The organism is Streptomyces sp. NPDC102514, from assembly GCF_055584525.1.
Genome location: NZ_JBVJLW010000015.1, coordinates 222758 through 280428, shown reverse-complemented (window position 1 = coordinate 280428; position 57671 = coordinate 222758). Strand labels below are relative to the sequence as shown.

At 68.9% G+C, this 57671-nt stretch carries 46 protein-coding genes (2 of these 46 running past the window's edge); 2 read left to right on the top strand and 44 right to left on the bottom strand.

Annotation, left to right across the window (positions count from 1 at the left end):
• Nucleotides 1-1544, top strand: partial view of a DEAD/DEAH box helicase family protein gene (locus ACZ60E_RS33495; RefSeq protein WP_469445355.1) — the 3' portion only. The gene continues 163 nt to the left of window position 1, outside the view; 1544 of the gene's 1707 nt are visible here — the last part of the coding sequence; its start codon lies beyond the left edge, outside the window; its stop codon occupies nucleotides 1542-1544.
• A 689-nt stretch (nucleotides 1545-2233) separates the two neighbouring features.
• On the opposite strand, the gene ACZ60E_RS33490 is transcribed toward ACZ60E_RS33495, so the two are convergent.
• From ACZ60E_RS33490 to ACZ60E_RS33430, 13 genes are all read right to left on the bottom strand, one after another.
• Entirely contained in the window at nucleotides 2234-3043 is an 810-nt protein-coding gene (locus ACZ60E_RS33490) for a hypothetical protein (RefSeq protein ID WP_469445353.1), read from the bottom strand.
• 355 nt (nucleotides 3044-3398) lie between these two features.
• A complete protein-coding gene (locus ACZ60E_RS33485; RefSeq protein ID WP_469445352.1) occupies nucleotides 3399-3722 on the bottom strand; it encodes a hypothetical protein in 324 nt (107 codons plus the stop codon).
• Nucleotides 3723-3793: 71 nt separating this feature from the next.
• Nucleotides 3794-4225 (bottom strand): hypothetical protein, encoded by a 432-nt coding sequence (locus ACZ60E_RS33480; protein ID WP_469445350.1) that lies wholly within the window; start codon nucleotides 4223-4225, stop codon nucleotides 3794-3796.
• Between the two features lie 98 nt (nucleotides 4226-4323).
• Nucleotides 4324-4719: a hypothetical protein gene (locus ACZ60E_RS33475; protein WP_469445348.1), complete on the bottom strand. Its 396-nt coding sequence runs from the start codon at nucleotides 4717-4719 to the stop codon at nucleotides 4324-4326.
• Between the two features lie 9 nt (nucleotides 4720-4728).
• On the bottom strand, nucleotides 4729-7251 hold the full coding sequence (locus ACZ60E_RS33470; protein ID WP_469445347.1) for a hypothetical protein: 2523 nt from the start codon (nucleotides 7249-7251) through the stop codon (nucleotides 4729-4731).
• Nucleotides 7252-7337: 86 nt separating this feature from the next.
• Nucleotides 7338-8537: a hypothetical protein gene (locus ACZ60E_RS33465; protein ID WP_469445345.1), complete on the bottom strand. Its 1200-nt coding sequence runs from the start codon at nucleotides 8535-8537 to the stop codon at nucleotides 7338-7340.
• Complete coding sequence (locus ACZ60E_RS33460) at nucleotides 8537-9505, bottom strand: hypothetical protein (protein WP_469445343.1); 969 nt, start codon at nucleotides 9503-9505, stop codon at nucleotides 8537-8539. Before ACZ60E_RS33460 ends, ACZ60E_RS33465 begins: the two co-directional genes overlap by 1 nt.
• A 66-nt stretch (nucleotides 9506-9571) precedes the next feature.
• A complete protein-coding gene (locus ACZ60E_RS33455) occupies nucleotides 9572-10618 on the bottom strand; it encodes a hypothetical protein (RefSeq protein WP_469445342.1) in 1047 nt (348 codons plus the stop codon).
• Entirely contained in the window at nucleotides 10615-14673 is a 4059-nt protein-coding gene (locus ACZ60E_RS33450) for a hypothetical protein (RefSeq protein ID WP_469445340.1), read from the bottom strand. The genes ACZ60E_RS33455 and ACZ60E_RS33450 overlap by 4 nt, the downstream gene beginning before the upstream one ends.
• Nucleotides 14674-14970: 297 nt before the next feature.
• A complete protein-coding gene (locus ACZ60E_RS33445; RefSeq protein ID WP_469445338.1) occupies nucleotides 14971-15504 on the bottom strand; it encodes a hypothetical protein in 534 nt (177 codons plus the stop codon).
• Nucleotides 15505-15640: 136 nt separating this feature from the next.
• Entirely contained in the window at nucleotides 15641-16474 is an 834-nt protein-coding gene (locus tag ACZ60E_RS33440; RefSeq protein ID WP_469445336.1) for an IPT/TIG domain-containing protein, read from the bottom strand.
• Nucleotides 16475-16547: 73 nt separating this feature from the next.
• Nucleotides 16548-16973 (bottom strand): gp17 family tail completion protein, encoded by a 426-nt coding sequence (locus tag ACZ60E_RS33435; protein ID WP_469445335.1) that lies wholly within the window; start codon nucleotides 16971-16973, stop codon nucleotides 16548-16550.
• Nucleotides 16973-17239: a DUF7210 family protein gene (locus ACZ60E_RS33430; protein ID WP_469445334.1), complete on the bottom strand. Its 267-nt coding sequence runs from the start codon at nucleotides 17237-17239 to the stop codon at nucleotides 16973-16975. The genes ACZ60E_RS33435 and ACZ60E_RS33430 overlap by 1 nt, the downstream gene beginning before the upstream one ends.
• A gap of 67 nt (nucleotides 17240-17306) precedes the next feature.
• Between ACZ60E_RS33430 and ACZ60E_RS33425 the strand changes: the two genes are divergently transcribed.
• The gene (locus ACZ60E_RS33425; protein WP_469445333.1) at nucleotides 17307-18212 is read left to right on the top strand and encodes a hypothetical protein; all 906 of its coding nucleotides are present in this window, start codon (nucleotides 17307-17309) and stop codon (nucleotides 18210-18212) included.
• Here ACZ60E_RS33425 and ACZ60E_RS33420 read toward each other — a convergent pair.
• The 31 genes from ACZ60E_RS33420 to ACZ60E_RS33270 all read right to left on the bottom strand — a co-directional run.
• A complete protein-coding gene (locus ACZ60E_RS33420) occupies nucleotides 18209-18745 on the bottom strand; it encodes a hypothetical protein (protein WP_469445331.1) in 537 nt (178 codons plus the stop codon). The genes ACZ60E_RS33425 and ACZ60E_RS33420 overlap by 4 nt on opposite strands.
• A complete protein-coding gene (locus ACZ60E_RS33415; protein ID WP_469445330.1) occupies nucleotides 18745-19104 on the bottom strand; it encodes a hypothetical protein in 360 nt (119 codons plus the stop codon). The genes ACZ60E_RS33420 and ACZ60E_RS33415 overlap by 1 nt, the downstream gene beginning before the upstream one ends.
• Nucleotides 19094-19945, bottom strand: a complete 852-nt coding sequence (locus ACZ60E_RS33410) for a hypothetical protein (protein ID WP_469445328.1) — start codon at nucleotides 19943-19945, stop codon at nucleotides 19094-19096. Before ACZ60E_RS33410 ends, ACZ60E_RS33415 begins: the two co-directional genes overlap by 11 nt.
• A gap of 9 nt (nucleotides 19946-19954) precedes the next feature.
• Nucleotides 19955-20503 (bottom strand): hypothetical protein, encoded by a 549-nt coding sequence (locus tag ACZ60E_RS33405; RefSeq protein ID WP_469445326.1) that lies wholly within the window; start codon nucleotides 20501-20503, stop codon nucleotides 19955-19957.
• 126 nt (nucleotides 20504-20629) lie between these two features.
• The gene (locus ACZ60E_RS33400; RefSeq protein ID WP_469445324.1) at nucleotides 20630-21091 is read right to left on the bottom strand and encodes an IPT/TIG domain-containing protein; all 462 of its coding nucleotides are present in this window, start codon (nucleotides 21089-21091) and stop codon (nucleotides 20630-20632) included.
• Nucleotides 21092-21233: 142 nt separating this feature from the next.
• Nucleotides 21234-21974, bottom strand: a complete 741-nt coding sequence (locus ACZ60E_RS33395) for a GP88 family protein (protein ID WP_469445322.1) — start codon at nucleotides 21972-21974, stop codon at nucleotides 21234-21236.
• 39 nt (nucleotides 21975-22013) lie between these two features.
• On the bottom strand, nucleotides 22014-23267 hold the full coding sequence (locus ACZ60E_RS33390) for a hypothetical protein (RefSeq protein WP_469445320.1): 1254 nt from the start codon (nucleotides 23265-23267) through the stop codon (nucleotides 22014-22016).
• A complete protein-coding gene (locus ACZ60E_RS33385) occupies nucleotides 23267-23539 on the bottom strand; it encodes a hypothetical protein (protein WP_469445318.1) in 273 nt (90 codons plus the stop codon). The genes ACZ60E_RS33390 and ACZ60E_RS33385 overlap by 1 nt, the downstream gene beginning before the upstream one ends.
• Before the next feature lie 83 nt (nucleotides 23540-23622).
• The gene (locus ACZ60E_RS33380) at nucleotides 23623-24912 is read right to left on the bottom strand and encodes a phage major capsid protein (protein WP_469445316.1); all 1290 of its coding nucleotides are present in this window, start codon (nucleotides 24910-24912) and stop codon (nucleotides 23623-23625) included.
• A gap of 213 nt (nucleotides 24913-25125) precedes the next feature.
• Nucleotides 25126-27084 (bottom strand): NUDIX domain-containing protein, encoded by a 1959-nt coding sequence (locus tag ACZ60E_RS33375; RefSeq protein WP_469445315.1) that lies wholly within the window; start codon nucleotides 27082-27084, stop codon nucleotides 25126-25128.
• Between the two features lie 59 nt (nucleotides 27085-27143).
• Nucleotides 27144-27362, bottom strand: coding sequence for a hypothetical protein (locus ACZ60E_RS33370; protein ID WP_469445312.1), 219 nt, complete (start codon nucleotides 27360-27362; stop codon nucleotides 27144-27146).
• 12 nt (nucleotides 27363-27374) lie between these two features.
• The gene (locus ACZ60E_RS33365; protein WP_469445310.1) at nucleotides 27375-28031 is read right to left on the bottom strand and encodes a hypothetical protein; all 657 of its coding nucleotides are present in this window, start codon (nucleotides 28029-28031) and stop codon (nucleotides 27375-27377) included.
• A 100-nt stretch (nucleotides 28032-28131) separates the two neighbouring features.
• Entirely contained in the window at nucleotides 28132-28401 is a 270-nt protein-coding gene (locus ACZ60E_RS33360) for a hypothetical protein (protein ID WP_469445308.1), read from the bottom strand.
• Between the two features lie 11 nt (nucleotides 28402-28412).
• Nucleotides 28413-42038 (bottom strand): hypothetical protein, encoded by a 13626-nt coding sequence (locus ACZ60E_RS33355; protein WP_469445307.1) that lies wholly within the window; start codon nucleotides 42036-42038, stop codon nucleotides 28413-28415.
• Between the two features lie 72 nt (nucleotides 42039-42110).
• The gene (locus ACZ60E_RS33350; RefSeq protein WP_469445305.1) at nucleotides 42111-42323 is read right to left on the bottom strand and encodes a hypothetical protein; all 213 of its coding nucleotides are present in this window, start codon (nucleotides 42321-42323) and stop codon (nucleotides 42111-42113) included.
• A 6-nt stretch (nucleotides 42324-42329) separates the two neighbouring features.
• On the bottom strand, nucleotides 42330-44798 hold the full coding sequence (locus ACZ60E_RS33345) for a phage portal protein (RefSeq protein WP_469445303.1): 2469 nt from the start codon (nucleotides 44796-44798) through the stop codon (nucleotides 42330-42332).
• Complete coding sequence (locus ACZ60E_RS33340) at nucleotides 44798-45190, bottom strand: hypothetical protein (protein WP_469445301.1); 393 nt, start codon at nucleotides 45188-45190, stop codon at nucleotides 44798-44800. Before ACZ60E_RS33340 ends, ACZ60E_RS33345 begins: the two co-directional genes overlap by 1 nt.
• A 41-nt stretch (nucleotides 45191-45231) precedes the next feature.
• A complete protein-coding gene (locus tag ACZ60E_RS33335) occupies nucleotides 45232-45783 on the bottom strand; it encodes a hypothetical protein (RefSeq protein ID WP_469445299.1) in 552 nt (183 codons plus the stop codon).
• A gap of 90 nt (nucleotides 45784-45873) precedes the next feature.
• Nucleotides 45874-46317 (bottom strand): NUDIX hydrolase, encoded by a 444-nt coding sequence (locus ACZ60E_RS33330; protein WP_469445298.1) that lies wholly within the window; start codon nucleotides 46315-46317, stop codon nucleotides 45874-45876.
• Nucleotides 46318-46372: 55 nt separating this feature from the next.
• Complete coding sequence (locus ACZ60E_RS33325) at nucleotides 46373-46984, bottom strand: AAA family ATPase (protein WP_469445296.1); 612 nt, start codon at nucleotides 46982-46984, stop codon at nucleotides 46373-46375.
• Nucleotides 46906-47766: a hypothetical protein gene (locus ACZ60E_RS33320; RefSeq protein WP_469445295.1), complete on the bottom strand. Its 861-nt coding sequence runs from the start codon at nucleotides 47764-47766 to the stop codon at nucleotides 46906-46908. The genes ACZ60E_RS33325 and ACZ60E_RS33320 overlap by 79 nt, the downstream gene beginning before the upstream one ends.
• A 63-nt stretch (nucleotides 47767-47829) precedes the next feature.
• A complete protein-coding gene (locus ACZ60E_RS33315) occupies nucleotides 47830-48627 on the bottom strand; it encodes a hypothetical protein (RefSeq protein WP_469445293.1) in 798 nt (265 codons plus the stop codon).
• Between the two features lie 2 nt (nucleotides 48628-48629).
• A complete protein-coding gene (locus tag ACZ60E_RS33310) occupies nucleotides 48630-49625 on the bottom strand; it encodes a radical SAM protein (RefSeq protein WP_469445291.1) in 996 nt (331 codons plus the stop codon).
• A gap of 288 nt (nucleotides 49626-49913) precedes the next feature.
• Nucleotides 49914-50738 (bottom strand): zinc-dependent metalloprotease, encoded by an 825-nt coding sequence (locus ACZ60E_RS33305; protein ID WP_469445289.1) that lies wholly within the window; start codon nucleotides 50736-50738, stop codon nucleotides 49914-49916.
• Complete coding sequence (locus ACZ60E_RS33300) at nucleotides 50735-51388, bottom strand: GntR family transcriptional regulator (RefSeq protein WP_469445287.1); 654 nt, start codon at nucleotides 51386-51388, stop codon at nucleotides 50735-50737. The genes ACZ60E_RS33305 and ACZ60E_RS33300 overlap by 4 nt, the downstream gene beginning before the upstream one ends.
• Nucleotides 51381-52313 carry an endonuclease/exonuclease/phosphatase family protein gene (locus ACZ60E_RS33295; protein WP_469445286.1) on the bottom strand — a complete coding sequence of 311 codons (933 nt, stop codon included), beginning with the start codon at nucleotides 52311-52313 and terminating at the stop codon, nucleotides 51381-51383. Before ACZ60E_RS33295 ends, ACZ60E_RS33300 begins: the two co-directional genes overlap by 8 nt.
• The gene (locus ACZ60E_RS33290; protein ID WP_469445285.1) at nucleotides 52310-53350 is read right to left on the bottom strand and encodes a hypothetical protein; all 1041 of its coding nucleotides are present in this window, start codon (nucleotides 53348-53350) and stop codon (nucleotides 52310-52312) included. Before ACZ60E_RS33290 ends, ACZ60E_RS33295 begins: the two co-directional genes overlap by 4 nt.
• Before the next feature lie 486 nt (nucleotides 53351-53836).
• The gene (locus tag ACZ60E_RS33285; protein WP_469445283.1) at nucleotides 53837-54832 is read right to left on the bottom strand and encodes a CPBP family glutamic-type intramembrane protease; all 996 of its coding nucleotides are present in this window, start codon (nucleotides 54830-54832) and stop codon (nucleotides 53837-53839) included.
• Nucleotides 54825-55400: a GntR family transcriptional regulator gene (locus ACZ60E_RS33280; protein ID WP_469445281.1), complete on the bottom strand. Its 576-nt coding sequence runs from the start codon at nucleotides 55398-55400 to the stop codon at nucleotides 54825-54827. The genes ACZ60E_RS33285 and ACZ60E_RS33280 overlap by 8 nt, the downstream gene beginning before the upstream one ends.
• Entirely contained in the window at nucleotides 55397-56305 is a 909-nt protein-coding gene (locus ACZ60E_RS33275; RefSeq protein WP_469445279.1) for an endonuclease/exonuclease/phosphatase family protein, read from the bottom strand. The genes ACZ60E_RS33280 and ACZ60E_RS33275 overlap by 4 nt, the downstream gene beginning before the upstream one ends.
• Nucleotides 56298-57671, bottom strand: the 3' portion of a protein-coding gene (locus ACZ60E_RS33270; protein ID WP_469445277.1) for a glutamine synthetase family protein. Its footprint extends 30 nt past the window's final position; only the last 1374 of its 1404 coding nucleotides appear in the window; the start codon falls outside the window, past its right edge; its stop codon occupies nucleotides 56298-56300. Before ACZ60E_RS33270 ends, ACZ60E_RS33275 begins: the two co-directional genes overlap by 8 nt.

Here is a 57671-nt window from a genome sequence, read left to right as displayed (position 1 = left end):
AGATCGGCGGATCCGAGGGCACCGCGGACTACTACGGGCGCATTCCGGGTGCCCGCTACGAGATCGTTGAGCACAACGGTACCTACCAGGACATCCTCGACGCGGTGCGGTGGGCTATCGCTCAGCCTCAGATCAACGGCAAATCCAACATGATCGTTGTGGACAACGGCACAAATCTATGGGACATGATCAGCGACGAGCAGGCCCTGTTTGCGCGGCGGCGAGTCATCCGCAAGGCGCAGGAGTACAAACGTCGCGTACCCTCCCTGGACGACCCGGTCGTCATCGATCACGACCTGTGGAACCGCGCGAAGGACCGTTGGGGCGAGTTCCTGTGGCTGCTCCGGCGGCACTCTGGCCCTGTGATCATCATCGCTCGCCAGGAGGTCGTCACGGCGTTTGAGAACGATAAACCGACCCGGGACAAGACACGAAAGGTCAAGGCGGAGAGGAATCTCCCGGCCGCGGTCGACGCCATCGTCGAATTGCACACCCTCCGCGAGGCGTACCTCACCGGTGTGCGCACTCTCCACTGGGAAGTGAAGCCGGGCGAGACCGTCCGGTTCGACGACTTCAGCATCGACACCCTTTTGCGCCGTCTCGGTTTCCACGAGGCGGCCCCTGCCCGGCAGGTCACAGAGAGTCGGCCGGAGGCATATCTGGACGAGCAGCAGGTGCCGGATCAGCAGCACCGGCACCAACGGCAGGACCAGGGGCCGCGACAGCAGCAGGGGGAGGGGCGGGCGCCCACCCGGCAGGAGAACCAGTGGCCGAGGCTGACCGGCGACCAGGTCGTCGAGTTGATCCGAAAGGCGCTCGCTGATCCGAACGATCCGGATGCCGCGCTGCACAACATCCGCCAGCAGTGGGGCATGGTCAATTTGCAGGAGATCGCGACGCACACCAAGCAGTGGGGCGAGATGAACGCGGATCTCCTGATCACCCGCTCCCTCGCCTACGCCAAGGGCCGCGCCGCGTGGAGGCGGGAGCAACAGGGCGCCGGAGAGCAGTCGTCCACGCCCCCGAGCACTCCTCCGGACCAGAGCCAGGACCAGGGGCAGCTGGACGGTGCCCGCGAGCCCCAGGCGCACGAGGATCACGTGCCCCCGGCCGACAACGACGTACCCCCGCCGCCGGACCCCCAGTTCGAGGAGCCTCCGGCGGGCGAGCGCCCGGAAGAGGTCAGCGAGGCCGAGGAGCCCCAGGACACACCCAAGATCCTCCCGGCCGCAGCCCCCCGGGCCACCCGCCGGAGCAAGAACGAGGCCCTCGCGTACAAGGCGCTGAACGCCGAGGCCACCGTCCAGGCCCGGATCAAGATGTTGACTGTGGGTGAACACCTTGGGCCGATCTCCGAGAATGGTGACCCGCCCATGACCGTGCTTCGGGACTACCTCAAGCAGCACCGGCCCGCGATCACCACTCAGCTCGAACAGGAGGGGCACACGGAGCTCGCCGCCTACTACCGAGAGCTGGCGACCGTCGATCCTCAGATCGAGCGGAGGTTCGGCCCCTACTTCGAGGGCGCGTCCGCAGCGAAGTGACGTGAGGTGATGCGCGCCCGACCCTGTCGGGCGCGCTCCTCCGCCGCGCCGCGCCCCTTTGCCCTCATCACCTCACGTCACCTCAGCGCGGCGCGACTGCGCGCCGCAGGCCTCGCTCACGCGCGCCGGGGTGATCGGCGCGCTCGTTCCGACCGCGCCGATCCGGGCCCACGTCTCCCCTCGGGCGCGTCTGTCCAGGCGCGCCTCAATACCGCGCGCCCTCCCCGACCGCGCCGCGCGCCGACCAGCGCGCGCCTCGACGCGCGCGTTTAGGCGCGCCGATCGGCAGGCGCGCGCCATGGCCGCGCGGCGCGCCTGCCGGAGATCGCGCGCGCGGATTGGCGAGTCGCGCGCCCGCGTCGAGGCCTCCGCGATCAGGCGCGCCCAGGATGGCGCGCCACGGCGCGCGCCTTTGACCTGCCTATTTGCGGGGCGCGCCGCGCGCCAGGGCCGGGAGTGTGGCGGTGGGCGCGGCCTCGCGGCTGTCGCTGATCATGCGCGCGTTGACCTGGTGGCGCGCGCCCGATGGCGCGGTGAGTGCCGATCGGCGGCGCGCACTCGACCACGAGGGGCCCCGTCGATCGGCCGGCCAGCGCGCCGAAGAGCGCGCCCTCGACCGCGCCCTTGACTTGGCGAAGGGCGCGCCATCAGGCGCGCCATGGGGGAGGAACGATCAACTGGTGGCGCGCCTACCGCGCGCCCTGCCTGGCCGCGCGCTTGAGCGCGCGCCGCTCCCGGCGCGCCTGCGCTGCCTGCTCAAGGGCTCCACCGCGTTCCTGCCGCAGCAGCTCCATCAGCTCCTGGGGGTGCCGCTCGCCGAGGAGCTTGAGGGCCTGCAGCCGAACGTTCGGCTCGCTCGGCATTCGGCCCTGGCGCGCCTCCTCGTACTGGACGGCGTAGCGCAGGAACGCAGCCTCGGACTCCACGCGCCGGAGGAACTGCCCGACGCGCTGGTCCCGCGCGTTGCTGCTCTCGCCCACGGGCGGGGCGGGCATGAAGCGGGCCGGTTCCTCGATCATGAGGCGGCAGAGGTTCGCCGCCCTCCTGGCTACTCTCGGTGAACGAAATGCGAGGGCCTCGACGTGGGGGGACGTCGGGGCGGGGACCGGTTCGCCGAGGATGAAGTTCGTCCACCGGTCGGTGAACCAGTCGTTGTCCAGGGCAGCGAGTTCTTTCGCGTGCTCGTGGGCCAGGTCGTCGACGACGTCCTGCAGCGGCGGCATCGCCTTCTGGATCGTCTCCCGCCACGGCGCGATGCGAACCTGCTGCTGCTTCCTGGTCTCCCCCTCCTTGAGAGGGTTGTAGGACTTTGCCCGCTGAACGGCTGTCCTGAGTGTCTGGAGCGTGTGGGGGGCGAGGCGAGGATCGTGGAGGGCGGCGCCCTGGAGTTCCCTCGGAGCGCTGCCCGTGACGTATTCGACGACGGTGTCCATGAAGGCGTCGGGGCCCATCGCGGACAGGCGCTTGATCTCGGCCGTAACCTTCTGCTCATCGGCCATCTGCGTGTTCCTCCGCTTCGGGTGTGACCCGTGCTCTCGGGCCTGATGTCGTGCGTGCCTGCTGAGACATGACGAGGTGGCCGCACTGGGCGCGTACGCGGAGATGCGTGTGCCGGATCATCGTAGGAGCATCCACTCCCCGGCCCCGAGTGCTCTGCACGCACCCGGTTACTCGATCCCATTTGGCCCAGGCAACCAACGGGTGAGAGGAACACACCGGCTCTTGCGAGGCGGGCGCCGTCTATGCCCATGAAATCCTGGACCGGAATCTCGAACGCATTCTTCGCGGCAGCGGTACGGCCACCTCGTTGCAGATGGTACCCGCCGGCAGGGGGCCACCCGTGCCCTGTGGGTCTTATTCGGCCTGCTGGGGCGTCTTCCTGGTGGTGATGGCCTCGATCATCGGGGTGAGCTTGCTGGGCTTCCACACGAGGTCGTAGCTCGTCTGGGAGGCAGCGAGGACAGCGAAGATGGTGACCGCGGTCAGTTTGCCGTGCTGGAACTGGTCCCAGCCGCCTTCTGCCGCCACGGCGACGACGCCAGCGACGACCGCGGCGACGACCGCGACGACCTTCTTGTACCTCGTTGACCAGGCGGGGCGCTGTACGACTGCGGTGAGCAGCGGGAGTACAGCGCCGACCTGGCCGCCGGTGGAGAGAGCCTCAAGCGTTGCAGACATAGGTGTTGCCCTTCATGCGTAGTTGCGTGTCGGGCGGACTGTGCGCGCGGCCGGGCCCTTACGTCGCGGGCTCAGTGATCGGGACCGTCACCGAGGTCTTCGGCGATCTCTCGGGGCGCGCTCGGGGCGGGTCGTTCGTACAGCTTCACGACCAGGTCACGCAGTTGGTGGATGTACTCGACGGCCGCCGCCTTCCAGCGCCGCCACTGCCGCTGTTCCTCCTCCATGACCTCGACCTTGCGCTCTAGTGCGGTCTGCTTGGTCTCCAAAGTGGTGACCCGGTCAAGGGTCTGAGAGTTCGTGGCGCGCTGTTGTTCGAGAAGCTGGGTGAACCCGTCCGTGACCGTCTGTACGGATGCGACGTAGGTGTTCGCCTCGGCAGTCTTGGCGTCCTTGTCGTTCTTGCGGTTTTCTCGGCGGTGGATCAGTCCACCGCCGTAGAACACGCCCGCCAGACCGCAGATAGGTCCCAGGACAGGCGCCAGGGAGATGAGCCATTCCATGGCGCCTCCTAGATCGTGAGTTGGATGGGGTGCGTGGGAGTCGGGGCCGAATACCCGCGCCATCCCCGCAGTCCTGCACGCTGCATGACGGCCGTGGTTTACGTCTCGGCGAGTGTCGGTTGCGCGAGTGTGGTTGGGCTGACGCCAGAGATCGCGTTCCAGCCGTCTCGGACCGCGTCGAGAAGCTGCTCGTCGGTGATCTCCGCGGCCACGGCCGCGGGGTCGGTGCTGCCAGTGGCGGCGATTGCGGCGAGCATGGGCGGCCCGACGAACAAGCCGACCATCATGGATGTGGCTTGAGCGTCCGTGGGGCTCAAGACCGTCTTGGCCAGGTTCCAGCGCATCGGGTAGCCGATGGTGGTGGGGGCTTCAAGGAAAACCTCCTGAGCGATCACGGCGACGGCCATGCGGACCCGGGGCAGTAGATTCGGGTCGCAGGCCAACGTGCAGAGGCTGGTCAGCGTCATCGGCAGCCTGGGGGCAGGCGTGGACACAGGGGTTCCTCACTTGGTGTAGATAACCTTGAGTTTGGGCGGGTTGGTCTGACCGAAGCCGCGGGCTCGGCCGTAGTACGTCGACGACGTCGAGTTCGGGTCCAGCGCGATACCGCGCCATGAGGTCGAGTCGAAGATGCTGGTGATGTCGACCCACTTGCCCTCGTTGCGGGCCCAGGTGATCGTCTTCGATTCGCTGTCGGACGAGAACGAGGACGGCCGGGAGCTGTGTTTGTGGGCCTTGATGACGGCGCGGCCGCCAGCGTTGGCGTACCAGTGATCGAAGTACAGGTAGACCTCGGCTTTGACGATCGAGGCGCCTGCCAAGTCGGACGAGAGTGCCGAGGAGAAACCGATCAGCGCGGCCTGCGTGCCGTTGGCGCTGCTGTAGTAGCCCTGGTAGCAGGAGGTCCCGTAGTTGGAGTTGTAGGAGCCTCGGCTGGCGTACGAGCCGGACCAGGCAGCTGCATAGGTCTTCGTGTATCTCTGCACCGGGGGCGTAACTGTGCCGCCGCCGGTGTTGTACTGGCCGGTCCGTGCGACAGACGGTCCGATGTCCTCGATGTAGAACTTTCCGATGGACCCGGAGCCCGAGTACATGTCCACGATCTGCCCTGTGGGCCCAGTGCTGTTCTGGAACGTGAGCAAGAGCCGGTTGGTCCCGGCGCCGATGTCCGCGCCGTGCGAGACGTGCTCAAGGCGGGCCGTGAAGCTGTTGCCCAACGCCATCTGATGGACGGCCGTGTGTAGGACTGTGCTGTTGATGGTGGGTGATGAGGCGCCGCCGTTGCGCAGCCGCAGGATCAGTTCCCCGCCCGCGACGTCGGGGTTGGCACGGGACTCGAAAACGATTCGGTACATGCGTGTGACATCGATATCTGCGGCGATCTCCACGTACCCCAGTTCGCTGCTGGCCGCGGTGACGGTGTTGCCTGCGATGCAGATGGCTTGGATGCCGCGCGGCCCGGCGCTCAGGTATTCGGTGAGGTCCGAGCCGCCGATGGTGAGATTTTCGGCGACGGCCAGGCGCTGGAAGCCGGCGCCGCCGTCCTGGTCGATCGTGGCAACCGGCACGCCGTCTGTGGCCAGGGTCAGGTAGTTGGGGCGGCCGGTCACCAGGGCGACCGACTCGTCGCCAGCGTCGTCATACAAGGTCAGGCCCTGGGGGGAGACCTCCGCGCGGGCCCCGGCGACCCCGGATGCCATGACCATTCGGCATACCACCTTGTCGTACTGGACGGTGCCCGCTGTCGCGTCGATGCTTGCGCAGGCCACCCGTACCTGGGTGGTGCCGGTGGGGGCCGCTGCGCTGGGAAGGCCTTTGAGGGTCGTCCATGCACCCTTGACGGCAAGTCCGTCGCCGGGGGTTAGCGTGCTGTAGCCCAGGATGGTGCTGGCCGCGTCGAGCCACTGCGCGTACAGGCTCAGCCGCACCCCGTTCCAATCGACGGAAGTCTGGTAGTCCATGCTCAGCCAGACCTTCTGACCAGGAACGGCGGGCATCGTGGCCAAAATCAGGGAGCGCGTCACCACCGTGACGCTGACGGCGCTGACCTGAAGAGCTTTGGGGGTGCCGTTGCCCGGTGTGACGATGGACCAGTACGAATTGCCGACCACGCGCTGTTCGGAGAGAATCCCTTCGAACGACGGGTCGGCGACGATATTGCCGTCGGTTCCGAGGGCCAACTTGTCGGCTGTGATGGCTCCGGCCTTGATATGAGTGGCGTCGATCGTGCCCGCGAGGATCTTGGTGGCAGTGACTGCATTCGCGGCGATCTTGTCGGCCGTCACAGACAAAGCGGCCAGTTTGTCGGCTGTGATCGCGAGCGCGGCGATCTTCTCGGCCGTGACCCCCAGAGCAACAATCTTCTCGGCTGTGACCGAGTTAACGGCCAGCTGTTCGGTACCGATCGCGCCCAGCTTGATCTTGGCCTGCGCGACAGCCTCGTCGGCGAGCTTGAGCTCGTCGATGATCCCGTTCAGCAGGTCCTCAGAGACGGCCTGCCGAGCCTGCCCCTGTACTGCGGCCGACGGGTCGCCGTCGAGCGCCGCGGTGTTCTGCGCGACCAGGCGCACCCACACGACGTCATACGTGGGGATGTGGACGGTCACCGATCCGCCGAGCGGTGCGGTGATGGCCGCGACCTGCGTGCTCAGGTCGGGGGTGAAGTCGGCGGCCGCGCCAACGTGGACCTGGACCTGCGCGAAGTCGGAGGGGGCCTCTTCGGCGTCCTCCCAGCGGCCGTCCCAGGCGATCGACAGACCGGCCAGTTCCGAGGTGACGGTGGGGGCGGTCGGTGTCGGTGGCGGGTTGGTGTTGACGGGGGCCAGGGCGACGCCGCCGTCGGGCTGGAGGCCGAACGACCCTCGGTAGAGGCCTTCTTCGTCGTAGATGTCGAGGGAGCCGCCCTCAATGGACGCGTTGTTGAGCTGGTTGCCGCGCTCAAGTGCTGCGAGCCGGTCCTCGATCTCCTTGAAGTAGCGGGCGAAGTCCTTCGCCTTTTCCCGCTCGTCCAGGTTGAAGGACGTCACCCGCCCTCCCTCCGCTGCCTGCGGCCGCCGGGCTGTCCGGGGCAGCGGGAGAGTGGAGGAGGGGCAGGGTTAGTGTCGCGGCCTGGTCAGCCGTAGAAGTCATCGCGGGTCAGGGACAGGACCGCGGTGCCGGCGGCCGGGTCGATCTCCTCGGAGACGATGCGGTGCCAGATGGCGAGTTCGCCCAGCCAGGGGATTTCGACCTGGAGGAGGATGCGGTCCCCGAGCGCCCAGGAGCCGAGAGGGGCGTTGACGTGCTGCCGGATCGCGATGGAGGGGATCGTCAGCTCTTGCGCGTGCTTGGCGCGTTCCTTCTTGCCGTACTCGGTGAGCGTCTTGGTGTTCGCCGTCGACTTGCGGGTGATGATCTTTGCGCGTCGTAGCCGGTTGTCGTTGGCGACGACCCGCACCCGCGGTGTCTTCGTCCCGGTGCCCTTGCCCAGCACGTACACGTTGTTCGCGTAGTAGTCGCCCTGGTAGTTCGGTGTCGCGATCTCGATGATGTTCTCGCCCTGCGCGAACCGCAGGTCGTTGCGGGCTCTGCCGAGCCGCTTGGTGCCCAGGTCGATGTGGTGGAGGATCTTCTCCTTCGTGCCGTCCCAGTAGTGCCGTTCGAGGTAGTCGGCTTTCGCGAGGTTCAGGACCTCGGTGATGGTGGAGCCGCAGTCGGGGCTGTCCCACCACTGCAGTTGCCACGGGTCCTTTCCGGAGGCCGCGCCGAGCTGGTACCCGGAGTCGTGCTTGTCGAGGGTGAGGCCGAGTTTGCCCATCTTGTAGCTCTGGAGGTGGGTCCAGATGTGCCGTACGACGTCGTACGCGTCCCAGCGGGAGCTGATGGTGTCGGCGGGCCGTTTCGGCATCTTCTTCTTCGGGCTGGAGCCGTCGATGTAGCCGTCGTTATTCTTATCTTTGCCGTCATATGCCCACTTTTTGGGGATTACGGCTCCGGAGTGGATCGTCGACCCGAGGTAGGGCATGCCGTTGGGGTAGGCGCTGTAGCCGACACACGACACCTTCATGGCCTGCCCCTCGAACGAGAGGCTGGAGACGAGGCCGCCCCACCGGATGTGCCCGTTGAACTCGGCGAACAGCGCGGTGGCCCACTCCGCCATCACCGGCAGCCCGTCGGGTTTCGCCATCAGCCGCAGGTACTCCGGATTGACCGTTCCTTGCATCGCGCCGGGCCCCGACAGCTCCCGCTTCGGCGGGGAGGTGGCCACGAACGGCACGTCCCAGTCGAGGAAGTCGTTCGTCAGGGCCCGCATGGCGATGTACCGCCAGGTCATCAGCCGCTCACCGGTTCCTGCGAGTAGACCAGCTCGACGGACAGCACGGTGTACGCGTCCGCGCGCAGCACCCCGTTGATGCCGGTGGTGCCGATGCCCTCGACGTCGATGTCGCGCATCTGCCCGCGGTCGGCGGGGTCGAGAAGGAACTTGTGCCCGGCCTGCACGGCGACCCGGCCGGCCTGCATCACCCCGTACGGCATGCCCACCCCGTGCTGGTCGTTGAAGGACACCCTCAGCTGGCCTCGGGCCTCCACCGTGTCGGGGTGCAGAAGGCCGGTGAGGTGAACGTGGACGGCTACGTGCGTCGCCCACTCCGGAACCCTCTCCGTCCAGGTCGCCCCCAGCGGGAACGCCTCCCACTCGTCGTTGATCGCGCCGACATCGTCGGGGGACGTCCACGCGCCGGCGAGGTAGCGGCGGCTGCTCTGGGTACGTGGCCGCGCGATCTGCCGCAGGTCTTTGACCATGCCGGAGGTGACGGCACTCGTGCCCGCGGGCAGGTCGATGCGGGCCAGGGTGACCGCGGTGGAGTCCGGGTCGACGTCGAGGACGCTCGTCGTGCCCGCCGGGACGTCGGGGATAACCCGCGTGAACACGTACGGGCCAATCTCGGGGTCCTCCGGCGCCGGCCACGTCTCCCCGCCGTACGGGTCCTCGACCCGCGCGATGATCAGGTCCGAGCGGCCGCCGTCCGCACTGGTTGGCTCGATGCCCACCTGCTCGGGCGTCGGCATGCGCGCCGCGTACGCCTGGTTCCCGCCGCCCGCCGTCGAGTGCCGTTTCGCGACCATCGCCCCGGGGCCCACCTGCACCCCGTCCGCCGGGGCTTCGAGCGCGGTGACGAGCAGGTCGGCCGGGCCGACAATGCCCTCACCGCCGCTCGCCGCCACCTCGGCGACCAGGCGCAGCGTCTCCTCCGACGCCGCGGTGTTCTCCACGAACCAGGGAATGCCGTCCCACCCCATGAACCTCTCCGATCTCCGTACGAGAAAGGCAGAGCGTGGGCGGCCGCGGCTCCTAGTGTCGCCCGCTCACCACCAGGCGAAGGCGTTGCGCCACTTGATCTCGACGCGCGGCCCGTCGAACCGGCCGGTGGAAGAGCTGGTGTACGCCAGGGCCGCCGTCCAGTACCCGGGCGGCAAGTACATCTCGGCCAGCCGCGGACTTGCCCGGGTCAGCTTGTCCGCGACGCTCTTGGACGACGCACCTGAGTAGTGCATGACGGTCCGCATCCACGGCCGCGGATCGATCGTCACGTAGTCGTCCTGCGCGATCGTCATGGACAACTGCACCGCCCACAGGCCGGGCGTCAGCGTGACCTTCGGGTTCTTGCACGGCCCGTGAATCGTGATGACAGGGAAGGTGGGCACCTTGCCCCGCTGCTGGAACGTCACCGTCTTCTTCGACGTGCCGGTCTCCCAGCCGGGCAGCGTTGGCCGCCCAGGACGCCCAGGCCGGGCGCCCTGGGAGTAGTCCCACATCTCCGCGGTCTGCTCCACGTCGTCATAGAACCGGTCGTCGACCGCGAGGAAGTCCGCGACGAGCGGGGTGTAGCCCTGCTGCGACAACTGCGAGTCCGACACGGCGAACTTCCGCGGCCGCCCGTACAGACGCCGCGTCCGGCCGGCAGTCGTGTGCAGCAGCCACGCCACGCGGCTCGCCTTCTTACGCAGCGCGTCCGCCCGCCACACCTGCCGCATCAGGTCCACACCGTCGGCCGCCCGAAGCTCCGGACTCTCATTGCGCTTCGCACCGATCGCGCGGATCGCCTCGATGTCGTCCCAGTCGCCGATCCGCGCCCCTTGCCCCCAGGGGCGCAGCGGGTAATGCCGGTCGACGGCCCGGTCGACGCCGTCGACGCCGATCTCGAACGTCACCGTCGTGGTGCGCTGATAGTCGCGGCCAAGACGGATGCCGTCCTCGCCGGGCATCGGCGCATCGCCCACCTCGGCCTCGCCGAACGTTGTGTCGGGCTTTTTCAGGCAGTACATGCCCGAGGCCTGCCGCCCGAACGTCAGTGCAGCGCCCGGCAGGTTGTCGTAGCTGTAGTACCCGAGGTACCACTCGCCGGTGTTCACGGGGTGCCTCCCAGGCGGATGCGGCGCAGCTCGAACATGGCGTCCTCCAGGGCTGTGCCGGTGGACGCGACCGCGCCGATGTTGAGGTTGAGATCGCCCCCGACGAGCGGGGCGGCCGCGGCCGCCGCCGGGGACATGGACGACTTCGTGCCGCTCCTGCGGACGCTGCGGCTCAGAGAGACCGCGCCGTCGGCGAACTGCCGCATGGCGCGCTCGGGGTACACGACGGTGCCGCCGAAGTAGTTGGCGACCCAGTCGAGGATGTCCGCGCTCCGCTTGCGCTTGGAGGGCGCGAGCGGGATGTACGCCTCGCCCGGGGCGGTCTCCGGCTCCGCCCACAGCCGCATCTCTCCGGCCTTGGCGACCTGTGCGATGTGCTGCTCGGCGCCGTTGGCGAACGCCTTCACGCGGCCCGCGAGGTTCGAGCCGAAGCGGTTGATGCCGCCGTCGGCGAACTTCTTGATTCCGCCGTCCATGTTGTTGGAGACCACCGACGGCTTGCCGACGGTGTTGTACTTGACGGTGACCGTGACGGTCCGCCCGGTCAGGCCGTTGATCTTGCCCTGGATCGCCTGGACCTGGGCGATCGGTGTCTTGTTCGGGGCGGTGATCTTGACGGTCTTGCCGCCCTTGTCGACGTTCTCGATCTTGAAACCGAGATCGCGGAGTGCGCCCTGAGCAACCTTCGTGGGCGCCTTCACCTCGATGCTCTTGCCCTTGGGCAGGGCGACCACCTTGTCCTGCACGTTCTTCAGGTCGCCGGCGGCCTGCTTGATGATCGCCTCGACCGTGACCTTCTTCTTGTCCGGGGCGTTGGCGATGTCCGCGGCCAAGGCGGCGATGTTCACGCGCGCGCCGCCGGTCGGCGCCGTCACCGACACCTTCTTGCTCCCGGGGATGCGCTGCACCACGAAGCCGAGCGCTTCGAGCTGCCCGCGGGCCTCAAGCGTGGGAGCCGTGATCTGGATGGCCTGGCCCGGCTTGAGCTCGTCGAGCTTCCCCATCAGGGCGAGGATCTGGGCGGTCGCCTCCGGGATGCCCTTCGCGGTGATGATCGTGTTGATGGTGTCCGGGACGAACCCCATCTGATCGGCGAGCGCCTTCGCCTGCGCCTTGGGGATGCCCATGTCGGTGGCGAGCTGGATGGCCTTCGCGCGGGCCCGCTCCATCGCCTGCTGGCTCAAGTCCATGGCCTTGGACAGCGGCATGGTGCCCTGCTCGGCGGCCTGCTGCGAGCTGGTGACCACGCCGAGCATCCCGTCGCGCAGCTCCTGGAGCTGCGAGTTCAGGCTTTGCCCGTTTTTCGTCGTGGTGCTGACCAGCCCGTCGGCGTCGACGAGCGCCTTGCCCCACCCTTCGGCCTTCTTGATGTTCGACGCCATGGTGTCGTCGATCTGCAGCATCACCGCGTTGAGCTGGGCCTGCGCGTCGTGGAGGGACTGCGAGTTGCCGCTGAGCGCGTCCAGTGCCCGCTTGAGGGCGTTGACCCGCTCGTCCGCGGACTTCGTCTTGTCGCTGAACGTCGTGACCGCGGCCTGCAGCTTCCCGTACGCCGACGTGCCGGTGGTGCCGGAGTTGTTGATGGCGTTCGCGAGGTCCTTGTGGGCCTTCTGGCTGTCCTCCAGCTCGCCCTTGACGGTGCCGATCGCGTCCTTCGCGCGGATCGCGGCCAGGCCCTCGTCGTCCCACGACTGCGAGGCGCCCTGAGCGGTCGTGATCCAGATCTGGTGATCGTCCGCGGTCTGCTGGAGCTGCTTCTGCAGGGCGCCCAGCGACGTGCCCTGTCCGAGGTAGGCGTCCGTGAGCTGTCCGAGGCTGACGCCCGCCTTGCGGGCCATGTCGACGAGTTTGCCCTTGCCGTCGGCGAGTTCCGTGTCCTGGAGGACTGCCGCGGCCTGCGCGCGGACGTTCGCGTCGATCGCCCCGCCGGACGCGACGAGTGCGTCGGTCAGGGACTTCACGCGCTGCTGGTGTGCCTGGGTGGCGCGCGCGGCCGCTTCCTGCCGGGAGGCCAGGAGGCCGAGCCCGACGGTCACGCCGATGAGGGCGATTCCGAGGGGCCCGCCCAGGGCGGAGGTCATGCCGCCGATCGCGCGGGAGGCGACCGAGTTGGCAGCGCGGACTCCCCGCAGTGCGCCGGTCAGGCGGTTGCCCTGCGTGGCTGCGGCTCCGTAGGCGAGGCCCATGCGCTGCCACATGCTGATCTGCGGGCCCAGGACGCCGGGGCCCATGGTGCCGCGCATCGTGGTGCCGAGGGTGCGTACGGAAGTTCCTGCAGCCATTACGGAGGTTCCGAAGCCGCGCATCATGCCCACGACTGCGGTGATCACCTTGAGGGCGAGCATCAGGCCCAGGAACGTTGCCAGCGCCGTGTTCGCCCCGGGGATGACGGCCATGACGCTGTTGAAGATCTGCAGGAGTCCGTTGAAGGTCATCAGGAGGACGCCGAGCCCGGAGCCGGCGGCCGACAGTTCGCCGATCGCGGTGGCTATGTTGGAGATCACGGAGATGACGGCGGGTCCGACGGTCTCGCCCAGCGCGCTGAAGAAGGAGCCGAGGGCGGGCATCAGCTCGGTGCGGATCTGCCGCACCAGGTCGGTGATGCCGCCGTCACGCATCGACCGGCCGAGGCCCCGCATGAGGTCCCCGAACAGCATGTTGATCTCGCGGAACGCGGGCGCCGCATCGGAAAAGAACTGCTGCATGGCCCGCTGGCCGGCGCCGGAGTTGGCCCAGCGTTCGAAGCGCAGCATGGTGCCCTCAAGGCCGTTCAGCAGCGCGTTGCCGGTGTCCATGGACGCTTTGCCGACGCCGCCGATGCCCTTGATGAGGCTGCCGGTCGCCCGGCCGAGCTGGGCGGCCTTGTCGCCTGCGTGGTCCAGGAACTTCGCGAGGCTGCCGGTCTCCCGGCCGGCCCGGACGGACGCACGCCACCAGCGGGTCATCCGCTCCCCGGCCGCGCTCACCCGCTCGGTGAACGGCCCGGACGCGACGAGGAAGTCGAGCGTGGTGCGGCCCATGTTCGCGAGGCTGTCGGTCAGGTTCCCGACGACCCTGCTGTTGGTGCCCGCGATGGTCTTGAAGTCCTTGCGGAACACCCCGCTCTGCATGAACTTCGCGCCGCGCTCCGCGAGGGAACCCATCTGCTCGGCGGAGTCCCCGAGCGCGCTCTTCAGGAGCGGCAGGGTCGCCTTCGCCAAGGGCTTGATGTCGTCGGCGACCCTGGAAAAGAACCGCTCGCTGATGGACATGCGGACCCTGGACCACGCGCCCTGAAGCTGAGAAACCGAACTGACCGCCGTCTTCGCCGACTTCGACAGCTTCCCGAGCGCCTGGTCCAGCTTCGCCTGCTGCGCCTCGGTGACCTTGCCGTCGTCGCGGAGCATCTGCTGCGCGGCGAGGGACTGCTTCAGCGCCTCACCGAATCCGGAGAACGCGAGCTTCGTGCCGATCGCCGCGGAACCTGCCGCGGAGATCAGACCGGGTATCGCCCCCAGGACACCGACGGCCGGTGCGGCGGCCGACACCAGGGCGGTCAGCCCGGCGCCGTACTGCCCGATGAGGGCGACGGCGGGCTCCAGCACGGAGACGAGCGCACCGATGCCGAGCATGCGGAGCTGACGGCGGCCGCCGCCCGGCATCCGCATGCGCACGGGCACGTTGACCGGGTTGCGGTCGGCCTCTCCCTGCGCGCCAGCGATGAGAGTGCGCAGCCCGCCGAGGAGTCCGCCGGCTCGGCTGTTGTCGCCGTCCCCGTCCGGCCGTACGGGCAGGTTCAGGTTGGTGTCGTCGATACGCCGACGGAGCCGGTCGAGCGTCGCCCGGAACCGGTCCTCGTCGATCTCCACGCGGACCTTCGCGGTGACGCCCTTGGACGCCTCCTTGACGACGTCCTTGAGGCGCCGCCGCAGCCCCTTGCGGTCGAACTCCACCTTGATCTTGGCGGCCAGACCTTCGGCGGCCGTCTCTACCTCGGTGCGAAGCTTCGCCGCGAAACCGGCAAGGTCGGCGACGACCGGCACGTCGAGGCGACCGGCCTGCAGACCCTCACCCACTTCGGATCATTCCTCTCTGCATGGCGGCCGCGAGCATCTGGCGGTGGCCGGTCATGCGGGGCGCCGGTTCCTCCGCGGCGGCCTGCGACGACCCCGGCGGCATGCCGGAGGTAGTGCGCGGTGCGGACACGGAACGGGACGGGCGGACGACGGTGGTTGGCTCCTCACGCCGCCGGTCTGCGGCCAGGAGCCCGATTTCCTCCACGACGAGCGCCAGGAGCTCCGTGACCTTCGTCCAGCCGCCGAGCGGCGCGGACCGGACCCGGGAGTCGTCTGGCAGTCCGTCGATGAGGGACGTCAGCCGGCGGACTCCGAGGAATCCGGGCTGTCCGGGACGAAGCCAGACGCGTCGGGCGTCGATTCCGTGGAAGCGGGAGAGGTCGGACTCGACGTCTGGCCATCGCTCTCGGAGGAGTCGCCCAACTGAAAGAGTTTTCCCAGCTCAACCCCGTAGACCTTGGCCAGGCCGGTCGTCAGGCGTACGTAGTCGGGCACGGACGGCTTGCGGGCGAGGAAGTCCTCGTTCTGGTCGTCGAGGAGTACCGCGTACGTCGCGCGGATCGCTTCGAGGAACTTCCGCGGCAGGGCCGGACGCCGGAATAGCGCGGCCACAACTTCCTTGATGCCGGCGTCGCCGTCGGAGGAGTTGATGACGTCGCCCAGGAGTCCGACCAGGTCGAGCTCGTCGGAGAGGATCGGATCGAGCGCGGCCGCGGGCAGTTCCGCCGGGAAGAGGAACTGTTCCCCCCGGAACTTCACCGGGATGCCGTCGGGGTGCTGAACCTCGCGGCGCTCGGCGTCCAGATCGATGACGTACGAAGACGAAGGCATTGCGTGACCTCTTCATGGGTGCGTAGCTGGGTGCCGGGTGTGGCAGCGCGCGGACAGTGGCAGCGCTGCGCGGCTTGTGTCGCGCCGTGCGGCCGCCCCGCCGGATCGGGGTGAAGAAGGGGCGGCCGCACGGCGGTCACGCGTAGGTGAAGCCGCCGGTCTTGGTGACGTCGCCACCTGCGGACACGACGACGACGTCCTTCGCGCCGGAGGTCCCGACCGGGGAAATCACGGACAGCTCCGTGTCGTTCTTGAGGATCAGACCGGTACCGGCCGTGGTGCCGAACTTGACGGCGGTCACGCTGCCGAGGTCGGTGCCGGTGATCGTGACGGCGGTACCGCCCGCGATCGGGCCGGTTGCCGGGATGACGGTGGCGATCGTCGGCGCCGGGGGCTGGAACGCCGGGTCGTCGGTCAGTACGTACCAGGCATCGGTGTCGTCCCCGCCCTGGACGGCCAGGCGCAGCGGCAGCACGGATTCCTTGGTCTTGGCGAGTTCCTTGGAGACGCCTTCCATCTGCATCGTGCGGGGGATGACGTACCGGTAGTGCTTGCCGCCGTCGATGACCTCGATGCACGCAGCGATCTCGGTGCGGCCGCCGATGCGGGGCGGCGCGAACCGGTAATGCTTCCCGCCTCCTGCGGCCGGGGAGATGGCCGTGATGCTGCCGCCGCCGTACACGGCCTTGAAGTTGCGGATGGACCACTGCTGGAGGTCCACCTCGACAGTTGCCGCGTCGGTCGTCTGGAACGTACGGGTGGGGTACGACGACTGTGCGCTGCGGACCTGTTCGAAGTTCGGCTCACTGTTGAACTTCATGGAGTCCTCGGTGAACAGCCCGACGGTGTACCAGCCCTCGGGCATGGTCACGGTGGCGTCAGCCGGGGCGACGGTGCCGACGGGAGCCAGCCACATGCGGCTGAGCTGAGGAATGAAAATCTCGTTGTTGTTCGTGGTCTCGCCAGCCATGGCGGGCTTCTCCTTGGTGTCCGGTGGTGGGGCGCGGACACCTTGGAGAGCAGGGGTGGTTAACGTCGCGTCGTCACGGATGCGCGGTCACGGACAGGTTCATGACCCACCTCGGTTGGCCGTTGACCAGCGGCGACCACACGAGCAGCCCGGACGGTTTGATGCCGCTGAGGACCGGCCGGCCATCAACATGAGGTGCCTCGCCGAGTGCCTGGGCGGCCTGAGCGCAGCGCAGCAGGATGCGCCGCAGTTCGGCTTTGCCGGGCCAGCCGCCCGGGTCGCCGTACGCTTCGAGCGTCACCTCGGGCGAGATGGCCCAGGTCATGTCTCGCAGGTCTCCGCCGGGGCCGTGGTCGATGCGCAGGTGCGGCCAGGGCGCCTCTTCGACTCCGGACACACGGCCGGGGCCGCCGAGCGCGTCGGCGACCTCCGGATGTGTCTGCAGCCAGGCCAGGAGCGCGGAGACGGGATCTGCGTCGGCCAGGGTGAGATCGCTCATCAGACCTGGGTGGCGTAGCCCTGGCCGCGCAGCCGTTGGGCGTAGTCCGGGGAGACGAGGAGCTTGGCGCCCGGCGGGTAGTCCGTGCCGTCGATGGTGTGGTGGTGGGCCAGTACGACCGTGACGGGCTCGATGCCGAACGGGAGGACTGGGCCGACGACGTCCGGGTCGGTGGCCGCAGCGTGATCGGGGCGGGCCGGGGCAGTCTCGGTGGCAGTCGCAGCGGCGGCAGTGGCGGGCTTCTTTGGAGTGGAGTTGGTAGTCATAGCGGGCACCGTGGGCCAGCCACCGCGGTAGTGTCGCCTGCTGCATGAACGAGGGGAGACAGAGCTCATGGCCGGGAGATTCAGGAACTGGTGGGCGGACACACCTAAGCCGGTGCAATTGACTGTCTGGACCTCCGTTCCAGCCGGCTTTGTCGCACTTGCCTTGGGTGTGGCGGGGGATGTCTACGGCTGGTGGAAAGACCGCGAGTTCCTGACGAACCTGACGTCCAGCTTCACAGGCCTTCTGCTGGGTGTTCCGTTCGCCTTGGTTGTTCTCTCTCACCTAGGGGCCATGCAAGCTGACGCAGCGATCCGAAGGAGCGCACTTCGGCGAGGACGGGAAGTCTCGATCCGGTTTCAAGAGACCTTCCTTGGAGGTTTCACGAACCCGGCCTCGCAGGTGCTCAGCGATCTTCGTGATTTGCGGCAGGCGAACACTATTCTGCGTCTCACACTGAGTGCTTTAGCGAAAGCACTGAAACCCGAGAGGAGCCTTTACAGCAGCCAGCAGTTGACGCTCTCGAATCCGCGTATCGCTAGTCAGGCCGAAGCCGTTATTGGCGCTTTCATGAAGAGGGACGAGGTCGTTAATTCCATCTTCAGCACCGCAACCTCGAAGCAGCGCAAGACGTGGCTTGCTGAGGTGGGACAGGATTGGAATCGGTTGGACCGTGACGTACGTCCTCGGCTCGAAGAGGTGGGTGGAAGGTGGATGACATCGGAGGCCTACGCGGCTTTGCAGCAGGCAGGCAGGCAGCTAGATGGCTTGACGACACCCGCAATGATGCCGCTTCGACGGACTCTCCAGATGCTCACCCCTCCTGAGGAGGGCATTCCGTACCCGTCGCGTGAGCAACTCTTGCAAGCAGAGGGAAAGATCAAGGCTGACACTGACGCGACGCTTGAGGTCATTAATTGTCTGCTATCCATCCTGCGGACTCTCCCGTCGGTTGAACAGGTTGCCTTGTCCTAGCGGCGGGCGGCAACGGCCGCGGCAGCCCGGGACATGAAGAACGTGCCGTCGGCTCGCAGCTTGCCGGGGTAGACGGTGCCCACCTCGGCCTCGACCACCTTGGGAGCCTGGACGGACACGGTGACCGTGACCCGTTTCCCGGCGACGACCGGCTGACCGGTGTTGATGTGCCGGGCGATGCCCTGAGGGTCTTTGTGTGCGCTGCAGCGGCAGTTCTTGAGGTTGGCGACCGCGCGGGAGCTCTGGTCGAGCGGTTCGAGCATGTACGTCGTGGGGCCGACACCGCGGTGCACCATGTCCCAGCGCATGGAGTCGACCTCGAAGCGCAGATTGCCGGGGACTTCCTGCCCGTTGGCGGAGACGTGGGTGGGACGGACCTTGTCGTCGCCCAGGGTCACCCACCGCTTGGTGGGCGGGGCCAGGCGCTTCGCCTCAATCTCAACCTGGCGGGCGATGCGCTGCACCGCGGGGGCAAGCATGCGGGCGAGCCGCGCCTCCAGGCCCTGCGCGGGCGTGAACTTCGGACTGGCCATCACGCGACCTCAGGCGGGTTGAGGGTGCCTGATGCCTGGACGTAGTCGACATCCGAGCAGCCGGGCACAGCGTGGTTGCGCGGGCTCGACAGGGTCCAGGACCGGCCGGTCTCGTCGGAGACGGTGTCGCCCTCCTTGACCGGCCACGCCTTGGGGTCGAGACGTACGGACCAGGAGCCGTCTTCCTGCTCGATGACCGACCCGGGCCAGGTGCCGCGCGCGGCAGGCTGCTGGTTCGGGTTCGGCGGCACGGGTACGCCGTTGGCGTCGCGCGCCCAGGGGTGGGCGAGCACGTACACCGTGAGCGAGGCGTTCGGCAGCACAACGGCCATGGTCAGCAGCTCCCTGTCAGCGGCCACGGATCGAGGAGTACGGGAACGGCGGGCGCACGGGCCGGTTGAGCGGCTGGAACAGACGGCGCTTCCACCGGGAGAGACTCGCGAGTTCGGGCAGCGCGCCGGCCTGGCCGGTGGTCGGCGCGGCCTCGTACGAGATCGACTGTCCCTCCGCGCTGACGGAGGACACACGGCGGCCCTGGGAGGCGACGCCACCGGGCCGCAGCCGTTCGGACTCTGCGGCGTGCGTGGTCACGTACCGGACGACCGGGTCGACGGCGGCGCCGTCGAAGCCGACACGGAAGTCGACATCGTAGGTGCCGTCTCCGCGGTCACGGTAGGCAGAGACTTGGACCAGGTCGTCGGCCTCGAACGGCCACGAGCCGGCGTCCTCAAGCTGGTTGTCCCGGCCCCAGCGCGGTGTCAGTGCGGTGCGGGTGACGAGCTGGGGAATGACGGGCTGTCCCAGGTAGCCGATGACGTCGGACTGTGCCTTGCGGATCACGGTGAGCAGGTCGTCGCGCTGCTCGGCGGTGAGCGGGAGCGGGACACCGAGTTCCTTGGCAACGGCTTCGGGAGAGGTGACGAGGCCCAGCCCGAGGGGCAGGTCGAGACGTACGGACTCGTCCTTGACGGGCTGGGCTCCCTCGCTCGGAGTGAAGGCGACGGTGGCCCAGTAGCGGCCGGGCGGCACGTCCGGCAGCGTGAACCGGTAGACACCGGCGCGCAGTCGAGCGGCCGGTCCGGCGCCGGCCACGAGGGTCGTGCGGTCCGGTCCGTCGTAGAGGGACACGCTGGTGACCTGTCCGCCGGCAGGTTCAGGGTCGTAGTACGCCCCGCCGAACATGGGCCTGTAGTCGAACACCCCGGGCTCCTAGTTCTCGGTCTGGTCGGCGGATCGATCGGCCTGTTCCTGCAGTCGCTCTCTGATGCGCGCAGCGACGCTCTCGGACACCTGGGCGCCCGCAGGCTGGAGGAGCCGGTGAACGGGGTTGCGGTGCGGCCCGAGGAACGTCTGCTCGACCAGGCGCACGGTGCACACAAGGACGGAGCCGTACTCGGTGAGCGGGACGAACACGGCGTCGACGTCGACGGGCGGCTCCTTGGTCGCGTCGTCGATGATGACCTCGGCCAGGTTCTCCGCGTCGGGGATGACCTCGGTGGGCGTCGCGTAGACGGGCGCGGCGGGTGGGGCCGGGGGTTCCTGAACGGCCGGGGGTTCGAGCGGTGCGGCTTCGGGTGCCTTAGCGGCGCTGTTGGCCGGGGCCGTCTCTTCGGTGGCCGCCGTGGTGTCGTCTGAAGCAGCGGGCGCGGACTCGTCCGCCGCCTCGGTGCTGACCGGCTCCGCGGCCGCCGTGATGGCGTCGGAGGTGTCCGCGGGCTTTGCGGCCGCGGTCTTACGGGTACGGGTGGTGCCTGCCATGGGAGGGCTCCCTCTCGGGGTTTCGTGTCCGGACGGCGCGCACCCTGCACACCGGTCGCTGTTTGTGTCGCGCCCTGCCTCGGGGCGGGCTCCTGCTGGTTGGAGGGGCCCGCCCCGGGGCGGGGGTCACGCGTAGGTGAAGCCGCCGGTCTTGGTGACGTTGCCGGAGTCGGCCGCGACAACGACGTTGGCGGCGCCCGCCGATCCCGCCGGCGTCTTCACTCGCAGTTCCGTGTCGGAGATGCGCTTGAGCTCGGTGCCTGCGGTGGCGCCGAAGTTGACCGCGGTGACTCCGGCGAGGCGGGTGCCCTTGATGGTGACGGTGGTCCCGCCCGCGGCTGGACCGGTGGCCGGGGTGACGGTCGTGACGGTTGCGGCCGGGGCGTACAGGCGGTCGATCTCCGACTGGGGGACGATCGTCCCGGCCTGGTAGAGCAGGTGGAACCGGGAGCCCTCGGGGCGCCCGTCGCCGGGTCCGTAGGGCTTCGATTCGTACACGTCCTCGGTGATCCGCATGAGGGGGTCCGGGACGGCGGTCGCGGGGAACGCTGACTTCTTGATCAGCGTCTTGTCTTCCTTGTTCAGCATGGGGTTTCCCTTCCGGGGTCGAGTGGCCGCCGAAGGGTGGAGCACGGAGCCGGCTTGTGTCGCCGCCACTGCGGCACCCCCACCCGACCAAGATCATTCTCGCCCAATTGGGCGAGAATGATCTTGGTGCGTCGCTCGGTGGCTACGGACGGCCGCTCTGGAACTGCTTGCCGGGGCCCCGGCGGCGTTCGTCCTGGGCACGCTGCAGTTCGCTGAACCGCTGGTCGCCCTGCTTTTTCTTGAGGTGCTTGATGTTGTTCGCTGCGATGCCGACCTTCTGCGGGCCCAGGACGGACACCAGGCACCCCTCTTGGCCGCGGGAGGCGTATCCGGCCTCGGTCAGGGACTCCTCGTCGGGGAAGATGTCGACGTGCCGCTCGATGGTCACGTCGACGAGGTGGTCCTCACGGCCACCGAGGGAGTACACCCACTTGAAGTTCGCGGGCGGGTCCGGTTCGACGTTCTCGCGGAAGAGAGAAACGCTCTTGGTGTACGCGTAAAAACGAACGCCCGGAGCGGCTCGCATGACGCGCATCCAGGCGCGGATGTACTCCGCGCTGAAGAAGTCGCCGGCGTCGTGGCAGCGGACCCAGCGGTCTTGGTACCGCTTGTGCTGGAGCTCGGCGGTCATCTGCGCTTCCCAGCCGGGCAGATCGTCGAGCACCATCATCAGGTTCGCCTCGTGCCGGGCCTTGACGTTGGTGAACCGGTAGCTCCCCTGGCGCGCGTAACAAAGTTTTGAGCAGACGCCGGCCGAGGGACACGTGTTGTAGTTGCGGCCGTCGGGTAGGGTCCCGGCCCACGCCGGGATCGACCAGTTGTAGATGCCCTGTCTGCGGAGATCGCTGTTTTGGGTGAGTAGCCACCGTGGTCTGTCATTCATGCGCCGGACCGTGGGGTTCCGGACTGGCTTGCGTCGCGTTCAGAGGATCCGCAGGTCGTCCCAGCCGTCCGGGCCGACGCTGAACACCATCAGGCCCGATGACGAGACCTCGCCGGAGCGGACGGCGTACCAGTCACTCCCGTTGTCGAGCGTGGGGGCCTGAATCCAGAGCCGGCCGTTGCCCATCTGCTGGGCGCGGAAGTGATGAAAGTGGCCGGTGATGAGGATGTCGGCGTCCGCTACCGGCTGCCGCCCGAAGGTCTGGCCTCTCCACCAGTCACCAGCCTTGTCCGGGCGCGCGTACTGGTGGCCGTGGGCCAGGCCAACAATGTGCCCGGCGATGTCGAGCGACACCGTGTCCCGCCACCGTTCCGGCATGACGAACGACACGTGCCCGTACGCGGCCTCGTTGCGGGCGTAGGCGTCGGCGATCTGCGACATGACCTCGATGCCCCAGTCGTCGACAGGCGGGCCCACAGCGTCCTTCCCGCGGCGCACCCGGCCGTGGTTGCTGCCGCAGGTCGCGGCGACAACGCGGCCGAACTTCCCGGCGAGGCGGTCCAGGCCCTCGAAGGTGACGCGGCGGTGGACCCGGACCATCTCCGTCAAGGTCAGGTCGTTCGTGAACTGCTGCTGCGTGGTGTTCTCGAAGCCCTCGACGCAGTCTCCGGCGTCGGCCCAGTAGGCGACGGACGGGGCGCGGCCGACGGCCTTGAGGTCCCGGATGTGGTCATCGAGCCGGTCGAACCGGTCGGCGATCCGGGCGATGAGTTCGGGGGTGCCGCCGTCGCGTCCGACCTTTCCGGCCTGGGCGTCCGCGTAGACGACGACCAGGGCTCGCTCGGCGGTGTCGACGGCCGGGCGGGGCTTTCTGCGGCGGCGCATCACGTCCCGTACGAGGGCGTCGACGTCACCGGCGGACAGCCATGCGGCTTCGGCCGGTTCGATGACGAACCTGCAGCGCCACACCCCGCGGGTGACGGCGTCGTCGCCCTGGTTGTCGCGATGCCAGGCGGCCGGATCGTGCTTGGCCTCGACCAGACGGACCCGGAATCCCTCGGGGACGGCGAGGCCCATCTCCTCGACGCGCGCACGCCAGTCCTTCTCTCCTTCACCGGCAGGCGGCTTTCCAGCGGGAGGAGCCGTGACGACCATCGTGCCGCCGGGCTCGTAGCGCACCCCGCTCTCCCACCCTCGGGGCGCGGGCGCATAGGTGCGCTCCACCTGCGGGGCTCGGCTCTGCTCTTGGGAGGCAGGCTCTAGGAGTGCCTGCAGCTCGTTGTTGAGGGTCATCACTCGCACCGGCATCCGTTCGGCTGTCCGCGGCGCCTGTGCCGGTTGACGGTGTAGGCCGTCACCGGGTCGCCATAGCGGCTGAGCGCCTCGGCGATGGCTGTGGCGGAGACGTTGGCCGTGTCCAGCACCGTGCGCAGCGACATGGCGACGTCGACGTCTGCGGCTTCCAGGAGGGAACCGACGCTGCAGCGGGGGCCCCTGTGAGCCGCGGGGGCTCCGGCAAGGGCCTCCAGCTCCTGGGCGAGGCCTATGGGTTGTTTCTCGATCACCAGAGTCCTCCGTCGGTCTTGATGGTGGTACGTGGGAGGGGGCGCACCCGCGTGCCGGGTACACCCCCTCACTGCGGCCCCGATCAGGGGGTCGGCTCGGTCCAGGTGCCGATGACGAAACTTTCGGGGCGCGGTACCTCAAGCGCCAGGCGCTCGTCGGCACGGAACGTGATCAAACCCTTCTCGTAGTTCTCGGCGTTCTCGGACGAGACGGTGACGGACACCGACTCGCGGTCGTGGAGCTGCGCGCCGAGACCGAACGCGCCGATCAAAAAGTCGTTGTCGCTCATCGCGGTCGTCTCGACGACGTTGAGACGCCACACCTTCTTTTCCGCACCGATCGCGACGGCGATGGCCACACGAAAGGCGCCGTTCTTGTCCTCCTCGACCTCGACGTGCTCCCACATCGTGGGCGACAGAACGATGCCGGTCGGGTCGTACTCCGCGAGCAGCGCCTTGGTGATGCTGCGCCGGATCTGCACGCTGTACTGGTCGGTCGCGAGACCGGTGTACTGCTGGACGCCCGGGGTGTTGTAGATGCCGGTGAGGGACTGCCCGTCACCCACGGAGTGCAGGAGGTCCCAGTCCTCCGAGTACTTGACGCCTTCGACCATCCTCGTGTTGATGAAGGTCTTCAGGCGAGGCTCGTCGGCCAGGATGTTCTTGTGGGAGTCGAGCAGGTGGGCTACCTCTGCGACCGGGTACATAACCGGGGTCAGCGTGAGCTTGGACCGCGGGGCCCGGCCCCAGGTGTCGGTGTCCGCTCCGGTGGCCGGCGAGGTGCCGTCCGCGGCGTACCGCTCCTTGACCTGCCGGGCGTTGTTCGTCCAGCCGGTCTCACGGGCGCCGTACAGGACGGCGTTCTTGGTGGTGGACTTGGGGAAAAGATCGCGGATGTGGAACTTCCGGAACGGGCGCTCCGCGATGCCCAGATTCTGGGCGGAGCCGAGGACCTGGTGGGTCACCGTGCCCGCGGACAGGGAAAAGATCGACTTTCCCTCGATGTCCGCGCGGATGTAGGGCTTGTCACGGAAGTGCGAGGACGTGGCGCTCTGGTAGGAGCCCGACTCAACAAACAGGTCGCCGAGGGACTTCTCCTCGAAGCCGGGGCGCTGGCCGTAGTGGCTGGCCGCGGCGGGCGGCGCTTCCGGGGCGTCGAGGTACTGCTTGATCTCGACGAGACCCTGCTCGGCGTCGATCAGCGACTTGATCTCCTGCGCCTCGCTGGAGACCTTCCGGAAGGCCTTGGCCTGCTCGGTGGAGACGACGAACTGCCCGCCGTCCTCGACCTTGAAGGCCTGGCTGATGTTCTCGGCTTCGGCGGACTTGAGCTGGAGCGCCTTCTGCAGCTCCGCGATACGTGCGCTGGACATCTGGGGTGTTCTCCCTGTGCTGGGGGCGGTTGACGTGCGTCGCTCGCCCGGCCAGCACCGGGACGCCTCAACGCGAGGCGTGATGAAAGAGGGGGAAGGGCATTAACGTCGCGTGCTGCCCGCTCTTGACGTCTTGAGCGGGCAGCACATGGGTTTTGACCTGCTGTTTTGTTGTTGGTGGCTGCGGTAGGTACGCGGGCGTGGAGGTGTAACTCAGCTCCGCATCAGGGCGAGTGCGGCTTTCACCTCGTCGGGGTCCATGCGGACGGTGTCCTCCGGCTCCGCAACGGCCGGTTCCTCGACGTCCTCGACGTCCTCGTCCTCGGGGGATGAGGTGACGTCCTCGGTGGCGCCCGTGGTGTCGGCGTCGAAGGTCTCTTCGTCCCACAGATCCAGGCCGGGCGGGGTATCGGACACCGGATCGTCTACGGCCGCACGCTCGTCATCGTCGATGTCGAGGCCCTTCGCGGACAGGGCGGAGATCAGCTCTCGCACCTTGTCGCCGATGCCTTCGAGGTGCTCGGGCCCCGCGGTGGTGGTGCTGACGCGGGCGGTGGCGTCGGAGAGTGCGCCGACCGTGGGCTGTACAACGCGGGCGTCGACGTCCTCGTCCTCGGTGGCGGTGCGGGTCGCGGCTGCGGTCCCCTCGGGCACGACGACGGTGGCGAGCTCCACGGGCTGCGGCTTGTCGAGCGTGATCTCGTCGGCCGTGACCGTGTACGGGATCGCGTAGTGGCTGCTGCGTCGTTCGTCCTCGGTGTGCATGGACACGATGACGCGGTCCGGATAGGTGCCGTCGATGCACGTCCAGGTGCCGCCGTCCTGGTCCAGGAGTTCACGGACGGCGTCGGCGAGGCGGGCACGGAACTGTTCCTGCGACTCGGGCAGCGGAGTGGACGACGTCATGGGGGCCTCCAGCGGGACGGGGATGCTCTTGGCCTCGGCGACCATGGAGCGGGCGGACTTGTGCTCGATGCGCGGCAGGTCGCGGGCAGCCTTCACCGCGGCCCGCGCGGACTTCTTCTCGGTGCCGGTCACTCCGTCCCGGGTGGCGGCGATGATGCCCTCCAGGACGTTCGGGGACACAGGCGTGAGCTCCTTCGGCGCGGTGGCCTGCGGAAGGGCGGCGCCGGCCAGGAGTGCCCACGGTGTGTCACGGCACTCCGGCCGCAGGAGCGCCATGTCGGGCAGGGCCGTGATCGGCCACCAGGCGGTGACCTCGGTCGCGTCGCCCTTGGGGTCGTCCGGGTTGGCTACGCGGCGTCCGTCGTGCGGCGTGTTGATCGGCACGGAGTCCTCGGTGGGGACCACGGCCACGTAGCCGCGGTAGATACCGTTCGGCGCGGTCCATGATCCGACGACGCTGGCCGTGCCGGGCAGGGTTGAGCCGGTCTCCTCCGACCATTCGCGCACGGCGGCCGTGAGGGGGTCCTCGCCGTCCTCCAGGTGCCCGCCGGGGATCTCCCACGTGCCCGCTGCGGGATCGTCGTTGTCGAGGGCCCGCTGGATCATCAGCAGGCGGTCCGTGTCGGCGGCCTTCACCGCCAGGCCCGCCACCTTGACGGCGTCTTCCTTCGGAGCGGTGGAGACGTCGATCTCGACGTGGGAGGGGGTGGTCTTGTACTCAAGCCCGTCGTGCCCGCCGGCCCCGATGGCGGACTTCACCTCAAGGCTGCGCGTCAGCGGGTGCGCACCGTGCAGGACCGGCGAGACCTCGAAAAGGTCGAGGTCATGGATGACGCGGACGCCGTCGCCGCGCTTGCTCGCGCCGGTGTCCGGGACGCGGTAGCCGATGGAGAACGCGGCCTGCTTGTGCTCGTGCCACTGCTTGACCTGCTCGTATGCGTCGCGCCCCTGACGGGTGCGGAGGTTGTAGATCACGGTTGCGACGAGCGCGCCGGCTTCGGCGGGCCAGTCCCCGGGGACGTCCCGGAACCTGGGATCGCCGGGCATCCACTCCTCGCACTCCCAGACGACGCCGACGGGGTCTTTCCAGCCGTGATGCCAGACGGTTTTGACGGTGCGTGTGGCCAGGGTGCGGGCGAAGGCGCCGGGAACGATGAAGTCCTCGACCTCATCAACGACACCGGTGACGGCGTAGATTGCCCGGCTGGTGCCTCGCTGGATGGTGCTGGGGCGTGCGGGTTTGGTGGGTGGAGCAGCGGTCGGCACGGCGGGGAACCTCCGGCGGTGGACAGTGGGCCGCCGGGCACCGTGCCGTTCGCGTAGAGCTACTGTCCTGCGCTGGGCTCTGCCGGGGGCTGGGACTGTGCCTCAGCCGCAGAGCGGGCTTCGGACCAGCCCTTGCCCCAGTAGCGGTATCCGAACCGCTCCTCGACGCCGCCGTACATGTCGTACGGACAGGAGTTGAAGGGGTCACCCTGGTCGTGCGCGGCCTTTCCCTCGTTGTAGCGGTCCTGGTAGGTCGTACGGTCGAGCTGGACGGTCACTGTCGGCTCTCCTTACTGGCCCGCGAACAGAGGGTCCTGGGCGCCGCGGTCGCCGGCTGGGGGCGGGCTGGTGGGTGCCGCGTCTCCTGCCGCATTCGCTTGGTCCTCGCCGTTGTGGTGCGTCTGTGTCATCTGCGCGCCGTCAACGTCGGTCGACCACGCGTCCGGGTCGGTGTAACGCCACACCTGGCCGTCACTGTCTCTGATCCATCCGGTCAGTGTGCCGTCCAGGCCCTTGTCGAGCCAAGCCTGTTCGCCGCCGGTGCCTGTGTAGGCGCACCATGCTTCGGGTCCGTCGGGGGCGGTCTCGTCGCCCTCGTTGTACTCGTCTCCGGCCCAGGGACGGGAGTCGTCGTCGGGCTGCTCTGGGGTGGCTCCTCCGCCGCCTTCCCCTTCGGGTGGGGTGCTGGGGTCCGGGGTTGCTTGGGGGTCCTCCTCGACCATGGGCGGGTTTTCTCCGAGCGCGGCCGGAGCCACTGTCGGGTCCTCGGGCAGCTCCTCCTCAAGGCCCTCGGCGGGGTCGGTGTCGGAGACGCTGGTGTCGGCCTTGCCGAACGGGGCCTGTTCGGCGCCCTCGGTCTCGTCGGTCTCGTCGTTCTCGTCGTCTTCCTCCCCGAATGGCTTGCCGCCCTTAGGGAGAGCCTTGATGGCGAATCCGTATCTGGTCACGGGCGGAGGATGCGCACGCGGTGCGGCTTGTGTCGCTGCGGCTGCGACACCCTCACCCGACCAAGATCGTTCTCGCCCAATTGGGCGAGAATGATCTTGGTCAGCTTCCTGGTACACGCGCCCGCCTCGGGACGGCTCCGCTCTCCTCCATGACGTTGGTGTACTCGCGGAGCACCGCGAGGATGGACTTCTCGTCGCCTCCTGCAACGGCCGCTGTGGGGCCGGTCGGCGAAAGGGCGATCGTTTCGCCCTGGTGGAGTTCCACCAGGGCCGAAGCCCGGTACGACCCGATCACCGGGCGGTCGGCCCGCCCGGTGATCTGCACTGTGTAGGTCGCGCCGTCGTCGAACGAGCCGGTGACGGTGAACACTGCCTGCCTCCTTATCGCGTGGCCATCAGACCCAGGAGGAACGCACGCAAGTCGTCGTCCTGGTACCAATCACCGCTGAACATCGCCTGCACGGACCGCGCGAGACTGTCACCGGTGTCCGGTTGCGTCTGCTGCCACCGCCGCAGGAGCCGGTCCAGGGCGCTCGGCTGCATACGGCGGGCGCCGGGCCGGCCGGTGTGCGTCCTGCTGAACCAGAACGCCCTCTGCGCGGCGTCCAGGTCGCCGAGGTGCCGGGCGAAGTGCTGCGCCAGGGCATACCCGGCGGTGCCCATTCCTTCGTCGGCCAGGTCGGCGACCGTGATCTGCTGCCCGTCGGGCTCGTAGCGGCCCTGGTCGCCGTTCACGACCGTCAGGCGGCGCAGCTCGGGGCCGTTGAGCCAGGCCCGCGGCACGAGGCGCTGCACGCCCCGTACGGCCCGCTCGGCATCCGGGTCAGTGTCCGGGCCGAACACGATCGCGTTGGCGCCCTCCGGGCCCATGTCGCGGATGTCCGCCAGGGCCGCGGCCACGGCGTCCGGCACCGCGGCGGCGTACCGGGTCCGCAGGTCGCCGTACTCGCGGCGTGCGGACGCAAGCTCGGCGCGGGCTGCGGTGATCTCGACTTCGAGGTCCTCGTCGTCCGGGATAGTCCCGCCGCTGCGGGCCGCCTGCAGAGTGACCAGGCGCCGCTCGTTGGTGGCTACGTAGTCGTCGGCGTGCTGCAGCGTGGCGTGCGGGTCGTCGTCGAAATCGTCGCCGAGTGCGGCGGACAGACGGCGGGTCACGTCCTGGTCGACGTCGCTGCCGGCCGCCCGCAGTGCAGCCATGTGCCGGAGCGCGGTCAGGCCGGGGCCACCGTCGGCCGCCCGGTCAGGTGTCCACTGGATCCGGTCGGAGCGGTCCGGGAGCCGGCCCGCAGCGAGCTGCCCCCACGTGGTGGGGCGCCAGAAGGTGACGCGGCGCTGCGCCTGCCCGAACCGGCCCGGCTCCGGCATGAGTCCGGCCCAGTGGGAGATCCGCGCGGCCAGCGAGTCGCCGTCGGCGTCGGGCAGGTTCACCGCGCGGTGCAGACGTGCCAGGCGGCGCGACTCCGGCCACTGCCGGACCCGGCGGATCATGCGGCCCAGGAAGGCCCGCAAGCGGCGCAGGCGTTCGCGCGAGTCCCGGTACTTTTCGGCGATCTTCCGGGCGCCTGCCTGTACCAGTTCCGCGAGGCGCTTGGCCATGCGGACCAGGAGAGCGACGATCCGGGCCATGAGTCCCGGCTGCCGTCCGGCGGCAGGGTTCGCCGTGGCGACCCGGGCCGCGATCCGTCGGGCGGTCGCCTGCCGGGATCCGGCCATCTGCTGGGTGAGGATGCGGGCGATCCGTTCGACGTCGCCCGGGTCGACGCCCGCGGCCCGGAGCTGCCGCAGGAGCGCGTTCACCGCGCCGTTCGCGTGACCTGCAGCGGCGTTAGTGACGTCGGGGTCGGCGTCCGGGTCCGTCGACGGGCGACCGGCGACCTGGGCCGGGATGAGGCGGAGCAAGTCCCGGGCGCGGGCCGCCAGGTCCTCGTTGCTCTCGCCGTCCAGGGGCTCAAGGTCGTTGATGGTGCGCAGCGCTGCCCGCACGGTGTCCTTGTGGCTCTGGTCCCGGGTGTCACGGAGGCGGCGCTGGGCGGCCGCCCGGTCCCGGCCGGTGATGCCTGCGGCATCGAGCGCGGCGGACCCGTCGCTTCGGGCGGACTGACGGGCGTTACGCAGCGCGTCGGCCGTGAGGCGCTGCGCGATCTGCTCACGCAGGGCGTGGATGTCGCCAGCCGGGTTGGTACCGGCGACCGCCTCGTCGATGATGCGCGCGGCAACGGTGCGGGCGTGGTCGCTGACGAGCCGGTCGACGTCAGTCTGCGGCACCTGGTTGGGGTCGCGGGGCGTACCGATCGGGGGCAGGGCCGGGGTGGGCCGGTTGCGGTCGTAGACGTTCACGGCGCGGCCGTTGTGCAGACCGAAGTCATGCACGTTGCCGTCCTCGTCGACGCCGGTGAGCTGCATCCACCAGCCGTTGCGCTGCGGTTCGCTGATGATGGTCAGCCTCCGGTGGCCGTTGAGCCGGTAGCCGGTCCGGCTGACAGGGGCGTCGATGACGTCTCCGGCGCGCAGGCTCCCCGGGCGGACGCGGGCGACGGGTGCTGTGGGCTCGTCAGGCGTGCTCGGCGAATCCGGGGCTGCCGGAGTCCCGCCCGTATCCGGCGTGCTGCCGGCGTCGTCGTTGTCCGGGTCCGGCGGGGTGACGGGGTCCGGGGCGGCCTCGGGGAGCTGCCACACGGGCATCGCCGCGTGGACGATCCGGCGGCGCCACTGCTGGTCTTCGTCCTCCAGGAGGAAGCTGCGCACGCCTCCTGGGCCGTCCTCGGCGTCGATGACGCGGAAGACGCGCACCTGGTCGCCGCGGCGCTCGTCGGGCATGGCGACCAGGTCGCCCTCCCCGATCTGCGCGGCGTTCGACGGTCGAGGCCGGTCAAAGCCTGCGGGCGGCGTCCTGCCGGCCGTGCGGTCGAGATGGTCCGCGGCTCGCAGGGCGGCACGGCCCTCGGGTGTCGACGGATCCGCAGCCGCGCGCAGTTGCGCGGCCAGGGCCGCGGCCTGCTCTGGGGTGACGGGTAGGTCGGCGGTGATCCGCACGGCGGCCTGGTGGGCGTCGGGGTCGTCATCCGGGCCGTCGGCGTGATCGCCGATGACGGTCCGGTCGCCCGTGGTCAGGCCGGGGTCGACGGTCGGGCCGGTCACCGGATCCACGGTGTGTGGGGTGGGGTGCACGGTCAGGTCGTCGGCCGGGGCGGGAGCGTCATCCGGGCTGAGGTCCGGGGCGCCTCCGTCCGGGCCGAGGGCGCGCGGGAGTACCGCACGGGCGTCCACGTCGATCTCGCCGATCTCGCCGGTGCTGGTGTCGGCGTACTGCAGGGCGACGCGGTCTCCGTCCCGGCTGGGCGGGCTGGTGATGACGACGGCGGCAAGGCGCCCGTCTAGGTCCAAGACCACGACGTCGCCGTCCTTGAGGTCCCCGGCCGCGGGCTCGTCGATGGCGGTCACCGGTGCGGGGGCGGGAGTGTCGTCACGTACCTCGCCGGTGACACGCAGGTCCCCCGCGCTGCGGGCGATGGTGCCATCCGCCGTGGTGATGGTGACGCTGTCTCCGTCGACGTCGTCAACCGGGCCGAGGAGCGCTCCGTCCGTGTCACTGACGATGTTCTGGGTTGTCACGCGCTGACCGTCGGCGGTCCAGCCGTCGGGGCGCTGCCCGTTGGTGACGGTGACCGCCGTCGGAGAGAGAGCGGTGTCGTCGTTGCCGTCGGACCAGTGCACCGAGACGGTGGTGTCGGTGGCGCCTGTGACGGTGCCCTCACGGTCGTTGGTGCCGGTGACGGTGCTGCCGGGGAACAGGCCGCGGCCGTCGCGGTCCACCGGAATCTGGTTGGGCAGGTCTCCGGAGCGGAGCGTGGTCTGCGCACCGCTGGCCGGGGAGCCGGGCACGATGTCGTCGGGTGCTTCCGCACGTGCTGCGGCGGCGTTCGTGGACGTGTAGATGTTCCCGGCCGCGCCAGTTCCGTCGGAGTTCTCGGTGACCCAGGTTCGCCACTCGTGCTGAGTGCGGCCACGACGGGTGACCTCCACGCGTACAGGCGAGGTGTAGACGTAACCGGCGCGCTGGATCGGTCGGCCCTTCTTGGTGGTGCCGTCCATGCGGACCATGTCGCCGGGCACCAGGTCCTCGACCCGAGCCCAGTGCGCGGGCTGACCGCCGATCGGGTCCGGCTTCGGTTCCGGGTCGGGCTCGGCCGGGGGACGCGGGGTGTCCTCCGGAGTGCTTACAGGATCGTCCGGCGCCGGGGGTTCGGGGGACGGTGGGACGGCAGTGTTCTGCTCCTCGTCGTCACCGCGAGGCCGTTCGACGTCGTTGTCGGGGTCGCCGAGCGCGTCAAGGATGCGGTCCGCCCAGAAAGAGCGCCTGCCCAGTTCGGACATCTCGTCGCGCTGCCTCTGGTTCCGCTTGGGGCCGTCCAGAGCCTGGCGCAGCCAGGTGAAGTCATCGCGCGCCTGCGTCAGATCCTGCCGCAGGTTCCCGCTCGGGGAACGCTGGTCACGGAACGCGTCTACAAGACTCTTGAGCCGCTCGTAGCGGGCACTGGCCTCCGGCGCGTTCCGCAGAGCCTGCGGCAGCTCCGGCAGCTCCTCCTGGATACTCGCCAAGTTCGCTGTGACGGTGTCCCATACGTCGTCGCTCGGGTTCGCCGGGTCCGCGGGGCCGTCCTGCAACGTACGGACAACGAGGTTCGCGACGGCCGTGACACGGCTCTGCGATCGGCTGCGCCGGTCCGCGCCCAGGCCGAAGAACGGTCGCGCGTTCCATACCGGCGACTCGTCGGTTCTGGACTGGTGCAGGCTGGAGATTGATCCGATCTGCTGGCCGTTGAACCACACAAACTCGGAGTCGCCCATCCCGCTGGGGCGGACCTCGGCCATGTCGGCGAACGCCTGCATCTGGTCGCGGCCACCGAAGCGGAACGCGGCTTCCTCCTCGCTTTCGGCCTGCAGAGCGTTGACCGGCGGGGCGGGGGTGACGTCGGCTGCCGCAGTCGATGACGTCTCAGGGGCCGCGCCGCGGTCGCTGTTGCGACGCTGCTGGGCCGCAGTCGGCCGGGGGGCAGCGGGTTCCGGAAGTGCGCGGGTGACCGGCTGTGCTGGCTTGTCGGCCTCCGGTGTGCTGGCGTCAGTTTCCTCGGGGCGTGGCTTGCGGCGTACCACTCCGAGCTTCATGTTCGCGCTGTAAAGCGTGTCGGTGTCGCCGTGACGGGTTCCGTCCGCGTCGGTCCAGCTGGTTGTGATCGGGTAGATGTAGGAGTCGGCCGCGCCGAGTCCTTGGATGCCTGTCGTCATCTGGCGGCGTGAGCGTCCTCCGGCCAGGGTGCCGCGCGCGGTGCCGAGCGGCTGAGGGCCAGGCGCGAGGGACGCGTTCGTACGGGGCTGGACGAAGACGACTTCGTCGCCTTCCCGGAGGTCTGCCGGGTCGGCAACCACGGTGAACCCTTCGGCCCCCCACTTCTGGTGCCACGCGTCAGCGTTCTCCCTGAACGCGCGCCGCTCCTCGGCACGGTCCATCTCAAAGTTCCACTGCCCGTACTTGTTGGTGTCGGGGTCAGCGGCGAGAACGCGTGCTATCGCGTCGACGAGGTTGTCGCCGTCGGCGGTGCGGAAGGCGCGGGCACGAGCCGCCGCGTCCGGGGCGTCCCAGGGGAACGGCTGTCCGTCGGCGTCACGAATCTGCTCCTCGACGAGGTTGGCCGCGGTGAGGGCGTCCTTCAATGTGTCGAACCCCTCGCTCTCCTCGCTCAGCAGGGACGTGAGGCTGCCGGGAACGGCAACCCGGTAACGGCGGCCGTCGGTGGTTCCCGTGCGTGCTTCGCGGTTGCCGTAGACCACCAGGCGTCCGCCGCGCGACAACCTGGTGTTCTTCTTGTCGTCTGCGATCTGCGCCCGCTCCTCCGCGGTCAGGTGCCGGAAAGCCGGATCGGCCGTGGCGGGCGGGTCAAGCTGCCCGTTACGGATGTGATCGCGAACGGCGTTCAGGTCCGCGAAGCGGGGCACGGCCGGGTCGTACGCCGGCGTCTCCGCTGGCGCCGGGGACGACGGATCCTCGGGCGGACTGTCCGGCTCGTCGACGGGAGGCGCCTGCCGCTGGTTCTGCTCGGCCTCGTACTCCTCACGCGCCGCACGGTCGTCCTGCCGCTTACGCTTCTTGAATTCGTTGAAGGTCAGGCGCCCGCCGTTGTTGTCGAACCACTCCCGCAGCTCCTCGCTGGCGTACTGCCGCCACTGTCCGAACCCGGACAGGCTGCCGCCGGAGAACAAATCACGTTCGCTCGGCACGTTGTCGGCGTACTTGTACTTGCGCGAGAAGAAGTAGCCGTTCGTGTATCCGAGAGCGGCCTGGTAGCGGGCCTCGTCGATGTCCGCGAACTCGGCGCGCAGCACACGGTCCTGCTCACGCTGGGAGTACGTCGAGTATGTGAGCCGGCCGCCGTTGGCGTCCCACCAGCTACGCAGCTCCCGCGAAGCGAGTTTCCGGGCCTGCGCGGCGGTGACTTTGCGGCCGGAGAACAGGTCACGCGGGTCAACGCCGGAGCCCTCCGCCTCCGGCGTGAACAGGCGCCCGCCGGTGGCCTGCATGGCTGCCTGGAAGCGCTCCGCATCGAGGCCGTCAAACTCTCGGCGCATCCGGCCGGGGGTGGCCGGCGCGGGCTGCGTGATGTCCGTGGCGCCGAAACGGAGAGCCTCGTCCATGGCTCGGCCCTCGCGCTCCGCCTCTTCGGAGTTCGCCGGGGGCGTCTCCGGCACCGCGGCATGGATTCGCTCGTCAACGAAGCCGTCGCGGCGGTCCATCTCGGCCATGACGCGCAACATGTCTTCCGGACCCAGGCCCTGCAGCGGGGCCGCCTCCAGGTCGGAGTCGCTCAGGGTGGTCAGGTCCTCGGGCAGGGTGAAGGCGCCGGTCCGCTCCTGCTCGTAGTCGTCCTGCACTGCGCGAAGCGCCTGGGGAAGGTTGCGGCCCTCCCCATCGCGCCAGGCGGCGATGTTGGCCGGGCCCCACGGAGCGTGCCAGTCGAAGGGGTCGCCGTTGCGGTCGGTGATCTCCTCGAACCGTCCGGCGAGCGCCTGCGCCTCCTCGGGATCGGTGGAGGCCAGGGTGATGCCGGGCAGGTTCGTGCCGTTGCGGGCCTGGGCGAAGTGCCACACGGTGCTGCCGTCGGCCTGCGGCTCCGGGTACGTCGCCAGACCGCCCTCCGGCGACAGAGCGAGGTCTTCCCGCTCCGCCAGAGCAGACAGGAGAGCGCGCCGCTCAGGGGTGTCCTCGGCCGGGGTGAGGCCCTCGCCGGTACGCCAGGCGTTCCGCAGAGAGTTCACGTCGCGGTGCCGGGACCGCGACGAGCGGACATCGCCGCTGTCCACGGCCTCGTTCGAGCCGTCACCGGGGCCGTCCGGCGCGCCCGTGCCGCCGCCATCGGGCTCACCGTCGAGGTCGGCCACCCCCGCGTCGGGGTCAGCGTCGTCACGGTGCTGCCTGCGGTTCTCCTCGTCGTCGCGGCGCTCGTCCTGCTCGCCGCGGGCAACGCGCGCAGCACGACGGAACCGGTCAGCAGCGAGTTGACCCTGCGGCCCGGCGAGCTCGTACTGCTCGGCGAGCGCGTCCATACGGTCAGCGATGTCGCGGAGCTCGGCGTCCCGGTCCTCGGCGGAGTCGACGCGGTCGAGACGGTCGTTGAGTTCCTGCATCTCCGGCAGCGAGTCGCGGCCCACGGCGTTCATGCCCTCGCCGAAGAGGCCTTGCGTCCGGCTGCCTCGGCCGTCGAGCTCCGGGGCGGGAGCGGTGGACGGCTCGTCGACGCTTCCCTGCTGGAAGTCCGGGTAGCGAAGGTCCCGCTCGGCCTTCCTGCGGGCTGCAGTGGCCCACGACCTGGTGCTGCGTGTCTCATACGGCAGCTCAAGGTCCGGGTCGTCGAACTGGCTCTCAATCCACGCGGCCTCGTCGCGGATCTGCCGGAGGTCGCCCTGCAGATCGTCCGTCTCGGCCCTGCTGACACGCTGGATGAGGTCCTGCAGCCGCTGGATGCGCTCCGGGTCCTGTAGGCCGTCCCTGTTCTGCAGGGTGGCGATGTCGTCGCCGATGTCGGCCATGCGGGCACGGAGTTCGTGGTGCCACGCCGGCGTCGGCTCCGGCCGCGTGCGGTCACTGGCCCACGCGAACGTCTGGTCGGGGTTGCTCAGGAAGACGGGGCTGTTCTCCGAGCGCGAGCCGTCGAGGTTCGAGACAGACAGGACCATCGTCCCGTTGTCGTTCCGGTTCACGCTGTTGACGCGGACCGGCTCTCTCCAGCCCACGGGGTACGGGCGGCCGTCGGCACCCTGCCGGGTGATCGGCATACGGATGATGTCGTTCTCGGCGACATCAGCGCGATCTCCCAGCACCCAGCCCTCAGGCGCCTCGCTACGGGCCTCCTCCTGCTGGCCGGCGTCGGCGGCCTGCTGCTGCCGGAGGTCGCGGAGTCGAACGAGCGCGGCAACCGCATCCGCGCGGCTCTTGTAAAAATCCGGAGTTCCGTTGCCGTCGCCGTCGGTGAACTCCCACTGACGAGCGAGCTGACGGACCGTACCGGCGTCCTCGCCGTCGACGGCCACCGGATACGAGCCGTCGTCGTTGCGCTTGCCGATCTCGGCACGGGCGAGCGCTTCAGCGCGCTCCTGCTTCTCCTTCTCGTTCCTCTCCCTGTCCTTTTGGGCGGCTGCGCGCTTGTTCTGCTCCTCCTTCAGGCGGCCCCGCCGGTTGGCGACAGGCGAGAGCGCGATGACGAGATTGCCTTGTACGCGCGGGCCTTCCCCAGTGCTCTTGACGTGCCGGTCCTGCCACGCCTGCAGTTCCTCGAACTCGGCCGCGATGTCCTCGTCGGTCATGTCTGCTGGCGACGCGTCCCGGATCGGCGCGGCGGGCGCCGTGGCGTCGTCGGCCGAGTCCGCGTCGTCGGACTGTCCCGGGCGCTGCCAGGCGTCCCACTGCTCAGGGGTCAGCCGCTCCACGAGACCGCGCGGCGGCATCGTGACCGTGCTCTGAAAGCCGCGGTTCTCCCACTGCTGCCGGTCCTCGTTCCACTCCCGCCCCTCGTACGTCACGAGAGTGCGGCCGTTCGCCGTCGAGGACGCGCCACGGAACGTGCCGTAGTAGTGGGCAAGTCCGCCGGTGTGATCGGCCGGGTTGTGGGCATCGAAGGAGACCAGGTCGCCCTCCTGGACGTCCCACGGGTGGTACTGGGTGCCACCGTGAGCGCCGTCGCCCTGGGGTGCCGCCGTACGCTCCGGGAGACCCTGCAGCGCCTCCTCAAGGGCGTTTCCGAGGTCGATCATCCCGGCGTGGGCGGTGGTGACCTGCGGGTCATCACCGAGGATCCGCTCATTCAGGCGCTGCCGGATGAAGTCGAGGTTCTCCCGGACGCGTCGCAGGTCCTCACGGGCGTCACCGGTCGGTGGGTTGCCGTCGAGAATGCCCTGGAGCGACTGGCGGACCTGCTCGTAGTCCTGGCGGATGCGGCGAACGTCCTCCTTGTCGTGCCGGTTCAGGCCGGTCAGCCGCGGCAGAGGCGGCAGCTCCGGGAGTTGATCCATGACCATGCGGGCGGTCTGCGTCTCGTCAGCGTTGGCGGTGCTGGGAGCCTCCGGAGTGCCGTTGGCGATCAGGTCCGGGGTGCCGAACTCGTCGGCGGGCCGTGGAGTGTCCGAGCCGGCGGCCGGTGCGGGGATTTCGTCCTGGCCGAAGTCCTCGGGGCGCATCTGCTGCCACGGCATGCCGCCGCCGGCGTCGCTGCTCTCACGGTCGGGCACCGTGCCGGGCTTGGATGTGCCGTAGGAGGCGTGGGCGCGGCCGATTTCGAGCGTGACGTCTTCGTCGCCGCGGCGGCCGGAGAGCAGGACCTGCCCCAGGTCTCCACGGCTGATCTCTGATACGTCAATCGGCTCCCCCCAGCCGGTGACGATCATGCGGCCGGTGCTCTCCGTACGGCCCAGCTCGGGCACGCGAACGGAGTCTCCGGCCTGCACGTCGTCCCACCCGGAGTGCTTCCAGCCCTCTCCAGCGCGCTCGTTGCGAATGTCGGTGATCTTGTGGAGGGCGGTGATGGCGGCCGCGCGCGTCGGATACGTCGCGCCGGAGGGCAAGCGTCCATCGCGGTCGACGATGCGCCACTTCCCCTTTCTCTCCGGGTAGACGATGCCCAGAGGGGTGCCATCGCGGCCCTGGACCTGCTCGGCCTTCCTCTCGGCGAGCCGCTCCGGCTGCCGCACGAGGAGCGACTGGCTACGGCGCTCGCTCTCGTTGCGGCGGCGCTCCCATTCGACTTCGGACTGCCGATCGGCGAGGGATCGAATGCGAGCGCTGACCTGGCGGCGTACGGCCCGTGTTGACGGGTCGTTGCCCTCGGGCAGGGTGGCGCCGCGGAGCTGGGCCAGTTCCTCCACGATCCGCTCGTCGTGCATCTGCTTCGGGTCGGTGGTTCCCGGGCGGGGCGTGTCGTCGTCCTCCGGGGCGTCGAGCATCGTTCGGATCTGATCACCGCGGCGGCGAGCAAGGACACGGTTGTACGGCATGGAACCGCGGGACTGCAGGCGCATGTTCTTCGGGCCAAGCGAGTCGACCGTGTCCCACTCGTACCCGGTCCATACCTCGTCGCCGGGCCGGAAGTCGGTGACCGCCCATGTGCCCGCAGGGGCGAAGAACTGCCCCTTGAGCCGTTCGAGCTGCTCGTCGGTGAGCTCCGGCTGCTCGGCGTTTGACCCTGTCGGCTCCTGGTAGGCGACGTTCCGTTCGTCCAGCCACTTCTTGAGCTGACGGACCTTCTCCGTGCGCCGGGACAGCGTCGTGTTGCTCTGCAGGTAGAAGAACCGCGGCTGCGACCTGTTCCTGCTGGGCTTGAAGCCCATCCGTTGCAGTGCCGCAAACTCGCTGTCGCTGACCACGCCGTTCGGCGTGGGGAAGCGGACGGTGGTCCCGGTGCCACTGTGGTCGATGACGACCTGGTTCGAGGCCGCGGCGGACCCGTCACCCGTCGGAGCATCGGTGTTGCGCGAGGCGTCTGCAGCGTCCGGGGACGGGGTGCCGCTCTCCGGGATGTTCGGGCTCGTGGTGTTGCCATCGGGGCTGTTCGTCTCCGGCGCCTCGGGGGCGGCCTCGTCCGGATACAGCACCCGCATTTCGCTGTCCGGGGCGAGGAAGTGCTGCCTACCGTCTTCGGTGACGACCAGGACCCGGCCGCGTCCCGTGCGCACGGGCTTCTGTGTCACGGTGTGCGTGCGTCGGTCGGCGTCGACGAACCGGTCTCCGCTCTGCAGGTCGATCGGGGCGCGCATCTGCGGGGGCCGCAGGTTGCTGGTGTCGCGGCCCTCGGCGGCCGCGAACATGTCGGGCGTCCCGGTTGCGTCGGCTGGCTGGTCGTCCGGGTTGTTGAAGTCGGCGGCCTGGCGCTGTTCCTCCTGGCCGCCGACGTCGAACATGCCGTCGGCCTCCGCTACGGGCTTCGTCTTCGGCTTCGGGTCTTCCTTCGGCTTGCGGCCGGCACGACGGGCCTCCTCGGCTTCGAGGACCCGCTGACGGGTGCGGTCGACGCCGGACAGCTCCCCGCCGTTGGCCATCTCCGCTTCCATCAAGGAGACGATCTCGTCGCGGATCTCCGGATCCGTCATCAAGGACGGCGCCTTGGCGGCCCGCCCGGCCTCCGCGGGTGCGTTGACCTCATCAGGGCTCAGGGTGACCCCAGGGTCATTCGGCTTCGGTGCGCCGTCGTCGGCTGTGGCCGACTCGGCGTCCAGCCGCCAGGGACGGAACCCGTCCATGCTCCGCAGCTTGTCCGCCGGGAACGTCTCGGACCGTCCGAGCGGTGCGTCGTAGTCGTACGGTTCTTTCCGCACGTTGATCGTGCCGTCGTCGTTCTCGCTGACGACGATGTAGACCTCGCCCTGCGGGGTGCGGACCGGCTCGCCGACGCCGAACCGGCCGTCGATGTCCCGGATGACGCCCTGCGGCGTCCGGTAGTGGGTGATCTCGCCGTTCTCGTCGGTCTGCTGGCGGAAACTCGGGTCGTACGGCTCGGACTCGCCCTCTGCTGGAGCAGCTCCCTCAGGCTGCTCTCCGCCGCCGCCGGGACCGTCGCCTTCCGGGGCGCCCGCGGCTGGAGCGTTGGCCTCCTTCTCGGCATGCTTCTTCCGCTTGTTCTCCGTGATCGCCTGGGAGTCGGCCTCGAACCGGTCGGCGTTCTCGTCCAGGCGCTCCTCAAGGCGGTGCAGCGCCCGGAGCATGCCGTCGTCGAGGCTGTCGGTGTCCAACTCGTCGAGGGCAGCGAGGGCGCCCTTCATGGCCTCGCCGTTCTGGCCGTATCCCTTGGCGCCCTTGGGCTCGTCGGTGACGTTCTGCATGTGCTGGGCCAGGGCGCGGAACTCCTCGGGTGCACCGTCCGGCCACTGCTTCCCGGTGAGCTCGTTCACTGCGACCCAGTCCTTGAGGACGGCCGCGGCTGCGCGCTTGGCGTCAGCAGCGTTGGGGTGCTGCTCCATGCGGCTCGTGCTGCGTTGTACGTCTTCCGGGCGGCGGCGGGCCCTCGGGATGATGTTCATCATGTCGTCGGTGTCCGCACCGAACTGGTGGGTCTCGCGGCCGACGCCGAGGCTGCGGGTGGTGAAGGTGCGTCCCCCCGGGTACCGGCGTACGTCCGTGATGACGTGGCCGTACTCGCCACCTGCGACGACGTCACCGACACGGACTCGGTCCGCGCGGACCTTCTCAGGGACGTGATCGTCGCTGTGGCCCGACACCGCCGCCTGCTTCGGCATGCTGCGAAGGCGCACGCTGTCGCCGGACGTCATGACCGTGCCGTCCGGGGCGGTCAGGGTGGCATCCAGCAGAGGCGCCCACCTGCTCGCGTCGTACGTAGGGGCGAGGGTGCCCTCGACGGTGACCGTCGTCGGCAGGGTCTGGTCCCGGGTGCTGGCCGGCCATTCGACGTCGCGGTCGCTGACGGTGACCGTGATGCGGTCGCCGGGCTTGAGCTGTCCACGGTCGACCGTCACCGCGGTGTTGCTGCCGGCGGGCGGAGCCGCGGGGGCGGTCTGGGTGGCGTCGTACTCCTGGCGGGTCCGCTTGATGGTGGCCTGGATGTGCTCGCCCTTGGGTGAGCGCCAGGTGTCGACCGTCTCGTTGAGATCCGGGTTGGAGAAGTCGAACCCGTCGGCGCCGGAAGCGGAACCACCGGTGTTGTGGTTGAGCTGCTGCGCGAAGCCGAGGGCGCCCTGCGGGGTGTCGAAGTCGCCGGCTTCCTTCATGCGCTGTCCGGTGCCGGTCGCGGTGAGGTACCAGCGGCCGTTGGTGTCGTCGAGAAGGGCGATCAGTCGGCCGTCGGGGGTGATGTGCAGGTCCTCGTCGTCGCTTGCGACGGATCGCAGGAACTGCGTCATCTTCGGCGTCTGGTCCGGCCGGTCGGCGAGGTCGAGGAAGTGCTGGCGGACAGCCGCGGTGTCACTGAACCGAGAGGCGCCGTTGCGCCTGTTGGGCAGCGCCGCGACGTTGACGGGCAGTTTGCCGTCCGCGGGCTCGTCTTCGTCGTCGTCCCCGCTGGGGCCCGCAGGGTCGTCGTCCTCGCCGATGGGGCGGCCGCGGTCGTCGGAGTCGTGGGGGTCGTTCGGGGTGTCGGGGTCGCCGTCGTCGTCCCGGGCGACGCCGTTGCCGCGGCGCGCGTCGCCGGTCCGCTTGTCGTCTTCCTCGCGGACCTTGTCCTCGTTGTCGGTGGGCGCGGACCCGTCCGGCCTGGCCACCATGGACACCCACTTGGCGCTGGTGGTGTGCCTGCGGCCGGTGAACTCGTTCGGGCCTGTCTGGTCCTGGACGAGGATGCGGTCATTGGGGAGGGCGCGGACGACGCGCGCGAGTTTGCCGCCCCACAGCCGGACGGTGCCGCCCGTCTCGATAAACCGCCCCTTGCTGTCCCGCGGGTGCAGGGCGGGGTTCCACTTCCGGCGGGCGGCCTTGACCTCGAACTCAGCGTGCTCAGCGGCGGGGCGATTCAACATGCCGCGGACCATGCACACCGTGGGTGGTTAACGTCGCGCCGTGCCGGGCGGGCGCGACGCGATGGCCGTGGCTTACATCGTTTCGGTGAGGATGTGGATGGCGAACCAGCCGGAGAATCCGAACCAGCCGACGGCAAAAAGGGCTCTGCCGGCCTTGCTGGTGCGGGTCCGGAACAGGAGTCGGACGTTCTCGGAAAGGGTGTCGTTGTCGCGCTTGTTCGCCAGGGCGATTGCTTCGGCGACGGCGAAGACGGCGGTCCAGGCGATCCAGATGGCGGGCCACATGACGGGCTACTCCTTGGGGTCGGTGTCGTAGTGCAGGCGGCAGCGGCAGTTCACGGTCAGGCCGATCGGGGCGAATGGGTCGCCGGGGTAGCGGAGCTGGGCACCGTTGATCGTGTACGGGGTGCCGACGGGCAGGGTCGTGCCGTGCAGCGCCTTGTGCGCGGGCCGTACGCGGTCGTCCTGGCGTGTGATCCACGTCCGTACGACTCCGGGCCCGGCGCTCTCCGCCGCGGCGTCCGCAGCCCCGTTGATGGTTGAAACAGCGCATGCCTCGGCGACTCGGGCCACGAGTCCGAGCGTGTGCAACTTGTAGTAGCCGGTTACCAGGGCCACGAGCCGATCGAGTTGAAGGGTGAGCTTCTCCTCGTCCTGGATGTGACGCAGGTAGTCGGCGAGGTCTCCGAGGAACGTCGTGACTGCTTCGCTGGCGTACATCGCGGTGACGAGCGCGGCAGCGACCGCGGCCGGGGGCACAACATCGGTGCTGGTGATGGCCTGGCTCAGCTTGCGGGCGGTGGTGGTCGCGGCCTGCTGCAGGATCGGAGCGAGGGTGTTGGTGGTCTCTTCCGCCCAGCGGGCTGCGCTGACGACGCGGTCCTCGTCGATGTTCGCGTCGCCGCCGCGGGTGTCGTTCTCGTCCTCCGGCTCCCAGAACCGGGTGTGCTTGCGGGTCTTCGGGGCGCGGAGCCGGGCGAGGATCACGCCCTGCTGGCGCGCCAGAAGCGCGGTGAGGGCCGCCTGGACGGCCATGGACAGGGCGTCGAAGTCGGCGTCAGTGACCTCGAACCCTTGGCCGGGCAGAGCCTTGGTCTCCAGTTGGGCGCGAGCCGCGGTGACGTCCTCGGCGGCGGGTCCTTCCTCGGGCTGCGTGACACTGGCGCGGGCTCGCGCGACGTCGTCAGCGGCTTCTCCCGGGGTGGCTTCGGTGAGCTGCGCGCGGGCTGCGGCGACCTCTTCGGCTGCGGTGCCTCCCGTTCCGGCCGGTAGTTGGGGGAGGGCCTCTCCTCGGGCCAGGGCGACGTCGGCGGCTGCGGTGGAGGTGGAGACTGCCCCGGGCTCGCGGGCTTCGGCGACCGCCGCGGCGGCAGACTGGTCTCCGGCCGGGGGCAGTGCGGCGTTCGGGTCGGTGCCGGGCAGTCCGCCGGCTCCCGGGGCGGGGGCCAGGCCCAGCGCGGCCGCGTCCTGGTCGTTGGCGGGTACGGGCGCCTTCTGAGGGCTGATCCACAGGGCGCGGCTCTGGGGCGTGTTGAAGGCTTTCCGTCCGGCGGCCACCCGGTACTCGTCAATCGTGATCAGGCCCGATTCCCACTCCTTGCGTGCCTCTTCGCGGGCCTGGCGGCGGGGGAATTCGAGCGCCTGGACGCGGGACGTGTCGAACCGGATCACCCAGTCGTCGGACAGATCCGGGTCGAAAGCCGACGCCATCAGGTTGAGGTGTGGCAGCTCGGTGTGCGCCCAGAAGTTGTATTCCTCCCGGTCAGCGTTGTTGAACGTCCTCTCGGAGGCGTTGCCGATGACGCTCTCGTACACCCCGAAGGCGCTGAGGATTTCGTTCTTCGCGACGCTGGAGAGCGTCTCGTACGCCATCTCGCGGGGCCGGGCGGAGGTGTCGACGTAGGACACTCCGCCGGGGCCGGTACCGACGAGGGTGAGCTGTCCGGCGTGGTGCGCGCCCGGGGCGAGACGCTTCTGGATGCGGTCGACCTCGCCCGAGTCGACCCCGTCCAGGTCGATACCGACGATGCCTCCGGGGCGGCCGTCGTTGTCAATGAAGCTGATGTTGTAGGTGCGGGCCTTGACGTCCAGGTCGATCGACAGGCCTGCGGCCTCCAGCGGGGTCACGCCGCAGAAAGGATCGGTGGGGTGCGGGTCCCTGATCCAGATGACTTTTTCCGGCGGGAGCTCGCGGATGCGCCCGCGGTAGTCCGTGAACTGGAAGTGCTTCACGTACGAGGCGTTCTCGTCGTCCGGGATGACCTCGACGCGGTCCGGCGGAAGCAGGTCGAGCCGGGTGAGGACCCCGCCTCGGCTCGTGGTTTTCTCGACGAACACGCCCTTCTTGCTGAGGAGCAACTGGGCGCTGAGCCGCTTCTTGAAGACGTCGCCCGTCTCCAGCGGGTTGGCCTTCTTGTTCAGCAGCCGCAGCAGGGGGTGGTTGTCGAGGGTCTCCTCGAACTCGCGCTCGTCGCCGCCGCGGCCGATCTGCACCGGGAGGGTGGAGGCGTGCTTGCTGATGGCCTCGACGCTCTTGAAGGTCCAGATGCTGCGCTCGTAGCCCTCGACGATGACGCGCTCAAGGTCCCAGCCGTCTGCGCGGCCGGGGGTGCCCCACACGTTGGTGACGCCGGCGAGGGTCATCGACGTGTAGACGCCTCCGGCCAGGAGGTCCTTCGTCTCGGTGGGACGGGGTTCGGGGGCAACGGCACCTCTGGGCACGAGGAGCCCTCGGAGGGCGGGGAAGAGCTGGCGGGGCATCAGGCCCCCTCAGCGCTGGAGATCCAGAGGCCCGCGGCGACCACGAGGATGCTGAGGGCCAGCCACCCCAGCGGGGGCAGTAGGTAGAACAGGACTGCGGCCTGTCCGGCGTAGCCGCTGAAGGCTGCGATGGCTCCGGCGTCTTGCTGCCATCGGCGCGCGGAAGTGCGGCGGACGAGAACACCGCTGGCGCATAGGCCGATGAGGGCGGCGGAGAGGCCGGCGGTCCAGTGCAGGGCGGCGAGCGCTCCGAGTCCGCCGAGCACGCCGAACGAGAGCAGAAGAAGCCCGAGGGCCTCCCTGCCGACCTTGTCGGAGAGCACCGACCCAGAGCTGTCGGTGGGAGCGACACCAGGGTCGTCGTTCGACGGCTGAGTTGGCTGAGTAGTCACGCCGCGCACCATGAACAGTGGGCGGCGTTAACGTCGCGTGCTCAGCGCGGAGGGCGGGAGACCCCCGTCATGTAGGCACCGATACCGCGTCGGTTGATGGTCCCGCCGGGGATGATCCGTGTGTTCGGGGGCGGGGCGGGCACCTTCCGCTTGGCCCTCTTGGTCTGGTCACCACCGATCAGGTGCGTGTTGTCGATCTTCGCGGCGCAGTCTGTGCCCTTGGCCTCGTCGTACGGGCGGCGGCAACCGTCGCAGTACACGTCGAGCGCCTCGATGCGCTGGCCCTCTGTGGTCTTGAAGCTGCCTCGGTAGTCGGCGATGCTCGCGATCTTCGGCGTGACCTCGATGGTGGCTGCGACAACCCAGATGTGAGAGAGGTCCTTTTTCTTCTTCGGCTCGGGCGCGACCGGAGCATCTTCCGAGGCGAACTCCTGCAGCGGCTGCTCCTTGGCCACGATGACAGGCGCGGGCGCGGGGTTGAGCGCCTTGACGGGCGTGGGCGGTGCTTTCGGCTCGTCGAGCCAGGCGAACAGACTCTCCTGCAGATGAGAGCGGCCAGTCTCGGGCGAAAGGGGGGTTGTCGCGGTCGTCACCGTTCCTCCGGTTCACTGGGAGGTTGACGTAAAGCGCAACCCCCTTCATGTCGGGAACGTCAACTGCCGTGATCTGTTACACCCTGAGCTCTACGCCGACCTCTCCCAGCCGTGTACGGAGAACTGTTCGCCCTTGCGCCAGTGGGCGATCCCGAACGCGTTGTACGGAACGGTGTTGTCGGGAAGGTGGTCCGCAGAGTGCCAGAACAGGCCCGCGCACTTGTGCGGTTCCATGTTCTGTGGCTCGCCCTCCCAGTGCCGGGCGGCGAAGAACCAGCCGACCCGCGGTTCTCCCTCTGGGTTACGGAAGTGCATGACGTGCACGATCTGCAAGGCGTCCCGCTGGACGACGACGCCGGTCTCTTCGCGTGCCTCGCGGATGACGGCGTCGAACACGTCCTCGTCGTCGTCGAGCTTCCCGGAGGGGAGGTTGAGCAGGCCGTCGGCGTAACCGGTGCCCTGCCGTTCGGCAAGGCACACGGCGCCGTCGCGCTCAAGGATGAGCATCACGTCGTTCACGGGCTGCTGGGGCACTGTGCTTCGTCCTCCGACCGGTGTGGTGTTTTGCCGGTGGGGACTTTAGCGGGGATCAGGCCGCGATCAGCCCCATCTCTCCAACGCGCTTCATCGTCCACTGGACACGCTGGGCAACCGTCAGGCCCGTGGGCAACTCCAGCATCGGCACGCCCGTGGTGCGGCACACGTCGTAGATGGCAGCGTCGGACTCGTCCTGAATGGTGAGGACCTTCGCACGCATGCGGTCGCCGCCTGCCTTCTGGTCGTACCGGTCCCGGCAGAACACGATCGCGTCGTAGGCGATCGGCATCCAGGCCCTGCACAGGGCGTCTGCAGCCGTGAGAACGGCTGCCACGCCCGGCTCGGTGGGGTCGAGGACCAAGCCAGCCAGGGCCAGAACGTTCGCGGGGGTCTTGTCGGTGATCAGGACCTGGTGGTGACGGGCGGCGCGCAGGGGCACGGTGAAGTGCTGGGCCAGCAAGTCGAGCTCCGCGACCAGGTCGAAGTTCCCCTGACCGTGCAGGACGATGTCCTCCATGAAGGGGCTGGTTCGTGCGGGCTCCCCGGTGCAGGCGACACCGATGCTCTGCTCGCGCAGGTGCGCGGTCAGGGCGTGGACGAGCGTGGTTTTGCCCGCGGCTTGGGTGCCTTCGACGGCGATAACGCGGCACTCTCGGATGGGCATGCAGGCTCCAGGAGATCGGTAAAGACGGAATTTTCAAGCCAGCCCCAGGCGCCTTTGGCGCCGTCGGCGATGGCCCGGTTCACGTTCAGGCCTTGATCGGCCCACATGCCGAGCCCGGCGGCGTGGGCGGCGACGTAGGCGGTGGAGAGGGAGTGCCGGAGGTTCAGGACGCTGACGCGCTCCCGTCCCTCGTCCTGGCCGTCCTCGACCCACCGGCGATGCCAGGCAGGCATGGTCACCTTGAGGAGTTCCGGCTGCGTGACGTCGAGACCAAGCTCGACACACACGTCGACCAGGCGGCGGGACTTCCCCGTCAGGAGGTGGCCGGCGTCGAACCGGGTGTCGACGTAGTGGCTCTCGTCCGGGTCGGCGTCGCGCCGGCCCTTCCACTGCGCTCGGGCTTCCTGCAGCCGAGGGACGGCATCCAAGGGCGCGTTCGCCTCCAGGACAGCCAGGTCGCTGCAGAACTGATGACCGGTGATGATTCTGGACGTCTCCGCGGCGGCGGTCACGGTCGCCGCGGCGTTGCGGACGAGTTCGTCCATCTCGTTGGGTTCCTCGACGTACACGCTCGTCCATTCGAACGGCACGTCCGCCAGGTCCGGGGTGCGGCCGGTGGGCAGGTCGAGCCACGCAACGCTGTAGCAGAAGGGGCGTTGGCCGTTCTTGATGCGGTAGTTCTTCGTCCACTCGACATCGATGGACGCGATCCGTACGGCCCCCGTACGCAAGGGCGGTGGCTGCAGACGCAGGGCAGGGGGCAAACTGCTCGTGATGATCATGTGGCGGTGGTTCCTGTCGTAGGGCGGGGCCGCACACGGGGGTGCGTGCGGCCCCGCCGGACGCTACTCGCTGGTGGACGGCGCCACGCCAGAGAACAGCGAAGGCGCCACTTCCCAGGCGACGGCCGCGACGAACTCCAAGATGCTCAGCGGCGGGCGCCACATCAGCCGCTCGGTGTGCTTGCCGCCGAGGAGCGCGGTCGAGACGGCGGACGTCAGAACACTCGCCGCGAGGGCATCAGGGGAGTAGTCCCCGGGACGGTTCTCGGCAAGAGCCTGGCAGGCGAGTTGTGCCGCCTCCTGCTGAGCGGCGCCGGCGAACTCCTTCATGGGCTCCAGATCGTGCTCGGCCGCGGTCTCGCTGACATGCCCGGCCGCGGGGCCGAGGTCGTGGCTGGAGTCCACGCAGCGGGCAGTCGACCGCTCCGGTGCGGTGCGGTTGCTCCACGCCTCGGCTACGGCCGTGACGCCCGCATGCCGCGGCTCCCCCTCAGAGCGGGGGAGCCGCTGTAAGACGTGCAGGTCGTCGGCTGCGTTGTGCCAGGCGATGACCAGCGCCTCACGGCGGGCCTGGACCAGGACGTCGTCGAGAACCTTGACGATTCTGGCGTTCTCGCCAACCTCCTCGGGGACCACTACGTGATACCCGAACTGGGCCAGCGGCGCGGAGACAGCCCGGGTGCGGGTGCGGTAGACCGACATGACCACGATGCCGGCCGCCATGATGACGGGTGGCTCGTCCCCGTCCGCCTCGCCCCACAGCAGGGACAGGGAGGCGAGCCACTTCGTCGGGCGCCGCCAGGGGTCGGTGACCGACCCGAACGGGGTGTCCGGGCGCAGGAGATTGGTGTAGGCCCGCATCGTCACTTCTTCCCGGTGAGGGCGCCCTGCGGGGTGGCGTGGATCGACCTGCCGACGTACTTGGAGACGTGGTTCCGCTTGAAGCGGTATCGCTTCCAGACCTCCGTGACCGGCTCCTCCAGGACGTTGCCCAGGTCCTCCCACAGGTCCTTCGCGTCATACACCGGCCACGCGCGCGCCGTGCCGTTCGGCTCGACAACGATCATGTGGCCTTCGTTCTCGGCGGTCCACGTCGTCATCCGCAGGGCGGGCGACCACTGCAGTTCCGCAGCCTTCTCCTGGAGGCGCGAGAACGCGGCCAGCGCCTGGGCCTCGGTGATGAACTCGTGTTCCGGCAGGTTCAGGGCGTTGCCCTTGCGCAGGGGCAGGATCAACTTCACCTTGCCGGCGTCGAGGACGTCGCCGATCTGGACGGTGAACGGCAGGGCGGACAGACCGGAGCGCAGAACGACGGCCGACATGGCGAGCGGGATCCCGTGCTCCTGGAAGACCCGTACTCCCGGCATGATCTGGTCGTAGTCGCCGCGCAGCCGTGCAGTGATCGCGCGGGGGCCTTCCAGCCCGACGTTGGCGTACGCGACCTTCCCGGCCATGCGGGCAGCGTGGTGCTTGGCGTACACGGCGTTCGTGGGGACGGCCAGGATGTGCCCACCGTCGTGGTAGATGTCGACGATATCGCCGAAGTCCTTGCGGAACAGCGGTTCGCCGCCGGAGAGGAACACCCGGTTCACGCCGCTGAGGTTGTGCTGCATGGCGGCGAGTTGCCCGAGTGTGGGGTCCGGCATCTGCAGGATCTCGGAGCAGAACCCACAGTCCATATTGCAGCGCTTGGTGACCTGGACGATCACCGAGAGCGGACGGTCGAGTGTTGCGACAGCCGAGTCGAGGTCGGTGTCTGCGTCGATCGTGAAGTGCTGTCCGTTGAAGGCGTAGCCGACGCCTCCGCCGATTGGCGTGTGCTGTTGTCGAGGAATGGCCGGAATTCCGAGGTCGGTCATGTCTGCTGTCCTCCTGGTTGGTCGATCCGGATGTGGTGCGTGCCCGGTGAGGGCCGATCGCACGAAGAGCGCGGCAGTGCCGTTCGGTGGGCTGGGCACGGGACTTCGGTCTTCCGAACGGCCAGCAGGGTGGTGAGGGTGTGCTCTTGGAGCAGCCGGTCGGCTGCCGGGGCCCGCGTCGCCCGCCGACGAGCGACGCGGGTGTGGCCGCCCCGACCGGTCCGCACGGTGCAGGACACGGACATGCCGTTTCACGGCACGCCCGTGCCCTGCATCGAGAACTGCGGCTCAGCCCTGAAGGCGGTGGACCCAGGCGTCGGGGTCCGCTATCTCCTTCGTAGTGGGAAGGAGGGATGCGTCCTTCCAGATTCGGTTGATCCCGTGCGTGCCGTGGGCTTCCATGAGGAGTTGGATCAGGGCTGCTCCCTGTTCGTAGGCTTCAGGGTCGGGGCCGAGGTGGTGAATGCCGGGAATGTTCTTGTGGAGCCGGTAGCGCCAGGATTTCCGTGCCAGCCGGTGATCGGCCGGCGTGCCGAAGAGATGGCGGGTGACCTGTCGATCGGCCCAGGTGGCATGGCCTTCAAGGGCGAGTGTGAAGCTCTCGCGCGGGATGTTTTCCAGGTCGCGCTTGCCGGGGAAGAAGGTTTTCCAGACCGCGCCGCTACGGGCTTCGGCCTGCAGGTGGTGGACCAACTCGTGGGCCACCATCTGGTGGAGGGCGGGGCCGTCGGCCAGCAGCCCGGCGTGGCGCAGGGTCTTGGGGGTGATGATGGTCTCGCGCTGCCCGTCGGCGGCCCTTTGGGTGCTGCCGAGCACCAGGGGCCAGACCAAGGTCAGGCCGCATCCCGTGATCTTGAGTACTGCCCGGGTTGCCTTGATCTCCGGTGGTGTCAGATCCAGGTCGGCTATGTCCCGGGCCAGAACGCGCTGTGTGTTCAGCCGGGTTTCCTCGCGCCACACTTTCGGGGTCAGCAGGCGGTAGCGGACCTGTGCGGGCAAGGGGAGCCCGGTGGTCTCCGCCACGTGCGGGGCCACCGTGTGTAGGACTTCGAGCACCCGGTCGCGCAGCTCTGGGTGGCGGCGGGTCTCGTCAAGAACTTCGAAGTTGGTCATGCGGGCTCCTGCATACCGTGCTGGCTGGGGCTGTGGTATTCGCCGTTTTCGGTGCTGTCGACGTCCATCGGGACTGTGCTGTCCACTCTTGGTAGCGCGGCAGTTTCCGTCTCCGAGTAGGAGTGCGCGCCTTGCGTGGCGGGCGTCCCGCCGCTCCTCCTGGACTTCTTGCGGCGGGGAGGTGGCGTGTCGGGAAACGCGGTGGGATCTGTCGGGTCGATGACGTATGTCATGCCGCTTTCGACGCCGAGGAGTCTTTCGGCTTTCAGCGGTGCGAGAGCCACGTAGACAGTCGTGTACGAGATCCCGAATTCGGTGGCGAGGTCGCGCAGTGTCGGAATCCACGTCGAGGCTGGGTATGTGGCGTCCTTGATCCGCTGCCGGACGGCCCGTTCAACGGGGCCGCGTAGGGTCCCTCGGTGTGAGCCCTGGTCCGGAGCTGTCACGTAGGTCCCGCTGCCAGGAACCCGGTGGAGCGTCCCGTCGGCCTTGAGGGGCTTGAGTGCATCACCTACGACGTCTTGCGACACCCGGAACTCGCGGGCCAGTTCGTCTTGTCTGGGCAAACGTGCCCCAGGCAGATACCGACCGTCAGCAACGCGCGTACGAACGGTTTCCCGGACGTGTTCAGCAACGGTGAGGTCAGGCACGATCGAACCCCCGTGCCGGGTTGAGGACGTCCGAAAGGCCGTCGCCGTCGAGGACGGCCCTGACGATGTGGTGGTCGGATTCCTTTTCGTGCACCTCGATCACATCGACGCTGAGCACCACCTCCGCTACGTCGGGGGTGGCGTAGTAGCGGTCGATGCGGGCGTCCGGCCCGTGTGTGGCGCAGCCGCTGACCGTGCGGGTGACCGCGGTTCGTTCCCCGTAGGTCGCCGCTCTGTATCGGGCCACGTCCTCCAGACCGGCGGTGCGCAGCGCCTCGTCGGGGCGGTCGTCCATCCGTCGTTTGCCGTCCGGACCGACGTACGAGCGGTGCAGGCGGTGGCGACGGTCCTGGATGTCCTCCAATACCGGCAGCGGGGGGTCGCTTGGGGTGCCGGGGACGGGATAGCTGTTGTTGTCCCCGCCGAGGAGGCAGGGCATCCGTACGGTCTGGCCTTCCGGGGTGGTCCACCTCTTGTCGGCGAACCTGGACAGCCAGTGCGCCTCGGTGAGGCGTTGATCGCTGGATGAGTAGTCAAGGTGGTACGAGCCCAGGGCGAGCGGGGTGGCAGCGGGACCGGCCGGCAGGTAGCGCATGGCGAGCGCGGTGGGCGGCAGTTCCCACGAGGGTGCGGGGGTCACCGGCCCGGAGGCGAACGGCGGGAATTCCTCCACGGGTTGGAAGTAGTCCGGGTGGGCGAAGAGCGCGGTGCACGATTTCGCGCCGAGCCATCCGCGCAAGTGCAGGATGGCCTCCAGCTCGTACATGACCGCTTTGCCGTTGAGGTCCGCGGCCGGCATCTCCTGCCGGAATACGAGATGCGGACGGAGGGACGCCAGCCTCTTGTGGGCCCGTGCCCGCTTGGCACGGTTGTCGCCACCGTTATTCTCGAAATTCCACAACAGCGCGATGATTCTTGTGCTCATGACGCACCGTCCTTCTCGCCCGGCATCGGGATGTGGTGCGGCCGGGAGGACCGGCGGGAATTCCTCATGAGCGATCTCCTTCTTGCGGAGCGGCGCAGGGCTGTTCTGGGGGGCCTGAAGCGCGGGGCGGCAGTCACCGCTATTGCAGCTCCTGCAGGGGCAAGCGGCTTTTTCTTTACGTACAACCAGTGCTCGGCGGCCGCCCACACGGTCACGAGCGCGATGCCGGGGACGATGCGGTAGAGGAGCGGCAGCGGCATGACGAGTACGCCGGCCACGTCGTAGAGGGCGTGTCCGAGCAGCAGCGGGCCGACGCGGTGATACCGCAGGTAGAAGCGGGTGCACAGCAGCGCGTAGACGCCCATCATCAGCGCGGGAATGCCGAAATAGGCGTGGAAAAGGATCTCGGGGACGGCGACGGCCGTGTAGATCTGCCAGGTGGGCCGCCCCGCGGTGTGCAGCAGGAGCGCGACGGTGCCGATCACGACACCTTCCATGACGATGACCCAGGGCAGCGCGAGGAGCAGGTCAGTGCGGCTGTCGGCGCCGAGCGCGCTCGCCTGAGAGGTCCGCATGACGGGCATCCAGCCGGGACCGGTCCACCGCAGCACGAGCACCGCCGCCGTCGTGAGCGCGGTCCCGATGGTGATGCACGTCCACACCGTCACGAGGTGCTCGAACTCGGTGCGCCAGCGGTGCAGGCGTTCGTTGTCATTCAGGGGGCGTGACAGAGGGATGCCGTGCCGCATGCAGACCTCCCAGGCCAGCCACGCCAACAGGACGGTGCGGAGCAGGAGCCCGGTGGTGAAGGTCATCATCGGTATCTGCGTGTGCGCTTGCAGTTGCAACACGGGCCCGGTCATGACCGGTATGCCCAGGATGGTCAGCAGCACAGCCAGGACGGCTCGTCGTACGGGAACGCGGCCGGGCACCGTCAGTCGTGCGACCAGGAGCCAGCCCAGCCAGATCAGCTGGAAGAGAGCGGCTGCGCGGCGCACGGTGGTGTAGAGGTCGTCTGCGCCGGGGGGCCACGTCACGCCGGCGAACCGAGTGCCGCTGTCGAGCACGGCCAGAAGGACGGTGGGCCCGGCGGCCAGAACGAGCAGGGCAATCGCGTCTGCAGTCAGGTGTGGCACCGATAAGGCGGGCTGCCGACTCGTGAGCGAGGAGCGGGGTAATGAAGTACGCATGAGGTCTCTCGGAGGGGCATAGCGGATGGGAGGGGGTGGGTGGTGCCCGGCGCCGACACCGGGCACCACCCTGGGGCGACGGCATGAGCCGCCGCCGTCACGGAAGAGGCCCCCAAGGGGCGCTCTCGCGGCTAGAGGTACGTCGCTGCTTCCACACGCTGATCCGGCCAGGTACCGGACCAGAAGGCCATCAGCACCGATATCAGGCTGCTTAACAGCACGATGGAGAGGAGACGAGTCAGGATCTTCCTGCGCGGCATGTGGGACTTCCCTTACGCGTGTGCTGCGGCAGACCCGCACGGGTCGGCCGTTGGAATGGCTGCCTTCACCTGTTCAGGCACGGTCGAGCCTCCGCTGCATCTCCTTCTCCTTCTTTGCAGCCGCGCTCAGCCGGTGGTCGAGGTAGAGCACGGCGGGGAGGAGGACGCACCACAGCAACGGCAACCGGTAGGCGGCAGGGATCCAGGGAAGGAAGTCCTTGGCGTTCCACAGGGCGTGTCCGGCCATCAGGGGCAGGATGCTGCGGTGGCGCAGGTACAGCCACAGGAGTCCCGCGGCGAAGATGATCGCCCCGATGGCGGGGAGCCCGAAGTAGGCGTGCATCGCGACCTCAAGCGCGCAGACCAGGGTGTAGATCTCCCATCGGGGTCTGCTGGCGGCTGTCATCAGCGCGGCCGTGGCCGCGACGATCACGACGTCCTCGATCATCACGGAGTACACGATGGCCAGGCCGATCGTGGCCGGGCCGCTGATACCGAGGGTGGACAGCTGGCTGTCCTGCATGACCGGGATGCCGTCGATGCTGAGCCAGCGGAAGAAGAGCACCAGGTAGCCGAAGCTGAGCCCGGTCGCCGCGCAGAAGACGGCTGACAGCGCGGTGGCATGCCACAGGCGCAGCCGTTGCGTCGGCGCGGCGGGGAATCCGTTGTCCGGCACGACACCGTGGGCGCGGCAGATCTCCAGGGCCAGCCAGGCGACCGTGCATCCGAACAGGGGCTGCCCCAGGTCCGGCCAGGGGGGGTTGGGCATGGACGCGAACACGGCAGTGTTGCCCAGGATCAGCGCTGCGGCTCCTGCGCGCACTGGCGACCGCCTCACCACGAGCCGCATGAGCCAGACCGCCGCGATGATGGTGGTGATGAACCCGGCGACGTCGATCCACTCAAGTTCGTGCGGTTCCCATCGGGCGCCGTACATGCGCGACACGTGCACCGCGCCCGAGGCCAGCATGCACAGGCACGCGAGGGTCAGTACGGCGGCCAGGTGCCCGAGCAGACGGCGCGGCCGCGTATCGGCCAGCGGGAGCACTGCGGTGGAATCTTCAGGCACAGTCGAGCTCCCGTTCCGGCTCCGGATCGGTGGCGTGGTGTCCGGCCGCGGCCTGGTCGCTCTCGCCGGCCCCGGAGGGGAGCCCCTTTACGACCAGGGTGCGGCCGCCGGAAGTCGAGAGGATGCCCTCGTCTCGGAGAGCGTGCAGGCTCATATGGATGGTGGCTCTCGATACGCCGAACTCTGTGCCCAGGGTGGTCAGGGTCGGCATGAATACTCCGACGGGGTAGGTGCCGTCACCGATGCGCCTGCGGACGGTTGTCTGGATGTCGGTCCTGCCGGGGCCGTCCCACTGTGGCGGCATGGCGCCTTGTGGTGCGATCCCGCCTCGACCACCGCTGCAGGTGTCGACGATGCCGCTGTCGCGGAGCAGCCTCACGGCCATGTTGACGTAGTACCGCGTGGTGGCGAAGTGCTCGGCGATCTCGCTGATGCTGCGGACGGTGCCCGCTTTCCAGGTGCCGTCGGTGATTTCCTTGCGCAGGACGTCAGCGATCGCGCCAGGGGTGGAGGCGATGTCGTCAGGCACGGTCGTCCCGCTCGTGAGCGGAGGGCTTGAGGAGTTCACGGCCCCTCCAGGAGTGATGGTGCGTCGGCCGGTCGGGGCTCTGCGTACAGGTCGGCCACGACCGGGAGATGGTCCGCCAGGCCGCGCGTGCGGGGTGTGTCGATGACGGTGTAGGACCGCAGACGCCAAAAGAGGTTCCGTGAGGGCAGGATGTAGTCGGACCGGTGATCACGGCCGTCCTCGCCCCAGTGGCCGGCGGTTCTGGCGAACTCCAGCTCCAGGTCGGCGGCGGGGTCGACGAATCCAGCAGCCAGCAGTGCACTCATCGCCCGCCGGTCCAGGCCTCCGTAGCTGCCGTCCGGATGCTGGATCCGGTTGCCCGAATACTGCGTCGGGGGAAGCCAGTTCCAGGTGTCGGGCTCGGGATCGCCGGGAGCCTCAGAGTTGAGATCGCCGACGAGGAGGGTGTCATCCCGGTCGCCGTACTGCGTGAGCCATCTGGCCTCGGCCAGCCGGCCGGCCGGGTCGAAGGGGTCGAGATGGGTGTGCAGTACGCGTAGCGGCGCGTCCACCCCGTCGACCTGGAGGTCGGCGCGCGAGACCGTGTGGTGGAAGTTCCCCTCGGCGACGTCCGGGTAGAAGCGCAGAAAGCGGATTCCCGGCGGTCGGACCAGCGTGACCAGGTGGCATCCATGGCTGGCTGACAGAGCGAGGCGGGCCTCCATCTTCAGCGCCGCAGCGATCAGATTGATCCAGTGGCCGCCGTTCCTCTCCCACCGTTTGGCCTCCTGCAGACACACCACATGTGGGTCGAGCTCTTGGAGCATGTCGATCTGGGCGGTCAGCCGGTGATAGGAGCCGTCACTGTTACGGCCGCCGTTGAGCGTGTTGTAGGTGACGATCCGGAGATGCGGGTGCGCCGCGCGGGCGATCGCGCGAGGGCTGGGGGCCATGTCATCAGGCACGGTCGAACCACCTCTGCAGCTCTACGTCCGTGACCTGGCCTTCGACCGCGGCGAGTTCGAGCTCGCCGGCGTGGGTGTAGTGGTCCACGACCAGTGAGCCGAGAGCTTCCTGCGCGATCTTGCTGCCCGCGAAAGCGGTGAGTGCCTCGTCCAGGGTGCGGGGCAGCCGTACCGGGTCGGTCAGGGTGTAGGCGTCACCGGTGCAGGGCTCCGGCAGTTTCGGCTCGTTGCGGATACCGTCGATCATCAGGGCGAGTGTTGCGGCCATGACGAGATAGGGGTTGGCGTCAGCGCCTGCCACCCGGTTCTCCAGGTGCGGGTTCGTCTCGTGGCCAGTGATCCGCACGGCACAGGTGCGGTTGTCGTGCCCCCAGGTGGAGGTCGTGGGAGCGAACGAGTGCGGCCGTAACCGCTTGTACGAGTTGGAGTTCGGGGCGTGGAGCAGCGCCAGCTGCGGCAGGCCTGCGACCAGTCCGGCAACGGAGTGCTGCAGCAGCGCGGGCAGTTCGTCGGGCCGCAGGGTGTGGAACGCCGAAAAGTCGCCGCGCCACAGGGAGACGTGCAGGTGCATGCCGCTGGCCAGGCCGGTTTGCGGGGCGGCCATGAACGTCGGGACCATGCCGTGCCGGGCGGCGATCTGGCGCACGGCGTGCTGGTGGACCGTGTAGGCGTCACAGGCTCGCAGCGGGTCCCCGTAGGGGTCCTCATACGGCCATGTCACCTCGACCTGCCCGGGTGCACCTTCCGTCTTGACCGCCTCGACCGGGGCGCCCGCCGCGTGGAGGGCTTCCTGGAGGTCGCCGAAGAACGCGCTCAGGGCAGGAGGATGATCGAGCGCATAGTCGAGGTTGTGCGGGGAGACGGGCGTCAGGCCCTGGTATCTGCGGCGCCGTGCGTGCGCCGCGGTGTGCCGGTAGAGCATGAACTCGCTTTCGATGCCCACCTTCGCTTTCAGTCCGAGCGCTGCGAGCTTTTCGATCTGCCTTTTGAGGATCTGCCGGGGCGCGATCTCGACCGGGCTGCCGTCGGGGTGGAGGGCATCGCCGTGCACCAGGACGGTGCGCGGCAGGTAGTTCAAGCGGCGGATGGTGCCCCGGTCGGGGACGACGCGCAGGTCACCGAACCCGTCGTGCCAGCCCGTCAGGGGGTATCCCGGCTGCGGGGTCATGTCCGGGTCCGTGGCCAACACGTATGCGCACATCTCCGGCCCGCCCGGGAGCCGGTCCAGGAACGTCTGGGCATCGAGGCGTTTGCCCTTCAGACGGCCCAGCATGTCGGGCACGGCAACCATCACTGTCGTGATCTGGCGGTCCCGTACCAGGCCGTCGAGTTCCTCCGGCGTCAGGAAGGGGGGCGGTACAACGTA

What these genes read in the sequence shown, in the direction of transcription:
- ACZ60E_RS33420 (WP_469445331.1), bottom strand. Translation starts at nt 18,745, where the DNA reads ATGGCCAGTCCGAAGTTCACGCCCGCGCAGGGCCTGGAGGCGCGGCTC.
- ACZ60E_RS33400 (WP_469445324.1), bottom strand. Translation starts at nt 21,091, where the DNA reads ATGCTGAACAAGGAAGACAAGACGCTGATCAAGAAGTCAGCGTTCCCC.
- ACZ60E_RS33465 (WP_469445345.1), bottom strand. Translation starts at nt 8,537, where the DNA reads ATGACCTGGCGGTACATCGCCATGCGGGCCCTGACGAACGACTTCCTC.
- ACZ60E_RS33430 (WP_469445334.1), bottom strand. Translation starts at nt 17,239, where the DNA reads ATGACTACCAACTCCACTCCAAAGAAGCCCGCCACTGCCGCCGCTGCG.
- ACZ60E_RS33320 (WP_469445295.1), bottom strand. Translation starts at nt 47,766, where the DNA reads ATGATCATCACGAGCAGTTTGCCCCCTGCCCTGCGTCTGCAGCCACCG.
- ACZ60E_RS33425 (WP_469445333.1), top strand. Translation starts at nt 17,307, where the DNA reads ATGGCCGGGAGATTCAGGAACTGGTGGGCGGACACACCTAAGCCGGTG.
- ACZ60E_RS33380 (WP_469445316.1), bottom strand. Translation starts at nt 24,912, where the DNA reads ATGTCCAGCGCACGTATCGCGGAGCTGCAGAAGGCGCTCCAGCTCAAG.
- ACZ60E_RS33435 (WP_469445335.1), bottom strand. Translation starts at nt 16,973, where the DNA reads ATGAGCGATCTCACCCTGGCCGACGCAGATCCCGTCTCCGCGCTCCTG.
- ACZ60E_RS33310 (WP_469445291.1), bottom strand. Translation starts at nt 49,625, where the DNA reads ATGACCGACCTCGGAATTCCGGCCATTCCTCGACAACAGCACACGCCA.
- ACZ60E_RS33345 (WP_469445303.1), bottom strand. Translation starts at nt 44,798, where the DNA reads ATGCCCCGCCAGCTCTTCCCCGCCCTCCGAGGGCTCCTCGTGCCCAGA.
- ACZ60E_RS33395 (WP_469445322.1), bottom strand. Translation starts at nt 21,974, where the DNA reads ATGAATGACAGACCACGGTGGCTACTCACCCAAAACAGCGATCTCCGC.
- ACZ60E_RS33315 (WP_469445293.1), bottom strand. Translation starts at nt 48,627, where the DNA reads ATGCGGGCCTACACCAATCTCCTGCGCCCGGACACCCCGTTCGGGTCG.
- ACZ60E_RS33445 (WP_469445338.1), bottom strand. Translation starts at nt 15,504, where the DNA reads ATGCCTTCGTCTTCGTACGTCATCGATCTGGACGCCGAGCGCCGCGAG.
- ACZ60E_RS33460 (WP_469445343.1), bottom strand. Translation starts at nt 9,505, where the DNA reads ATGGGGTGGGACGGCATTCCCTGGTTCGTGGAGAACACCGCGGCGTCG.
- ACZ60E_RS33325 (WP_469445296.1), bottom strand. Translation starts at nt 46,984, where the DNA reads ATGCCCATCCGAGAGTGCCGCGTTATCGCCGTCGAAGGCACCCAAGCC.
- ACZ60E_RS33440 (WP_469445336.1), bottom strand. Translation starts at nt 16,474, where the DNA reads ATGGCTGGCGAGACCACGAACAACAACGAGATTTTCATTCCTCAGCTC.
- ACZ60E_RS33405 (WP_469445326.1), bottom strand. Translation starts at nt 20,503, where the DNA reads ATGGCAGGCACCACCCGTACCCGTAAGACCGCGGCCGCAAAGCCCGCG.
- ACZ60E_RS33485 (WP_469445352.1), bottom strand. Translation starts at nt 3,722, where the DNA reads ATGTCTGCAACGCTTGAGGCTCTCTCCACCGGCGGCCAGGTCGGCGCT.
- ACZ60E_RS33355 (WP_469445307.1), bottom strand. Translation starts at nt 42,038, where the DNA reads ATGTTGAATCGCCCCGCCGCTGAGCACGCTGAGTTCGAGGTCAAGGCC.
- ACZ60E_RS33390 (WP_469445320.1), bottom strand. Translation starts at nt 23,267, where the DNA reads ATGACCCTCAACAACGAGCTGCAGGCACTCCTAGAGCCTGCCTCCCAA.
- ACZ60E_RS33295 (WP_469445286.1), bottom strand. Translation starts at nt 52,313, where the DNA reads ATGAGCACAAGAATCATCGCGCTGTTGTGGAATTTCGAGAATAACGGT.
- ACZ60E_RS33350 (WP_469445305.1), bottom strand. Translation starts at nt 42,323, where the DNA reads ATGTGGCCCGCCATCTGGATCGCCTGGACCGCCGTCTTCGCCGTCGCC.
- ACZ60E_RS33480 (WP_469445350.1), bottom strand. Translation starts at nt 4,225, where the DNA reads ATGGAATGGCTCATCTCCCTGGCGCCTGTCCTGGGACCTATCTGCGGT.
- ACZ60E_RS33305 (WP_469445289.1), bottom strand. Translation starts at nt 50,738, where the DNA reads ATGACCAACTTCGAAGTTCTTGACGAGACCCGCCGCCACCCAGAGCTG.
- ACZ60E_RS33490 (WP_469445353.1), bottom strand. Translation starts at nt 3,043, where the DNA reads ATGGCCGATGAGCAGAAGGTTACGGCCGAGATCAAGCGCCTGTCCGCG.